Source organism: Fodinicurvata fenggangensis DSM 21160 (genome assembly GCF_000686045.1).
Lineage (GTDB): Bacteria > Pseudomonadota > Alphaproteobacteria > Kiloniellales > DSM-21159 > Fodinicurvata > Fodinicurvata fenggangensis.
The window spans coordinates 55542-112134 of the sequence record NZ_JMLV01000011.1; the positions used below are offsets into that span (position 1 = coordinate 55542).

At 63.1% G+C, this 56593-nt stretch carries 55 protein-coding genes and 1 pseudogene (2 of these 56 only partly in view); 26 read left to right on the forward strand and 30 right to left on the reverse strand.

From position 1 onward, the window contains the following. The 8 genes from BP38_RS0114230 to BP38_RS0114265 form a co-directional block, all read right to left on the reverse strand. Window positions 1–144, reverse strand: partial view of an ABC transporter permease gene (locus BP38_RS0114230; protein WP_051609389.1) — the start only. 888 nt of this gene lie to the left of the window's left edge; 144 of the gene's 1032 nt are visible here — the first part of the coding sequence; it begins with the start codon at window positions 142–144; its stop codon lies off the left edge, out of view. A 4-nt stretch (window positions 145–148) separates the two neighbouring features. Then, window positions 149–1630 carry a sugar ABC transporter ATP-binding protein gene (locus tag BP38_RS0114235; RefSeq protein ID WP_026988286.1) on the reverse strand — a complete coding sequence of 494 codons (1482 nt, stop codon included), beginning with the start codon at window positions 1628–1630 and terminating at the stop codon, window positions 149–151. A gap of 123 nt (window positions 1631–1753) precedes the next feature. Next, window positions 1754–2824, reverse strand: coding sequence for a TMAO reductase system periplasmic protein TorT (gene torT, locus BP38_RS0114240; RefSeq protein ID WP_026988287.1), 1071 nt, complete (start codon window positions 2822–2824; stop codon window positions 1754–1756). A gap of 45 nt (window positions 2825–2869) precedes the next feature. Then, on the reverse strand, window positions 2870–3847 hold the full coding sequence (locus BP38_RS0114245; protein WP_026988288.1) for a 5-oxoprolinase subunit C family protein: 978 nt from the start codon (window positions 3845–3847) through the stop codon (window positions 2870–2872). Continuing rightward, window positions 3837–4712: a 5-oxoprolinase subunit B family protein gene (locus tag BP38_RS0114250; RefSeq protein ID WP_026988289.1), complete on the reverse strand. Its 876-nt coding sequence runs from the start codon at window positions 4710–4712 to the stop codon at window positions 3837–3839. Before BP38_RS0114250 ends, BP38_RS0114245 begins: the two co-directional genes overlap by 11 nt. Before the next feature lie 2 nt (window positions 4713–4714). Then, a complete protein-coding gene (locus tag BP38_RS0114255) occupies window positions 4715–6088 on the reverse strand; it encodes an acetyl-CoA carboxylase biotin carboxylase subunit (protein WP_026988290.1) in 1374 nt (457 codons plus the stop codon). A 5-nt stretch (window positions 6089–6093) separates the two neighbouring features. Continuing rightward, the gene (locus BP38_RS0114260; protein WP_026988291.1) at window positions 6094–6330 is read right to left on the reverse strand and encodes an acetyl-CoA carboxylase; all 237 of its coding nucleotides are present in this window, start codon (window positions 6328–6330) and stop codon (window positions 6094–6096) included. 108 nt (window positions 6331–6438) lie between these two features. Beyond that, the gene (locus tag BP38_RS0114265) at window positions 6439–7224 is read right to left on the reverse strand and encodes a 5-oxoprolinase subunit PxpA (RefSeq protein ID WP_026988292.1); all 786 of its coding nucleotides are present in this window, start codon (window positions 7222–7224) and stop codon (window positions 6439–6441) included. A 429-nt stretch (window positions 7225–7653) separates the two neighbouring features. Between BP38_RS0114265 and BP38_RS20795 the strand changes: the two genes are divergently transcribed. The 7 genes from BP38_RS20795 to BP38_RS0114300 all read left to right on the forward strand — a co-directional run bounded on the left by BP38_RS20795 (window position 7654) and on the right by BP38_RS0114300 (window position 14406). Next, window positions 7654–8412: a FadR/GntR family transcriptional regulator gene (locus tag BP38_RS20795; protein WP_211250336.1), complete on the forward strand. Its 759-nt coding sequence runs from the start codon at window positions 7654–7656 to the stop codon at window positions 8410–8412. A gap of 41 nt (window positions 8413–8453) precedes the next feature. Beyond that, on the forward strand, window positions 8454–9323 hold the full coding sequence (locus BP38_RS0114275; protein ID WP_035725395.1) for a branched-chain amino acid ABC transporter permease: 870 nt from the start codon (window positions 8454–8456) through the stop codon (window positions 9321–9323). A 6-nt stretch (window positions 9324–9329) separates the two neighbouring features. After that, window positions 9330–10361, forward strand: coding sequence for a branched-chain amino acid ABC transporter permease (locus BP38_RS20800; protein ID WP_051609390.1), 1032 nt, complete (start codon window positions 9330–9332; stop codon window positions 10359–10361). Then, window positions 10354–11073, forward strand: coding sequence for an ATP-binding cassette domain-containing protein (locus BP38_RS0114285; RefSeq protein ID WP_026988294.1), 720 nt, complete (start codon window positions 10354–10356; stop codon window positions 11071–11073). The genes BP38_RS20800 and BP38_RS0114285 overlap by 8 nt, the downstream gene beginning before the upstream one ends. Further along, a complete protein-coding gene (locus tag BP38_RS0114290; RefSeq protein ID WP_035725397.1) occupies window positions 11060–11776 on the forward strand; it encodes an ABC transporter ATP-binding protein in 717 nt (238 codons plus the stop codon). The genes BP38_RS0114285 and BP38_RS0114290 overlap by 14 nt, the downstream gene beginning before the upstream one ends. A gap of 56 nt (window positions 11777–11832) precedes the next feature. Next, entirely contained in the window at window positions 11833–13017 is a 1185-nt protein-coding gene (locus BP38_RS0114295) for a substrate-binding protein (RefSeq protein ID WP_035725399.1), read from the forward strand. A 66-nt stretch (window positions 13018–13083) separates the two neighbouring features. Further along, the gene (locus BP38_RS0114300; RefSeq protein WP_026988297.1) at window positions 13084–14406 is read left to right on the forward strand and encodes an amidase; all 1323 of its coding nucleotides are present in this window, start codon (window positions 13084–13086) and stop codon (window positions 14404–14406) included. A gap of 2 nt (window positions 14407–14408) precedes the next feature. On the opposite strand, the gene BP38_RS23380 is transcribed toward BP38_RS0114300, so the two are convergent. Then, on the reverse strand, window positions 14409–14591 hold the full coding sequence (locus BP38_RS23380) for a RecQ family ATP-dependent DNA helicase (protein ID WP_026988298.1): 183 nt from the start codon (window positions 14589–14591) through the stop codon (window positions 14409–14411). A 241-nt stretch (window positions 14592–14832) separates the two neighbouring features. Between BP38_RS23380 and BP38_RS20805 the strand changes: the two genes are divergently transcribed. After that, complete coding sequence (locus BP38_RS20805) at window positions 14833–15480, forward strand: cysteine hydrolase family protein (RefSeq protein WP_051609392.1); 648 nt, start codon at window positions 14833–14835, stop codon at window positions 15478–15480. A 197-nt stretch (window positions 15481–15677) separates the two neighbouring features. Here BP38_RS20805 and recQ read toward each other — a convergent pair whose 3' ends face one another. Further along, entirely contained in the window at window positions 15678–17489 is a 1812-nt protein-coding gene (gene recQ, locus BP38_RS0114325; protein ID WP_026988299.1) for a DNA helicase RecQ, read from the reverse strand. Window positions 17490–17708: 219 nt separating this feature from the next. On the opposite strand from recQ, the gene BP38_RS0114330 reads away from it, so the two are divergent. The 3 genes from BP38_RS0114330 to BP38_RS0114340 all read left to right on the forward strand — a co-directional run bounded on the left by BP38_RS0114330 (window position 17709) and on the right by BP38_RS0114340 (window position 20933). Next, window positions 17709–18089: a helix-turn-helix domain-containing protein gene (locus BP38_RS0114330; RefSeq protein ID WP_026988300.1), complete on the forward strand. Its 381-nt coding sequence runs from the start codon at window positions 17709–17711 to the stop codon at window positions 18087–18089. Window position 18090: 1 nt separating this feature from the next. Further along, the gene (locus BP38_RS0114335) at window positions 18091–19317 is read left to right on the forward strand and encodes a type II toxin-antitoxin system HipA family toxin (protein WP_026988301.1); all 1227 of its coding nucleotides are present in this window, start codon (window positions 18091–18093) and stop codon (window positions 19315–19317) included. A gap of 212 nt (window positions 19318–19529) precedes the next feature. Next, on the forward strand, window positions 19530–20933 hold the full coding sequence (locus BP38_RS0114340) for an aq_1923 C-terminal domain (RefSeq protein ID WP_026988302.1): 1404 nt from the start codon (window positions 19530–19532) through the stop codon (window positions 20931–20933). Window positions 20934–21028: 95 nt separating this feature from the next. On the opposite strand, the gene BP38_RS0114345 is transcribed toward BP38_RS0114340, so the two are convergent. After that, window positions 21029–22015 (reverse strand): ABC transporter substrate-binding protein, encoded by a 987-nt coding sequence (locus BP38_RS0114345; protein ID WP_322098965.1) that lies wholly within the window; start codon window positions 22013–22015, stop codon window positions 21029–21031. A 175-nt stretch (window positions 22016–22190) separates the two neighbouring features. On the opposite strand from BP38_RS0114345, the gene BP38_RS20810 reads away from it, so the two are divergent. The 6 genes from BP38_RS20810 to BP38_RS0114375 all read left to right on the forward strand — a co-directional run bounded on the left by BP38_RS20810 (window position 22191) and on the right by BP38_RS0114375 (window position 27690). Further along, a complete protein-coding gene (locus BP38_RS20810; RefSeq protein WP_035725400.1) occupies window positions 22191–22889 on the forward strand; it encodes a TetR/AcrR family transcriptional regulator in 699 nt (232 codons plus the stop codon). Between the two features lie 64 nt (window positions 22890–22953). After that, complete coding sequence (locus tag BP38_RS0114355; protein ID WP_081816690.1) at window positions 22954–23751, forward strand: ABC transporter permease; 798 nt, start codon at window positions 22954–22956, stop codon at window positions 23749–23751. Window positions 23752–23827: 76 nt separating this feature from the next. Further along, a complete protein-coding gene (locus BP38_RS0114360) occupies window positions 23828–24904 on the forward strand; it encodes an NAD-dependent epimerase/dehydratase family protein (RefSeq protein ID WP_081816691.1) in 1077 nt (358 codons plus the stop codon). Then, window positions 24891–25757: a GNAT family N-acetyltransferase gene (locus BP38_RS0114365; RefSeq protein WP_051609394.1), complete on the forward strand. Its 867-nt coding sequence runs from the start codon at window positions 24891–24893 to the stop codon at window positions 25755–25757. Before BP38_RS0114360 ends, BP38_RS0114365 begins: the two co-directional genes overlap by 14 nt. 38 nt (window positions 25758–25795) lie before the next feature. After that, a complete protein-coding gene (locus tag BP38_RS0114370) occupies window positions 25796–26860 on the forward strand; it encodes a dihydrodipicolinate synthase family protein (RefSeq protein ID WP_155992451.1) in 1065 nt (354 codons plus the stop codon). Further along, window positions 26857–27690 carry an ABC transporter ATP-binding protein gene (locus tag BP38_RS0114375; protein ID WP_245602419.1) on the forward strand — a complete coding sequence of 278 codons (834 nt, stop codon included), beginning with the start codon at window positions 26857–26859 and terminating at the stop codon, window positions 27688–27690. The genes BP38_RS0114370 and BP38_RS0114375 overlap by 4 nt, the downstream gene beginning before the upstream one ends. Before the next feature lie 86 nt (window positions 27691–27776). Here the strand turns inward: BP38_RS0114375 and BP38_RS0114380 are convergent, their stop codons facing one another. Beyond that, window positions 27777–28271 (reverse strand): hypothetical protein, encoded by a 495-nt coding sequence (locus tag BP38_RS0114380; protein ID WP_026988309.1) that lies wholly within the window; start codon window positions 28269–28271, stop codon window positions 27777–27779. Between the two features lie 631 nt (window positions 28272–28902). On the opposite strand from BP38_RS0114380, the gene BP38_RS22685 reads away from it, so the two are divergent. Further along, complete coding sequence (locus BP38_RS22685) at window positions 28903–29643, forward strand: hypothetical protein (RefSeq protein ID WP_155992452.1); 741 nt, start codon at window positions 28903–28905, stop codon at window positions 29641–29643. A 24-nt stretch (window positions 29644–29667) separates the two neighbouring features. Here BP38_RS22685 and BP38_RS0114390 read toward each other — a convergent pair whose 3' ends face one another. Continuing rightward, entirely contained in the window at window positions 29668–30099 is a 432-nt protein-coding gene (locus BP38_RS0114390) for a molybdopterin cofactor-binding domain-containing protein (RefSeq protein ID WP_026988311.1), read from the reverse strand. A gap of 17 nt (window positions 30100–30116) precedes the next feature. On the opposite strand from BP38_RS0114390, the pseudogene BP38_RS20815 reads away from it, so the two are divergent. Then, window positions 30117–30389 (forward strand): annotated as a pseudogene (locus tag BP38_RS20815) (LysR substrate-binding domain-containing protein); the annotation flags it as partial. 81 nt (window positions 30390–30470) lie between these two features. Here the strand turns inward: BP38_RS20815 and BP38_RS22335 are convergent. Further along, window positions 30471–30878, reverse strand: a complete 408-nt coding sequence (locus BP38_RS22335) for a RidA family protein (RefSeq protein WP_081816703.1) — start codon at window positions 30876–30878, stop codon at window positions 30471–30473. Window positions 30879–31051: 173 nt separating this feature from the next. On the opposite strand from BP38_RS22335, the gene BP38_RS0114400 reads away from it, so the two are divergent. Beyond that, window positions 31052–31645 (forward strand): TetR/AcrR family transcriptional regulator, encoded by a 594-nt coding sequence (locus tag BP38_RS0114400; protein ID WP_026988313.1) that lies wholly within the window; start codon window positions 31052–31054, stop codon window positions 31643–31645. 103 nt (window positions 31646–31748) lie between these two features. Here BP38_RS0114400 and BP38_RS21900 read toward each other — a convergent pair whose 3' ends face one another. From BP38_RS21900 to BP38_RS0114410, 3 genes are all read right to left on the reverse strand, one after another. Next, window positions 31749–32423, reverse strand: coding sequence for an FAD binding domain-containing protein (locus BP38_RS21900; RefSeq protein WP_051609395.1), 675 nt, complete (start codon window positions 32421–32423; stop codon window positions 31749–31751). After that, a complete protein-coding gene (locus tag BP38_RS21905; protein ID WP_155992453.1) occupies window positions 32405–32578 on the reverse strand; it encodes a hypothetical protein in 174 nt (57 codons plus the stop codon). The genes BP38_RS21900 and BP38_RS21905 overlap by 19 nt, the downstream gene beginning before the upstream one ends. A 254-nt stretch (window positions 32579–32832) precedes the next feature. Then, window positions 32833–33387 carry a class I SAM-dependent methyltransferase gene (locus BP38_RS0114410; RefSeq protein WP_026988314.1) on the reverse strand — a complete coding sequence of 185 codons (555 nt, stop codon included), beginning with the start codon at window positions 33385–33387 and terminating at the stop codon, window positions 32833–32835. A 383-nt stretch (window positions 33388–33770) separates the two neighbouring features. Here BP38_RS0114410 and BP38_RS0114415 point away from each other — a divergent pair, with 383 nt between their 5' ends. Together BP38_RS0114415 and BP38_RS0114420 are read left to right on the forward strand one after the other, a co-directional pair. Continuing rightward, complete coding sequence (locus BP38_RS0114415) at window positions 33771–34682, forward strand: LysR family transcriptional regulator (protein ID WP_026988315.1); 912 nt, start codon at window positions 33771–33773, stop codon at window positions 34680–34682. Between the two features lie 155 nt (window positions 34683–34837). Continuing rightward, a complete protein-coding gene (locus BP38_RS0114420; RefSeq protein WP_211250338.1) occupies window positions 34838–35755 on the forward strand; it encodes an alpha/beta fold hydrolase in 918 nt (305 codons plus the stop codon). 17 nt (window positions 35756–35772) lie between these two features. On the opposite strand, the gene BP38_RS0114425 is transcribed toward BP38_RS0114420, so the two are convergent. Continuing rightward, window positions 35773–36315: a TetR/AcrR family transcriptional regulator gene (locus BP38_RS0114425; protein ID WP_211250339.1), complete on the reverse strand. Its 543-nt coding sequence runs from the start codon at window positions 36313–36315 to the stop codon at window positions 35773–35775. A gap of 65 nt (window positions 36316–36380) precedes the next feature. On the opposite strand from BP38_RS0114425, the gene BP38_RS20825 reads away from it, so the two are divergent. Further along, on the forward strand, window positions 36381–37286 hold the full coding sequence (locus BP38_RS20825) for a DMT family transporter (protein ID WP_051609397.1): 906 nt from the start codon (window positions 36381–36383) through the stop codon (window positions 37284–37286). Window positions 37287–37386: 100 nt separating this feature from the next. Beyond that, window positions 37387–38562, forward strand: a complete 1176-nt coding sequence (locus BP38_RS0114435; RefSeq protein WP_035725403.1) for a Fic family protein — start codon at window positions 37387–37389, stop codon at window positions 38560–38562. Between the two features lie 28 nt (window positions 38563–38590). Here the strand turns inward: BP38_RS0114435 and BP38_RS0114440 are convergent, their stop codons facing one another. The 4 genes from BP38_RS0114440 to BP38_RS21910 are packed head-to-tail and all read right to left on the reverse strand — an operon-like array spanning window position 38591 to window position 45571. Beyond that, complete coding sequence (locus tag BP38_RS0114440; RefSeq protein ID WP_026988319.1) at window positions 38591–41389, reverse strand: Ig-like domain-containing domain; 2799 nt, start codon at window positions 41387–41389, stop codon at window positions 38591–38593. Further along, on the reverse strand, window positions 41386–42096 hold the full coding sequence (locus BP38_RS0114445) for a hypothetical protein (RefSeq protein ID WP_026988320.1): 711 nt from the start codon (window positions 42094–42096) through the stop codon (window positions 41386–41388). The genes BP38_RS0114440 and BP38_RS0114445 overlap by 4 nt, the downstream gene beginning before the upstream one ends. Window positions 42097–42131: 35 nt before the next feature. Then, entirely contained in the window at window positions 42132–44231 is a 2100-nt protein-coding gene (locus BP38_RS0114450; protein ID WP_035725405.1) for a WG repeat-containing protein, read from the reverse strand. After that, entirely contained in the window at window positions 44231–45571 is a 1341-nt protein-coding gene (locus tag BP38_RS21910; protein ID WP_051609398.1) for a vWA domain-containing protein, read from the reverse strand. The genes BP38_RS0114450 and BP38_RS21910 overlap by 1 nt, the downstream gene beginning before the upstream one ends. Before the next feature lie 345 nt (window positions 45572–45916). On the opposite strand from BP38_RS21910, the gene BP38_RS0114460 reads away from it, so the two are divergent. Next, the gene (locus BP38_RS0114460) at window positions 45917–46258 is read left to right on the forward strand and encodes a helix-turn-helix domain-containing protein (RefSeq protein ID WP_026988322.1); all 342 of its coding nucleotides are present in this window, start codon (window positions 45917–45919) and stop codon (window positions 46256–46258) included. Between the two features lie 50 nt (window positions 46259–46308). Here the strand turns inward: BP38_RS0114460 and BP38_RS0114465 are convergent, their stop codons facing one another. The 8 genes from BP38_RS0114465 to hutI all read right to left on the reverse strand — a co-directional run bounded on the left by BP38_RS0114465 (window position 46309) and on the right by hutI (window position 55865). Then, on the reverse strand, window positions 46309–47217 hold the full coding sequence (locus tag BP38_RS0114465; protein WP_026988323.1) for a DMT family transporter: 909 nt from the start codon (window positions 47215–47217) through the stop codon (window positions 46309–46311). Between the two features lie 90 nt (window positions 47218–47307). After that, the gene (locus tag BP38_RS0114470; protein ID WP_026988324.1) at window positions 47308–48858 is read right to left on the reverse strand and encodes a TRAP transporter large permease; all 1551 of its coding nucleotides are present in this window, start codon (window positions 48856–48858) and stop codon (window positions 47308–47310) included. Continuing rightward, window positions 48855–49379: a TRAP transporter small permease subunit gene (locus tag BP38_RS0114475; protein ID WP_026988325.1), complete on the reverse strand. Its 525-nt coding sequence runs from the start codon at window positions 49377–49379 to the stop codon at window positions 48855–48857. The genes BP38_RS0114470 and BP38_RS0114475 overlap by 4 nt, the downstream gene beginning before the upstream one ends. Window positions 49380–49468: 89 nt before the next feature. Then, window positions 49469–50560, reverse strand: coding sequence for a TRAP transporter substrate-binding protein (locus BP38_RS0114480; protein ID WP_026988326.1), 1092 nt, complete (start codon window positions 50558–50560; stop codon window positions 49469–49471). An 83-nt stretch (window positions 50561–50643) separates the two neighbouring features. After that, the gene (gene hutU, locus BP38_RS0114485) at window positions 50644–52332 is read right to left on the reverse strand and encodes a urocanate hydratase (RefSeq protein WP_026988327.1); all 1689 of its coding nucleotides are present in this window, start codon (window positions 52330–52332) and stop codon (window positions 50644–50646) included. Beyond that, window positions 52325–53164 carry an N-formylglutamate deformylase gene (hutG, locus tag BP38_RS20835; protein ID WP_051609399.1) on the reverse strand — a complete coding sequence of 280 codons (840 nt, stop codon included), beginning with the start codon at window positions 53162–53164 and terminating at the stop codon, window positions 52325–52327. Before hutG ends, hutU begins: the two co-directional genes overlap by 8 nt. Next, window positions 53161–54699 (reverse strand): histidine ammonia-lyase, encoded by a 1539-nt coding sequence (hutH, locus tag BP38_RS0114495; RefSeq protein WP_026988328.1) that lies wholly within the window; start codon window positions 54697–54699, stop codon window positions 53161–53163. Before hutH ends, hutG begins: the two co-directional genes overlap by 4 nt. Continuing rightward, window positions 54696–55865, reverse strand: a complete 1170-nt coding sequence (hutI, locus tag BP38_RS0114500; protein WP_051609404.1) for an imidazolonepropionase — start codon at window positions 55863–55865, stop codon at window positions 54696–54698. Before hutI ends, hutH begins: the two co-directional genes overlap by 4 nt. Before the next feature lie 117 nt (window positions 55866–55982). Between hutI and BP38_RS0114505 the strand changes: the two genes are divergently transcribed. Further along, window positions 55983–56593, forward strand: the 5' end (the start) of a protein-coding gene (locus BP38_RS0114505; RefSeq protein ID WP_026988330.1) for a formimidoylglutamate deiminase. The gene runs 754 nt beyond the window's last position; the window shows 611 of its 1365 coding nt (coding positions 1–611); it begins with the start codon at window positions 55983–55985; its stop codon lies beyond the right edge, outside the window.

Consider the following 56593-nt stretch of genomic DNA (forward strand, 5'->3'; position numbering starts at 1 on the left):
GCGGTCCGAGAGGACGGTGAAGATGACCAGGGCGCCTGCCAGGAAAAAGGGCAGCACACCCAGCTTCATGAAGACAGCGCGCAGGGCCTGCAGGGCCGTGCGGCTGCCGGCAGTTTCCTGTGGTGTTGTCGCATTGTCCGTCATCGACCTATTCCTCGAAAAAATGTGCCAGAACGGCGGCTTCGCTGATCTCTTCGCGCGGCAACTCGGCCGAGATCCGTCCATGTGAAAACACCAGAAGGCGGTGGGAGAGGTTCATCACTTCGGGCAGGTCCGAAGAGATGACCACCACGGCCTTGCCACTTTCCGTCAGGCGCTTGATCAGGCCATAGATCGCCGCGCGCGCGCCCATGTCGACGCCCACCGTGGGTTCGTCGAAGATATAGAGGTCGTAGTCCTTGCCCAGGCCACGCCCGAACAGGGTCTTCTGCTGGTTGCCGCCCGACAGCTGCGCGGCCAGGCGATCGCGGTAAGCCGGGGGCAGCTCCACCGATTCCGCCACCGCTTCGGCCTTGGCTCGCATGTCTTTCCAGGGCAGCAGGCCCAGGCGGCTGGAAGCACCGACCATCACGCCCTGGATCAGGTTGGCGCGCGAGGTGAAGGCCAACTGCAGGCCCTCGGTCTTGCGGTCCGGCGGCAGGTAATAGACGCCTTGCCCCATCATGTGGCGGCAGCTCGCCCCCGTGACACCGCGGTCCTTCAGGCGCACCTGGCCCGCCGTCATCGATTGCAGGCCGAAGATGGCCCGGAAGCAGCGCGATTTGCCGGAGCCCACCAGGCCCGCCACGCCCAGGATCTCACCGGGCCGCACAGTCAGTGCAGCCTCCTTGACCCCGGAAGTCTTAAGGCCCTCGACCTCCAGGATCGGAGCGCCCGGACGCGCCTCGATGGCGGGATAGATTTCGTCGATAGCACGCCCCACCATCATCTCCACCAGCTTGGCTTCGCTGGTCTCGGCCATGGCCACCGTTGCGATCTTGCGGCCATCGCGCAGCACCGTGACACGATCGGCGATGCGCTTGAGCTCCTGCATGCGGTGCGAGATATAGATAACCCCCACGCCGCGTGCCTTCATCTGCTCCACCACCTTGAACAGGTGGTCGACCTCGCGGTCAGTCAGGGACGCCGTGGGCTCGTCCAGGATCAGGATCGAGAGTTGGCCGTGAAAGGCCTTGGCGATCTCCACCATCTGCTGCTCGGCCCGGCTGAGCGTACTGACCAGGGCCTTTGGATCGATGTGGAAGTCGAGTTGTTCGAACAACTCACGTGCACGGTGGATCATGCCGGACTTGTCGGTAAAGCCGCGACGTTTCGGCTCGTCGCCCAGGAAGATGTTCTCGGCCACGCTCATGGTTGGCACCAGGGAGAACTCCTGGAAAACCGCCGAGATTCCCTTCTCGCGGGCATCGGCCACGGACTGGAAATTCACGTCCTCGCCATTCACGCGCAGACTGCCGCTGCTTGGCTGGCTGGCGCCGGCAACCATGGCAATCAGGGTGGATTTGCCCGCACCGTTCTCGCCGAAGAGGACATGCACCTCGCCGGACTTCAGTTCGAAGTCCACGGCGTCCAGGGCCACGACCCCCGGATAGCGCTTGGTCAGGGCAGCTGTTTCAATGACCGTCTGCATCTCAGGTCGTCCTGGGGACTTATCCAAGGAATGCGCCCGGCACGCCCGGGACTCCCGAAGTCCATTGCAAAGGAAAAAAGCCGGGAACGGCGGTAACGCCGTTCCCGGGAACAGGCACAGGGATTACTCGACCTCGACCGAGAAAACCGGACTGAAGCCCTGCGGCGGCAGAACATTGCTCCGCTCGACCTCGCCGATATTGTCCTGGTCCACCACGAAGATTTCCGGACCCACGTGCTTGACGTAGTCCTCGCCCTCCAGGACGCGGACCGCCTGGTCCACGGCAATGCGGCCCTGGATGACCATGGAGTCCGCAGGCGCCGCCAGGATGAAACCGCGCTCGATGCCTTCATAAACGCCCGGCGTCATGTAGAAGGAAATCAGGTCGACTTCGCCCACCAGATCACGTTCGCGGATGATGCCCTGGGCCGCTTCGGCGGTCACCGCCGTACCGGCTATGTAGCGGACATCCGGATTGGCGCGCAGCACGTCCTCGACCAGGCCCTGCTGGGCCTCCTTGCCGGTGTCGCCATAGCGCGGCTCCAGCACCTCGATCGCCGAGCCCTCGACGGCCTCCATGAAGCCCGCATGCGCGGCCTCCACCCAGCCGGCGCCCGCGGGACCGGGGAACCAGCCCACCTGGACCGGATCGCTGCCCTCGGGGTGCCGCTCGGCCAGGTACTCGCCGGCACTGGAGCCCATGGTGCGGAAGGAGACCAGCGACTTGGCAGTGACGTTCTCGGAAGAGATGCCGTTGATCACGTCGATCACCGGAATATCATCTTCCGCCAGTTCATCCACCAGATTGTTCAGCCCGTCCAGCGAGATCGCGCCGATGATGACGGCATCCGCGCCACCGGCCACACAGTCCTCGATCTGGCTGAGCTGGTTGGCCAGCTCGGTGTAACCGCCGGCCTCGACAACGTTCAGGTTGACGCCGAGGCGCTTGGCCTCCTCGACCACACCGTAGTCGACGCCCAACCAGTAGGCGTCCTTCATGTGCGGGAAGGACACACAGATCTCCCAGGGCTGGGACGCCTTCTCCAGCGGCGTATAGGAAATCTTGTTGACCTCGCCGTCCGCAGAGAAGGCCGGGGTGACCTCCTCGGCCTCATAGGGGAACCACTCGTCCTGGGCAAGGGCCGGGCCTGCAAGGGCCGTGGCGACCGCCAGTGTTGCAATAAACCTTATCATTTTCTCCACCTCCTCTGTTGAAGTCGTTTTGTGGTTTTCTGTTTGTTATTGGTGTTTGAGCGCTTCCTCGATCCGCGCCAGCTGGGCCTTGCGCTCCTTCCGGGCGGCCAGCGCCTGCTCCATGTCCACCTTCACGAAGCGGGTCGGCGTGTGCGGTTGCAACTGGCCGATCAGGTCCATGTCGGCCGAGATCACGGCCCCCAGGGTGAAGTAGCCGCCGCCCGAGACCGCATCACGGTGCAGAACGATGGGCTCGGTGCCACCCGGCACCTGGATGGAGCCATAGGAATAGCAGCCATCGACGATGTTCGAGGGGTCCGAACCTGCCCCGAAGGGCTGCTCGCGCTCCTGGAAGGTCATGGGCCGGCCACCGCGGAAGCGCACCCCCATGCGGTCGGCTTCGGGCGCCACCTTCCATTCGTCGTCGAAGAAATTTCGTCCGGCCTCCTCGGTGATCAGGCGCCAGTAGAGGCCCGGCAGCACGCGCAGCTCGGCTGGATTGCCCGGCATGCGGCGCAGGGATGCCTCCAGGCTGCGGCCCTCCTTGACCTTTCCGTTATCGCCGAAGGGCACCATGTCACCGACCGCCAGCGCGCGGCCTTCATAGCCACCGAGGGCGCCGATGGCATAGGTCGAACGGCTGCCCAGGTAAACGTCGGTGGTGATGCCGCCCGAGATCGCGATGTAGGCGCGCGCACCCTCGCGCAGATAATCGAAGGACAGCACCTGCCCGGCCTTCACCTTGAAGGCGGTCCAGGTCGGCTTCTCCTCGCCATCCACACGCGGCGGCAACTCGGCGCCGGTCACCGCGACCATGGCGTCCTTCTCGAATTCCAGCTGCGGCCCCATGAAAACCGTCTCCAGCGCGGCCGCGCCCTCGTCGTTGCCGACCAGCAGGTTGGCTGCACGCAGGGACAGGCGGTCCATGGCACCCGATATGGGAATGCCCAGATGGAAATAGCCGGGGCGGCCGAGATCCTGGATCGTCGTCAGGAGTCCGGTGTTGAGAACCTTAAACGTCATTGAGGGCCCCCATCAGTTTCTTGTTGAAACCGTCCATGTCCGCGTTGAAGGCCTCCAGGTCGAACTCGACCTCGGCGATCCGCGGCGTGTAGCGATTGGCCTGCACCTCGGCCAGCGTGGCGTCGTATTCCTCACGGCTGATCGGCGTGAACTTCACCAGGTCGCCTGGCTTGAAGAAGACCAGGAAGTCGCGGAGGTACGAGGTCACCTGCTTGGGGTCGAAGATGGTGACCGGCGTGATGCCGAACATCTGGTAGCCGCCGGCCCCGCGCACCGAATAGATGCAGGAGAAACAGCCGCCATAGCCCACCGTCTGCTTGGGCGTGTCGGTCCGCGGCCGGACGTACTTGGGCACCTCCAGCTGCTTCTTGCGCTCCACCAGCTGGTAGAGGAAGGGCAGGCCCGAGACGAAGCCGACCATGGAGACGAACCAGGGCGCCGAGTGGTGTGCCGTGATGAACTCGTCGATCGTGTTGAAGCCGTTGATCCGCGCAGCATAGTCAAGGTCGCTGCCGCTCGGGTCCTGGTGCCGGTCGCGAAAGCGCATCAGGGTCTCGTGCGTCCAGGGATCCCGGTAATAGACGGGGAATTCGACGATGCGGGTGTTGAGCCGCTTCTCCGCGCTCTCGGCGGTGTGCTCCAGGGCCTTCAGCTCGGCCAGCATGTCGTCGGGCTTGATGCGGTCGGGATCGAACTTCACCTGGAAGCTGGCGTTGGCCGGACAGACCTCGGTGACCCCGTCGATCTCGGCCTCGCGCACGGCAGAGGTCATCGACAGGCTCTTGAAGAAGGCGTCCAGCGACATCTCCTCGTCCATCTCGACGAAGATGTGCTCGTCGCCTCCGAAGGAATAACGTGTCTTCATGCTCAAACCTCCAGGTCGGCGGTCAGGGTGCGGTTTTCGAGCCAGGGCTCGAGGAACTGGGTGTGGAACTGCCCGGCCTGCACCGCCGGGTCGGCGGCCAGGGCCTTGTGCAGCGGCAGGGTGGTTTTCACGTCGCCGATGCTGATCTGCTGCAGCGCCTTGGTCAGCGCGGCCAGGGCATCCTTGCGGTCCATGCCGTGGACGATCAGCTTGCCCAGCAGCGAGTCGTAGAAGGGCGGGATGACATAGCCCTCGTACAGCAGGGTGTCGAAGCGCAGGCCCGCAATCTCGGGGATCTTCAGCTTGCCGATCACGCCCGGGAAGGGCATGAAGTTGTTGGACGGATCCTCGGCGTTCACCCGCACCTCGATGGCGTGGCCATCCAGCTGGATGTCCTCCTGAGCCATGGACAGGGGCTCGCCCCCGGCCACCTTGATCATCTCGGCCACCAGGTCGATGCCGGTCACCATCTCGGTCACCGGATGCTCCACCTGGATGCGCGTGTTCATCTCGATAAAAAAGAATTCGCCCGTACCCTCGTCATAGAGGTATTCCAGCGTGCCCGCGCCGCGATAGGCCACGGACTCGGCCAGGGCCACGGCCGAGCGGCAAAGCTCCTCGCGCACCTCGGACGTCAGGCAGGCGGCGGGCGCCTCCTCCCAGACCTTCTGGCGGCGGCGCTGCAGCGAGCATTCCCGTTCATAGCAGTGCACGGCCCGCTGGCCATCGCCCAGGATCTGCACCTCGATGTGCCGCGGGGTCTTCAGGGCGCGTTCCAGGTACAATGCGCCGTCGCCGAAGGCAGCCTGTGCCTCGGCACGCGCCTGCGGGGCCAGCTTGCGCAGTTCCTCTTCGCTGTCGGCGATGCGAATGCCGCGTCCGCCCCCGCCTGCGGAGGCCTTGATCATCACGGGATAGCCGATCTCCCTGGCTGCCGCCACGGCGGCTTCCGCGGTCTCGATCACGCCCTTAGAGCCCGGCACCACCGGCACCCCGGCCTCCTGGGCCGCGGCGCGCGCGGCCGCCTTGTTGCCCATGCGCCGGATGGTCTCGGCCGAGGGCCCGACGAAGATCATCCCCGCCTGCTCCACGGCTTCGGCAAAATCGGCATTCTCCGACAGGAAGCCATAGCCCGGATGCACGGCATCGCACTCGGCCTCCTTCGCTGCGGTGATCAGGGCCTCGACGTTCAGGTAGGACTTGGCCGCCTGGGCCGGGCCGATGCAGATGGCTTCGTCGGCCAGGCGCACAGCCAGCATGTCCCCGTCGGCGTCGGAATGCGCCTGCACCGCCGTGATACCCAGGGCCTGCGCGGCACGCACCACGCGCACCGCGATCTCGCCCCGGTTGGCCACGAACAGGCGTCGGATCGACATGCCCCTCAGTCCTCCAGCTCGACCAGGACGGCGCCTGCCGAGACGGGCTCTTCGTTCTCGACCTTGAAGGCCTTCACCTTGCCGACCACTTCGGACTTGACCTCGATGAAGGATTTCATGACCTCCACCAGGCCGACCACGTCGCCCACGGCGACCGCATCGCCCTCGGACTTGTAGGGCGCATCTTCGGGCGAGGGACGGCGATAGAATGTGCCGGGGATGGGAGAGCGGATGTCCGCCATGACTGTGTCTCCTTGATCTCGCTTGGCTGTTTGTCTTCTCTCAGCGTGGTTTTTGTTGCTTTGTCGGAAACTCTCTCAAGCGACCCTGCGCGCGGATTGCGACCGCTTTCAGGCCGCTTCCGCCAGGATGTCCTCGGCGGGCAGGATATGGATGCCGTTGTCCACCAGACCCTTGCGCACCGCCGTTCCGATCTGCAGCGCACCGGGCGTATCGGAATGGAAACAGATGGATTCGAAGGTGATGTCGATGTCCGTGCCCTCCACCGTGCGCACCTTGCCTTCCTGGCAGGCGCGCACACACTTCTCGGCCACTTCCTCGGGCTTGAGGGCGCGCATGCGGCGGGTGAAGACGATGCTGCCGCTGTTGTCGTAGTCGCGGTCGGCGTAGAACTCGCGCACGGTCTTCAGCCCCGCGGCTTTGGCGATGCCATAGGTTTCCGAAACATCCATGCAGAAGACCGCAGTCTCGGGGCTGCACCTGGCCAGGGCCTCGACCAGCAGTTTCGACAACTCGGCATTCCGCGCCGCCTCCATGTAGAGGGCGCCATGCGGTTTCACGTGCTGCAGCTTGGTGCCGTGCCGGCGGGCGAATTCACGCAGCGCGCCCACCTGATAGACGATGTCGTTGACCAGTTCGTCGGGATTGGCCTGGATCACGCGCCGGCCGAAGCCCTGCAGGTCGCGGTAGCCTGGGTGCGCGCCAATGGCGACGCCCCGCTCCAACGCGCCCTTGACCACCTTGTCCATCAGGTTGGGGTCACCGGCATGGAAGCCGGTCGCCACGTTGGCGGAGCTGATCAGGTCCATCAGCTCCTCGTCGGTCGCCTCGCTGATCCGCCAATACCCGAAGTTTTCACCCAGGTCGCAGTTCAGATCCACAGTTTTTCTGCTCACCGTCTTGCCTCCAGCTACAAGCCTGTCGGCGCCTTCTTGAGCGAAGCGCTCTGACATCCCTGCATTCAGGGTCCGCCCGAGGTGAAGGGAAATCAAATTGTAAAATTCACGGCAGCGAATTCTGATTTATTGATAATCAAGACAGCGTTCGAATGATTTCACAGGTCTGATTTCATTCAATAAACCCGCATTACGCGTAGAAATCACCATCTGCATTTTCTGCTTTTCAGATGAGGCCGCTTCAGCTTTTCGCTGTCACAGGGCGAACGAAGGCTCCGTAGCCAGCAGCGACAGACGAATCTGGGTATTCCCTAACTATGATAATTATGATTATAATTAAGCGTGTTCAGGGAAACGAATGACGGTTACGTGGCAGGACTCGATCGGACATACCAGGCGCCTTCACTCCGCCCAAAGAAGCGTTCCGACGTGATCGTTGAGCAGATCAAGCGATGGATCGTGGAAGAGGGTAAGAGGCCCGGCGACAAGCTGCCGCACGAGAAGGAACTGATCCGTATCTTCTCGGCCGGCCGGGGCACGGTGCGCGAGGCCCTGAAGTCGCTCGAAGTACAGGGGCTCATCATCAACATGCCGGGCGCCGATGGCGGCGCCGTCCTCAGTGAAGTGCCCTATGGGCGCGCCATGCATCTGCTGCGCAACTACTTCCACTCACGGACCGTCACCTTCGCCCAGGTCTATGCCGTCCGGAAATTCGTCGAGCCCGAGGTCGCGGCCTCAGCCGTCGGCCATCTGAGTGAGCGGGATTTCGAGCAACTTCAGGCTTCGATCAAAACCTGCCAGTGCAGCGACCGGGATCGCCACTTGCAACGCAAGGCACAGCGTACGGCCGAACTCGATTTTCATGACATCATAGCCCGGGCCTGCCCAAACCCGCTGATGAGCTTCATCGGGCGCTTTCTCAACGACGTGCTCAGGGACCTTGTCGTCCTCAGTGCCGAGAACTTCACCCGGCACGGTGACTTCCTGGCGCAAAACTGCCGCTACCACGCTTCAGTGACGGACGCCCTGAGGAAAGAGGACGCCGAAGCCGTCAGGGCCCTGATGCACGAACACATGATCGATGCGGAAAGCTACATGACCGAGCTGGATGCTCAGATAGAGGGAACATGGCTGGGTCCGCCCAGAATGCGCGAGGAGGGTGCCTCCATGCTTCCATCAAACACTTAACGGAACTGCGGTGCACGAGCTGAGATGGGAATGATCAGAATATGACAATAACAAGCTTGGTACCGTCGGTGATGAATGCCCTGACCCTGATCAGTGTGCTAATGCTGGTCGCTATGGGTCTGGGCATCATCTTCGGCATGATGCGCGTCATCAATCTGGCGCATGGCGAATTCGTCACGATCGGCGCCTTCACACTTTCTGTGCTGCAGGAGCTGGGCGGCAGCTACTGGCTGGCCCTAATGGTCGCCCCGATCATCGGCGCCCTGGCCGGCCTGCTGGTGGAGCGTCTGATTGTCCAGCACCTCTACACGCGATGGCTGGCCACCATCCTGGCCACCTGGGGGCTCAGCCTGATCATAGCGCAGATCCTGCAAATCATTTTCGGCGCCGGGCCACAGAGCGTCAGCGCACCGATCAGCGGCACCATGGACATCCTGGGAGCCTCCTACCCGGCCTATCGCGTCTTTATCGTCCTCTTCTCTGCTGCAGTCCTGGGCCTCGTCCTGCTCATGTTCTCGCGCAGCAACTTCGGCCTGGACATCAGAACGGTCATACAGGACCGCGACATGGCCGAAGCCTTGGGCATCGACACGAAGCGTGTCTTCTCCAAGGCCTTCATGCTTGGCGCGGCCCTGGCCGCCCTGGCGGGTGTCCTTGTCGGGCCGCTGGCCGTGGTCATCGCCCAGATGGGCGTCAATTACCTGGCCAAATCCTTCTTCGTGGTGATTGTCGGCGGCGCCGGCAGTTTCTGGGGCATTGGTGCGGGCAGCGCCTTTGTCGGTGGCCTCGAAACGGTCTTCACGTACCAGATGCCCGTAACACTGGCACAGGCCCTCGTCCTGGCACTCGGCATCATCGTTCTGCGATTCCGTCCGCAGGGCATCGTCCCCCATGCGAATATCAAGTGGTAAGCAGACATGAAAATCCTGTCCGCCAGACAAGGCCGTAACCCCATCCGCGAGCTGTCCACCCCTGCAACAGCCATCGTCCTGGGTATAGTTGTCTTCGTCATTTCACTTTATGCCGATTATTACTGGATGATGATCCTGCGGGATGCCCTCGTCTTCGGCATTTTCGCGCTGTCCCTGGATTATCTCTGGGGCCGAACCGGCCTGTTGAGCTTCGGCCACGCGACTTTCTTCGGCATCGGAGCCTACGCTGTCGCGATCCTCAGCACGAACTTCGACATTGCCAACATCACGTTGCTCGCGTTACTGGCCGGTATTCTCGCCTCTGGCCTTGTCGCTCTGTTGTTTGGCTATTTCCTGCTTTTCGCGGGTGTGCGCGGCCCCTATTTCACCATCATGACGCTCGCATTGACTGTCATTGCCAGCCACATCGCCGTGGCCTGGGTCGATGTCACGGGCGGAGATTCCGGAATAACCGGCGTTCAGCCTCTCAGTCTTACCCTCGGAGATTTCGAGTTCGTCATTTTTGCACCACAGACGGGTCTCTATGTGGCTCTGGCGCTACTGCTCATCCTACTGCTCGTGATTTGGAAGGTCGCAACCAGCCGCTACGGCCGACTGCTCAAAGCCCTGGAGGTGAACGAACTCAGGGCCCGCACGCTTGGCTACAACACCCCGCTGCACCTGGTGGGCACCTTCACGATTTCGGCCATGATCGCGGCCCTGGCTGGTGGGCTCTACGCCTCCTTTGCCGGCTATGTGGCCCCCGACCTGATCGGCCTTCTGCTTTCGACGAAGGTCATCGTTTGGGTTGCCGTCGGCGGGCGCGGCACCTTGATCGGCCCCGTGCTCGGCGCCGTCTTCGTGATGCAGATCGAACGCGAACTGAGCAGCATCAACACCAGTCTCTGGCCCCTGTTCATTGGCCTTTTCTTCATCGCCATGGTCTTCCTATTCCCCAACGGACTGGTGGGCCTGGTGCAGGATCTTTCAGGAAAGATGTCGAAGAACCAAAAGAAGGGAGGCACCGAAAGTGCCTGACAGCAACACCGTCCCCCTCCTGTCGGTCGAGTCCGTCAGCAAGCGCTTCGGTGGCCTGACCGCCGTGGACGACGTCAGCCTGAAGGCCTATGCCGGCCAGATGCAGTGCATTATCGGAGCCAACGGCGCCGGGAAGAGCACCCTGTTCAACATGCTCTGCGGCTCCCTGAAACCCACCGAAGGAACCATCCTCTTCCAGGGAACCGACATCACCCGCCTGCCACTTCACAAGATCGCCCGGCTGGGCATAAGCCGGAAGTTCCAGGTCCCCAGCGTCTTCGACGAGTTGACGGTCGAGGACAACCTGGACCTTGCCAGCAAGGTGCACGGATCCGCTGCGGAAAGGCGGGTGAACGAAGTCCTGGATACCATCCAGCTGACGGGGCAGCGCTTCATCAAGGCCTCCAACCTGGCCCACGGCCAGAAGCAGTGGCTCGAGATCGGCATCGCCTTGATGCCGGAACCGGAATTGCTTCTCCTGGACGAGCCGACCGCTGGCATGACGCGGGATGAAACCCGGAAAACGGCCGAGCTCCTGAAAGAAGTTCAAGAGGGAATCACCACGATCGTGATCGAACATGACATGAGTTTCGTGCGCAGGCTGAACTGCCATACCATCGTGCTGCACCACGGAAAGCTGTTGAGGGAAGGCGAGTTCGGCGAGATAGAACAGGACCAGGTCGTTCGGGAGGTCTACCTTGGAAAACAGTAAACCTGTCCTGGAGCTCAAGAACGTCCGATCCGGATATCAGAATATTCCGGTCATCAATGGCGTCAGCCTGGACCTCGCGGCCCAGGAAACCCTCTTCCTCTTCGGCCGCAATGGCGTGGGCAAAACCACCCTGCTGAAAACGATCTGCGGGCTGCTGAAGGCGCAATCGGGATCGATCAGCCTGAACCAGGAGGACTGCACCAACTGGCCGACCTTCAAGCGGGCGCGCAAGGGAATTGCCTACGTCCCGCAAGGACGGGGCATCTTCCCCAAGCATACGGTCAGGCAGAACCTGGTTGCAGGACTGCGCGCGTCTCCGGAAAAGAACGCGGAGATTCCCGAGCAGGTCTTCGAGTATTTCCCTATACTGAAGGAACGGATCCACCAGGCTGGAGGAACCTTGTCTGGGGGACAGCAGCAGATGCTGGCCATCGCCAGGGCGCTCTGTGGACGTCCGAACATCCTGCTGCTGGACGAGCCCACAGAGGGCATTCAACCCAGCATCGTGCAGGACCTTCAGGAGATCATCAGGACCATCGTCAAGGAGCACAAGGTCAGCGTTCTGCTCGTGGAGCAGAATTTCGAGTTCGGGATTGACCTGGCAAATCGTTGCATGGTCATGGACAAGGGTGAAATTGTCAGGAAAGGAGATGTATCTGAATTCAAGAACGACGACGTCATAGACGAAATACTGGCACTGTAAACCATTGTAAATTTCGTAGTGAACAAGGACGGCTGAGAAAAAGGGAGAAAAGAATTATGACCAGCAGTAAGATTACGAGAAGATCAACTTTGAAAGGCATGGCCGCAACGGGAGCCTTGGCCACCTCATCGTTTGGGTTTCCCGCCATCCTCAAGGCATCTGATACCGTCAACATCGGTTTCCTGACGGCCCTCAGCGGGCTGGAGACGATCCTCGGCGAGATCCAGCAGAACTGTTTCGAACTGGCCGTCGAGGACATCAACAAGGCCGGTGGGGCCGGCGGGCGCGAAGTTGTCTTCACGGTCGAGGACGATCAGACCCAGACCCAGGCAACCATCGACAAGGCGCGCCAGCTGATCTTCAGGGACGATGTGGACGTCATCATCGGCATGATCGCCAGCCTGGAGCATGAAGCCGCGCGCACGGTCACCAGCCCGGCCAAGAAACTCCTGATCTACACAACCTATTACGAAGGCGAGGTCTGCGACCCCTATTTCGCCGCAACAGGTCAGGTGCCCAACCAACAGATCGACCCGATGGTTCCCTGGCTGGTCGAGAATGTGGGCAAGCGCTGCTACATCGTCGGCTCGGACTACGTCTGGCCGCGCACCAGCTCCAAGTATATCCGCGAGGCCTTCGAACGTGCCGGTGGTGAAGTTCTGGATACGGAATTCTTCCCCTTCGGCATCCAGGATCTGGGGCCGGTCTTCGAGCGCATCAACGAGGCCCAGCCGGACATGGTATGGAGCATGCTGGCCGGGGCCGATGGCGGCACCATGCTGAATCAGTACAACAGCTTCGAGATGGAGCCGCAGTTGGTTGGCCAGGGCTTCGACGATGTCTATGCCAAGCGCTATCCCGAACTGGCCAAGGGCGTGATTGCCAACCAGAGTTATTTCATGAGCCTGGACACGCCTGCGAACAACGACTTCCTGAAGCGCTATCGCGAAAAGTTCGGAGACGACGTCCCGGTGAACGGCATCGGCGAAGCCACTTATGCCGCCACTTGGCTTTATGCAAAGGCCGTGGCCAAGGCAGACTCCACGGAAACGGAAAAGGTCCTCAAGGCGCTGCCCGAGGTCGACTTCGACGCACCCCAGGGCCACGTCAACATCTCCGCCAAGAACAACCACATGCGCTGCAACAGCATCATGGCGCGTGTCGGTGACAACGGGAACTTCGACATCATCGAGAATTTCGGACAGATCGACCCCGAAATTCCCGGATGCGATCTGACCTGATCTCACGAAGAGGGGCATGATGACCGTCATGCCCCTCTTTTTTTTGTTTTCTCAGCGGTGATGGCTATGAACGAAACGGCGCATTCTTATCTGGATGATTTCGACACGGGCAAGACGACCTCCAAGAAGGTGGTTGCCCGCTGCCTGGAAAGGATTTCCGAGCGGAATCCGTCCCTGCATGCCCTGAGCGAAGTGCTCGCGGAAGCGGCCCTGGCCCAGGCCGATGATATCGATCGCCGCAAGAGCGCGGGTCAGAAGACCGGGCGCCTGGCCGGCCTGCCGGTCATCATCAAGGATCTGGTCGACGTTGAAGGCGCCCACTGCAAGGCCGGGCTGGACTTCCTGAAGGATTACATCGCCGAACAGGATGCGGAACTGGTCAGGCGCCTGCGCGCCGAGGATGCGGTCATCCTGGGCATGAGCGAAACCGACAGCGGCGCCTTTCTGGTGCGCACGCCGCAGACGACTCATCCCGTCGCCCCCGATCACGTCGTGGGAGGTTCGAGCGGCGGGTCCGGCGCCGCCATGGCCGCCGGCTTTGGACTGGCCGCCATCGGCACGGACACCGGCGGCAGCATTCGCATTCCGGCGGCCTGCTGCTCGGTCGTCGGCTTCAAGCCCACTTACGGCCGGGTGCCGCTGGACGGCGTTCGGCCCCTGGCCTGGTCGCTGGATCATGCCGGGCCTTTGGTGAACTCGGCCGCCGACATCGCCCCGGTCCAGGCCGTCCTGGATCCGCAGTTCGACAACACGGGCAGCGCAAAGAGCGGTCCCTTCACGCTGGGCTACGATCCCGACTACTACGCCGACGCCGTGCCCGAGGTGCGACAGGCCTTCGAAAGCGCGCTGAAGCTGGCGGAAAGCCTGGGCCATGAAATCCGGAAGGTCTCCCTTCCCAGCCCGGAAAGCGTCCTGGCCTTCCACATGATCAACCTGACGGCCGAAGCGGGTGCCTATCATTTCGAAAAGTTTCCCGACCAGTGGGACAACTACCCCGAAGGCGTCCGCCAGGCGCTGGAGATCGCAAAGCGGGAACCCGCCTATCGCTATGTCCAGGCGGAACGTGCGCGACAGGGCGCAAGGGAGCAGGTCGCGAAGGCTTTCGAAGAAGTCGATTTCCTGATGACGCCGACGCTGCCCATCCTTCCGCCCAAAAAGACCGACGAGATGGCCGAAACGGCAAAAGGGCCCGTGCCTGTCCTGCAGGCCCACATCAGCTACACTTGTCTCTTCGACCAGACCGGCCATCCGGCCCTCTCCCTGCCGGTTTACCTCAATGAACAGGGACTGGGAGCAAGCCTGCAGATTGCCGGTCCACTCGATCGGGACAAGGCGGTGGTCGATCTCGCCGTCGCCCTGGAAGAAGCCAGGGGCCCGCTGCAAGGTTGACTTTACGCCTTCGCTTCAGCGCCCGTCCCGGCCATGTGGTCCGTGATCACCGCCAGGAAAGCCGCGCAGGAACGCCGCCGCAGGGCGATATCGTCGGGGCCATAGAGCATCAGCGCCTCAGCCGGCAGGCCGTTGCGCCCCGCCCGCCCCGTCTCCTGGTAATAGGCCTCGATGCTGCCCGGCATGATAGGCCAGCGCACGGATCCCCTGGTCGTTCAGCCACTCGACCGTGTCCTCAGTCTTGCGCTTGGACAGGCAATAGACGATGCCGCTCTCGCCCGGGTGCGCCATCAGCAGGCCCTCCAGCTGCTTCAACCAACCAGTTGGATATAATTGACACATTGCCGCTCGGCCCACATTCTAACGTCCTCATCCTCGGGCGGAATCACTTGCCGGGCACGCCGATGACCGGATCAGGAGGCTGTATTGGACTCTGCGGAGACACTTGTTGCCAATGAGGTTCCCCATAGCCAACGGCTAATCAATCCAGCGCTGCTGGTCATCGACATGCAGAACGATTTTGTGCGTGAAGGTGCGCCATTGGAAGTCCCCGACGCCCGCGCGACCGTGGACCCTATCAAGCGTCTGATCGGCAAGTTTCGCGAGCGCGGACATCCGATCGTTTTCACCCGTTTCTTGGCTAGGGAGACGCCTGACCTACTGTGGCTTTGGTCGCCGCAATGCCGTCCGGAGACAAAGTGCTGCTGGAAAGACCATATCCGCAGTTATCCGGACGCGCCGCATCCACTGCAATGTGCGCAAGTGGTCGATGAACTGGCCCCCGGCGCTGGCGACGTCGTTATCGACAAATACGGCTATGGCGCCTTTCACGGTACGGACCTTGATAAGCGTCTGCGCGCGCTTGACGTCAAGTCAATCTTGGCCACGGGCACTGTCACCCAGATCTGCGTCGAGGAAAGCGCGCGTGAAGCATTCCACTTTGGGTATCGGACGACGATTGTCTCGGACGCAGTTTCCTCATTCGCCCCGGACCTTCAAGCCTCGACACTCAAGAACTTCGCCATGAAGTTCGGGTGGACCACTGACACGGGCACCGTTCTCAAATGGCTGTAGCAAGGAACCTGGCTGGGCCAGACAGTCTGCGCAATGAAGACGCCTCAGTGCGTCTTGGACGCTGTTCCTAGGAATGCGATGCACGAGCAGGGATTGAGATCAAGCCTGCAGATTTCCGGTCCGCTCGATCAGGACAAGGCGGTGGTCGGCCTCGCCGTTGACCTGGAGAAGGCCAGGGGGCCGCTGAAAGGCTGACGTCAGGCTTGCGTCGCCGCCAGGTGATCCGTGATCACCGTCAGGAAGGCGTCGCCGTAGCGTTCCAGCTTGCCGGTGCCCACACCAGAGATGCGGGCCAGCGCTTCCTTCGAAGTCGGCCTAGCATTGGCCATCTCGGCCAGGGTGCGGTCGTGGAAGATGACATAGGAGGGCACGCCCTGGTCGCGGGCCAGTTCCAGCCGCTTTTCGCGCAGCGCCTCGAACAGCGGCTGCACCTCGGGCGGCAGCTCCACCGCCGCCTGGGCCCTGGGCGCCTTGCGGCCCGCGCCGCGCCGGGGCTTGCGCAGCTTCAGGCTCTCCTTGTTGCGCAGGAAGGCGGCTCCCCGCTCGGAGATCGACAGGCCGCCGTGCCCGGCCACGTCCACTGTAATGAGATCCAGCGCGATCATCTGGCGCAGGATCGCGCGCCAGCTTCGCCCGTCGTGTTCCTGTCCGATCGCCCAGGTGGACAGGCGGTCGTGCCCCAGGCGTTCGATGCGCTCATCGCTCTCGCCGCGCAGCACCGCGATGATGTGCGCCTGGCCGAAGCGCTGGCCGGTGCGATAGATGCAGGACAGCGCCTTCTGCGCCGCCTCGGTGCCGTCGAACAGCTCCGGCGGCTGCTCGCAGGTGTCGCAGTTGCCGCAGGGTTCCGGATCCTCGCCGAAATAGCGCAGCAGCACCTGCCGCCGGCAGTCGGCCGTCTCGGTCAGGCCCAGCAGGGCGTCCAGCTTGCGGTGCTCCAGGCGCTTGCGCGCCTCGGGCGCATTGGAGTCCTCCACGAAGCGCCGCCGCAGGGCGATGTCGTCCGGGCCATAGAGCATCAGCGCCTCGGCGGGCAGGCCGTCGCGCCCCGCCCGCCCCGTCTCCTGGTAATAGGCCTCGATGCTGCCCGGCAGGTCCAGGTGCGCGACGAAGCGCACGTCCGGCTTGTCGATGCCCATGCCGAAGGCGATGGTCGCCACCATGACGATGCCGTCCTCGTGCTGGAAGCGGCGCTGGCGCGCGGCACGCGTCCCGGCGTCCAGCCCGGCGTGATAGGCCAGCGCGCGGACCCCCTGGTCGTTCAGCCACTCGGCCGTGTCCTCGGTCTTGCGCTTGGACAGGCAATAGACGATGCCGCTCTCGCCCGGATGCCCGGCCAGCAGGCGCAGCAGCTGCCGGCGCGGGGTGTCCTTCTCGGAGATGGCATAGCGGATGTTGGGTCGGTCGAAGCCGGCAATGAAGCTGTTCTCGGGGGCGATGGCCAGGCGCTCGACGATCTCGGCCCGCGTCGGCGCGTCCGCCGTGGCCGTCAGCGCCATGCGCGGCACGCCGGGAAAGGCCTCGGCCAGGCAGGTCAGGCGTTGGTACTCCGGCCGGAAGTCGTGCCCCCACTGGGACAGGCAGTGCGCCTCGTCGATGGCGATCAGCGACAGCCGCGTCGCGTCGCGCAGCCGCTCCAATACCTCGGAACGCAGCAGCGTCTCCGGCGCCACATAGAGCAGGTCCAGCGTCCCGGCACGAACATCGTCCCACAGCTGCCCGCGCGCTACGCCCTCCAGACTGGAATTCAGCGCCGCCGCCCGCACCCCGGCGGCGCGCAGCGCGGCCACCTGGTCCTCCATCAGCGCGATCAGCGGCGAAACCACCAGCCCCAGCCCCTCGCGGCAGAGCGCGGGAATCTGATAGCACAGCGACTTGCCCCCGCCCGTGGGCATCAGCACGAAGGCGTCGTTGCCGGCGATCACATGATCGATCACCTCCGCCTGGCGGCCCCGGAAGGCATCATAGCCATAGACGGTCTTGAGAATCTCGAGCGGGGATTGGGGCATGAACCGGAAACACGCGAGTCGGGATGGGTGAGGAGAACTACATAACAGTTTCAACACCTGTCTACAGGGCCGTTTTCGCTCGGAGCTTCTTGCTAGAGGGCAGGTGTTGATATGCTCTAATATATCGGGCGACTATTTTGATATTCTATTATATATAACACTTTCTAAATTATATGCTATTATATATCCCACAAATCAATCGATATGTTATAATAGCTCATGACCAGTACGAATGAAGATATCATCAATGCCCTGAAGACGGGCCGTGCGGCCAAGGGGATCAGCCAGCGTGACCTCAGCGCCCGCACCGGTGTGCCGCAAAGCCACATCTCCAAGATCGAGAGCGGCAACGCGGATATCCGGCTCTCGAGCCTGATCGAGCTTGCACGCGCCCTTGAGCTCGAGGTCAAGCTGGTGCCGCGCAAGGCCTTGCCGGCCATAGACAGCATCATCCGCAGCAACCAGCCACCCCGGCCCGCCGCGACGCGCGCGCAGCATTTGAGAAACCAGGGCATGCAGGAGAGTCCTGCCTCCCAGCCACGGCCGGCCTACCGCCTCGATGAGGATGAAGAGAATCCACCTGGGCCAGAGGTTGATTGAGATGGCCGACGTCTCACTCCTGAACGTCCGGCTCCATGACCAGGTCATCGGCACACTGACCCATGTTCAAGGCGACCGCACACTCTTCAGCTTCACCGATGCCTATGTAAATGATGCGAACCGGCCGACCCTCGGCCTTCATTTCAAGGATGACCTTGGCGGATTGATCACCGAGCACGCAGCGACACAAACACGGGTCATGCCGTTCTTCTCGAACCTGCTGCCGGAAGGTCATTTGCGCAGCTATCTGGCCGATCGTGCCGGCGTCCATCCGCTGCGCGAGTTCTTCCTGCTGTGGGTTCTGGGCCGCGACCTGTCAGGCGCACTCAGGATCGAGCCGGCCGACGGCGAAGCCTGGCCGCCGGAAACAGATGCGGATGGCGAAGGCGCAGACTATTTGCGCGAGTCCGCGCTGCGCTTTTCGCTGGCCGGGGTGCAACTGAAATTCTCCGCCCTTGGCGATCCCAGGGCGAACAAGGGCCTGACCATTCCCACCGAAGGCGTCGGCGGGTCATGGATCGTCAAGCTGCCATCGGCACGCTTTGCGGGCGTCCCCGAAAACGAATATGCCATGATGACCCTGGCCCGAATGGTCGGCATCGACGTGCCCGAGATCGATCTGGTCGATCTGGACGCCATAGCGAACCTGCCCGAGGGGCTCGGCGAGTTCAGCGGAAAGGCCTTCGCCATCGCGCGCTTTGATCGCACAGCGGACGGTCCGGTCCATATCGAGGATTTTGCACAGGTTTACGGCGTCTACCCGGAGAACAAGTACAGGAACGCCAGCTACCGCAACATCGCCAGCGTCCTCGCAGCCGAAGGGACGGAAGCCGACATCAGGGAGTTCACGCGTCGCCTTGTCTTCAACACCCTGATCGGCAATGCGGACCTGCACCTGAAGAACTGGTCCCTGATCTACCGCGACCGGCGCACGCCGTCCCTGGCCCCGGCGTACGACTTCGTATCGACAATCGCCTACATCAAGGATGATGAAGCCGCCTTGAAATACGCCCGCAGCCGCCGCTTCGACGCGCTGAGCCTGGACGAGTTGTCCTACCTGGCCGGAAAGGCTCACCTGCCGGCAAAGCCGGTACGCGACACCGCAAGGGAAACCGTCGCCCGCTTTCAGGACACCTGGGCAAAGGAGAAAGCGCATCTGCCACAGGCGGAGAACGTCACCGAAGCCATCGATGCGCATATGGCCAGCCTGCCGATTGCCAGGCTGTAGGCAGCAGGATCAACCAGAATCATTGAATCCCGACGGGGCCAATCGGATCAGCTCCCGCCCTCCCAGCTCCCCGTCCCGGCACAATGAGCAGGCTCTCCACACAAACCCGTGGAATCCGACTTAGTGATTCATCTTAAGCGTGCTAACCGAATCTTTACCTGCAGGCCCCCAGAAATTGCTTTCGCACAACAAAGACAACCAGGAGCTACTTCGTGAAACGACCGATTCTCTATGCTGCCGGCGCCCTCGTGATTGGAGGCGGCCTCTATGGCGTCTATCACCTGACCATGAACACGGGCCCCGACCCGGACCGCATCCGGGAGGAGGTCAACAAGGCGATCCCGGAGCTGGAGGAGCAGGGAATCACCTTCGCGGACTGGGAACTTCAGGACGACAACATCCTCGTCTTCACCGACCTCGAGACCCGCTTCGACGCGCCCGAGCCCCCCATGCTGCTCACCGTCGAGGAAGCCCGCATGACGGTCACCATGGAAGGCGCGCTGAGGAACCGCATGAACGACTTCCAGGCCAGCGGCCTGGAGCTGAGCGATGCGGACAGCGGAACCGTCGGCCTGAAGGCGGCCTCCGCCAGCGCGCCCTGGATCGGCCTGGAGGACATCGAGGGCAAGGGAATGCGCCCCAACTACGACCAGGTCGTGCTTCATGACCTGAGCGGCGGCGAAGACGCGCCGGCCGGCGAAATGACCCTGGAGTCCATGACCTTCAGCGAGCCCCGGGATGGCCTGCCGAGACTGACGGTCCTGAAAGAGGGGAAATTCGCCGAAGACGGCGAGAGTCTGACCTTCGAGTCCCTGGAAGTGGCCGTTCGCCCCGAATTGATCGAAGGCTACAGCCAGCCCGATTACGCGCCCAGTGAGTCCGGCGTTCCCGAACTCCTGGGCAGTTTCGAGACAATAACGGCCGCGAATGTCACCCTCGACACCGACGATATAGACAACGAGACCATCGACGACCTGGCCATCGAAACCGCGCTCGACGACGAGGACTACGCCAACTTCCTGAAGATCACGGCCTCCGGCGAGGAAGGCCTGGGCGAGTCCCTCGAGGAAGGCACGGATGAATACAAGATCGCGCAGATTGTCGTCGGCCCGGAACCGGGGACCAGTGAGATGAGCCTGAGTGTCAGCCTGGACCGTACGCAAGGCACGATGAAGGTCGGCCCCACCCGCTTCGCCATCAGCGACTCCTTCGATATCGGGCTTACGGGCAACCTGGAAGGCATCGCCATGGACGACCTGTCGGGGGACCCGGAACAGCAGTTGGAGAACCTGATGCTGCGGGATCTCTCCCTGGATGTCGCCGACCAGGGCATCATCGACCGCTATCTCGATTTCGCCGCCGAGGAAGAGGGCATGCCCCGCAAGGAGCTCGAGACCATGATGGTGACCGGGATGACTCGCACCTTCCAGGGGTCCATCGGGCTGGAGCCCGAGCAGGTCGAAGCCCTCACGAGCTTCATCCGCACTCCCGGACAGTCGGGAACCTTGACCATCACGCTGAACGAGCCGGCACCGCTGGTTCAGGTCGCCCTGGCGGCCGCCATGTTCCCGCGCAAGCTCGTCGAGAACGCGGACATCCAGATCGCCATCGACTGACAGGTCACACGGCACCCGCACAGAAAAAACCGCCCGCCGGGACGTCCGGCGGGCGGTTTTCGTGCGACCCCTGACTCAGGAGAGGGAGGTGCCCCTCACTCCTCCGTCATGGTGATGGACTCGTCCAGGTACTCGTTGGTGTAGACCGTGGTCACATCGAAGGGTTCGTCGATGTCGAAGTACTCCTCGACCATCTCGTAGTCGTCCTGCATGCGCTCGGGGTTGAAGGCGCCCAGGGCGACCGAGGTGGTGGTGGGATCGCGCATCAGCTCCTGGATGCGGCCCCACTGGTCGCGCTGGTTGTCGCGGTCCAGGCCCGAGACGTTCTCCACCAGGGCATCCAGGCAGGGCTCGAAGTCATCGACGCAGGCCTTGAAGGCGCGCTGGGTGATCTCGGTGAATTTTTCGACGACCTCGGGGTTTTCCTCCAGGTAGTCGCGGTGGAAGAGCACCGAGTTGCCATAGGGGTTGATGCCGATGTCGCTCCAGGCGACGAAGCCCAGGTCGTCGCCGAACTCGCGCAGCTTCAGGTCATGCTCGTTGTAGAAGTCGCTGGTGATGTCGATGGCCCCGCTCTTCAGCGAGGTCAGCTTGGCCTGCGGACTGACGTTCACGAAATCGACGGAGTCCGGATCGATGTTCACGGTCTCGGCAAACAGCGGCCACATGACGCGCGAGGCGTCGGCCGGCGGATTGCCGATCTTGTGCCCGGGAAAGTCCTCCGGCCCTTCGATGCCGCTGCTCTTCAGCCAGTAGAAACCCTGGGGTGTGTTGGCATAGACCGTCATCACGGCGACGATGTCGGCGCCCTTGCTCTTCGCCACCAGGGCCGTGGCCATGTCGGCGACACCCACTTCCGAGCGCCCGGCGCCCACGCGCTGGGCCGAGGCGGACGAGCCCTGGCCGGCATCGATGCTGACGTTCAGGCCGGCATCCTCGTACCAGCCGGCCTCCTTGGCATAGAAATAGGGCGAGTGGTCGGCGGTCGGCACCCAGTTGAGGATCATGTCCAGGTCTTCCGCCGCCGCGGCGCCGGGCAGGATCATCGCTGCCGCAGCCGCCAGTTTCGCTATTGTTTTCAATGAAGTCTCCCTTCCTTGGTTATCGCGGCCGAAGCTCTTCGCTGCAGCCGCGCCAAGCCCGGCCAGGCAACGTGACAGGGTCGGACTTGGAGATAAGCTGAAAAAACGTTACCCATTTCACTTCATCGGATCAATAATTAACCAACCAGTTGGTTTGAAGTTGGACAAAAGAAACATGCAATCCTCCCGGAGCAAGGCGCCCCCCTCACAGGACCAGGCGTCCCAGGACAAGCCGCCCCCGCGCCGCCGCAACCCGGTGGAGACGCGGCGCGCCCTGCTGGACGCTTCCATCGCCGAGTTCGCCGAGAACGGCCTGGCCGGCGCGCGCGTCGACGCCATCGCCAAGCGCGCCGGGGTGAACAAGCAGCTGGTCTATCACTACTACGGCAGCAAGGATGACCTCTTCACCGCATCCCTGGAAGAAGTCTACCGCCACATCCGCACGCAGGAACGCGAACTGGAGCTGCACGCCCTGGAACCGGTGGCGGCCATGGAGCGCCTGGTCGGCTTCTCCTTCGACTACCTGGCCGACCACCCCGAGTTCATCACGCTGCTGAACGACGAGAACCGCATGCGCAGCGCGCACCTGAAGGACTCCCGGGAGCTGGTGGACATGCACTCGCCGCTGGTCGAGGTGATCGCCACCATCCTGGAGCGCGGCGTCGAACAGGGGGTCTTCAACGACCGCTTCGGGCCGGTGAACCTCTACATCTCGATCGCCAGCCTGTCCTACTTCTACTTCTCCAACAACTCCACGCTCTCGGCCATCTTCAACCGCGACATGTCCACCCCGGCCGAGATCGCACGCCGGCGCCAGCACATCATCGACCTGGTGCTCCATGCCCTCTGCAGCAATTATCAACCAACTGGATAGTTGACAACTCAGGACGCGATCTTCTAGGTTCCCGTCATCTTCCAGCCCAAGGACAGTGGTGACGATGCAGGAAACCGAGATTGCGACCCCGAAGCCGCCGGCGCCTTCCCGGCTTCCCACCAACCAGCTCATCGTCGTCGGCGTCCACATCGCCGCCTTCGTTTTGTGGGAGGTGCTGGTCCGCGCCTTCGGGATCCAGCAGTTCATCCTGCCGCCCCCCAGCCAGATCCTGGCCACCCTCGGTGGCGAGCATTACAGCTGGATCTCCAACAGCCTGGTCACCGCCACCGAGATCTTCGGCGGCTATGCGCTGGCCGTCGTCCTGGGCGTGGTCTGCGCGCTGATCTTCACCTGGTCGCGCCTGGCCCTCGTGCTGTTCTTTCCGCTGCTGGTCACGCTCAACATGATCCCCAAGGTGGCGCTGGGCCCGCTGATCATCGTCTGGTTCAGCTACGGCATCGGCACCAACATCCTGATCACCTTCAGCCTCTGCTTCTTCCCGATCCTGCTGACCACGGTGCGCGGCCTGCGCGAGATCGAGCCCGACCTGCTGGACCTGGTGAAGTCGCTGCGCGCCTCGCGCTGGCAGACCTTCTACTACATCCAGCTGCCGGGCTCGCTGCCCTATATCTTCTCGGGCATGAAGGTGGGCGCGATCCTGGCCGTGGCCGGCGCCATCGTCGGCGAGTTCATCGCCTCCAGCCGCGGACTGGGCTACCTGATGATCCAGGTCCAGGCCTCGCTGGACACGCCCGCCATGTTCATGTCCGTCATCCTGATCACGCTGATCGGTGTCGTCCTCTACGGCCTGGTCATGGCGCTGGAGCATTACCTCGTGCCCAAGGACGCGCGGCTGTCGTGACCCGCCCCGCTTGCGATCAAAAGCCCGCTCTCGACTTCAGCCCCGTTCTCGACCTCAAAAGGACCAAGGCCAACCCATGACCTCGCAAGATTCCAAGACACGCGCAGAGAACGCCCCCTGGCTGGAGGCCTCCGCCCTGCCCGACGGCTTCGCCAGCATCGCCGAGCTGGAGGATTTCATGGCGCGGCCCTCCCGTGTGCTGGCCGACGAGCTGGGCCAGCTGGACGGCGACATCATGGTCCTCGGCGCCGCCGGCAAGATGGGCCCCTCGCTCTGCCGCCTGGCGCGCAACGCCGCCCCCGACAAGCGCATCATCGCCGTGGCCCGCTTCAGCGATCCCGCCGCAAAGGCGGAGCTGGAGGCCGCGGGCATCGAGACCATCACCTGCGACCTGCTGGACCCGGCCGCGCTGGAGGCCCTGCCCCGCGTGCGCAACATCATCTTCATGGCCGGCCGCAAGTTCGGCGCCGAGGGCAACCAGCCACTGACCTGGGCGATGAACGTCCATGTGCCGGCCCGCGTCGCCGAGGTCTTCCGCGACTCGCGGATCGTCGCCTTCTCCACCGGCTGCGTCTATGCCTTCGCCCCCGTGGACGGCATGGGCGCGGACGAGGACACGCCGTTGACCCCGCCGGGCGAGTACGCCAACTCCTGCATCGGGCGCGAGCGGATGTTCAGCTATTTCTCCGACCTCCACGGCACGCCGGGCCGCCTGTTCCGCCTGAACTACGCCATCGACCTGCGCTATGGCGTGCTGCACGACGTGGCGCGCAAGGTGAAGGACGGCCAGCCCGTGGACATTACCATGGGCCACGTGAACGTGATCTGGCAGGGCGACGCCAACGCCCAGGCCCTGCGCAGCCTCTATCATTCCACCGCGCCCACCAGCCCCCTCAACGTCACCGGGCCCGAGGTCATCTCGGTGCGCTGGCTGGCCGAAGAGTTCGGCCGCCTGCTGGAGCGCGAACCCGTCATCACGGGCCAGGAGGCGGAGACCGCCTGGCTGTCCAACGCCGCCCAGGCCTGCGCCACCTTCGGCTATCCCCTGGTCCCGCTGAAGCGCATGATGGCCTGGACCGCCGACTGGCTGCAGCGCGAGCAGCCGACATATGGTAAGCCCACGCAGTTCGAGGTCCGCGATGGCGCTTACTAGTCAGCTTGCCACCACGACCCTGGATGAAAGCTACCTGCCCGACCTGATGGCGCTGTCCCGCGAGGCCGGCTGGAACCAGGTCGAGAACGACTGGCACCTCTTCCTGACCCAGGGCCGGGTCTTCGGCGTCCTCGATGGCGACAATGCGGTGGGCTCTGCCGCCATCCTGCCGTACGGCGCAGACTTCGCCTGGATCGGCATGGTGCTGGTGCGCGGCACCCACCGGAAACGGGGAGTCGGTACCCGCCTGCTGGAGCGCTGCCTGAAGGAACTGGACCGCGACGGGCGTGCCGCCTGCCTGGACGCCACCCCGGCCGGCGAGCCGCTCTATCGCAGCCTGGGCTTCGAGGGCAGCCTGCGGCTCACCCGCTGGCAGGGTGAGGCGGGCGGAGTCACTTCCGACCTCCCCGACAGCGATTTCCTGCCCCTGTCCCAACCCGAGGCGTTCGAGGCAGCCGTCGCCCTGGACGCCGCGGCCCTGGGCGCCGAGCGCCGGCCGCTCCTGTCCTGCTTCGCACGGCGCCTGCCCGAAGCGGCCTGGATGACGGCAAGCGGCGGCACGGCACACAAGGGCGGCGCCATCCTGGGCCGCAACGGCGACCTGGCCAGCCAGATCGGTCCGCTGCTGGCCGAGAACGAAGAAACCGCCATCGCCCTGCTGGACAGCGCCCTGGCGCGGCTGTCGGGCCGCGTCTTCCTGGACGTGGTGGATGCGCGCCAGCAGGTGGTGGACCATCTGCAGGCCCGGGGCTTCACGCAGCAACGCCCCTTCCTGCGCATGACCCGAAACGCCAGCCGCACGATCGGCGACGCCACGCGCCTGCACGCCATCGCCGGGCCGGAGTTCGGCTGATGCACCACGAATTACCAAGCACGGAGACCTGAACCCCCATGGGACTGCACCATACACAGCTCGATCCCGACCTGCTGGCCCGGTTCCGCAAGGGCGCGGTGATCCCGGCCCACCCCCTGGCCCTGGACGCGGACCGCCAGTTCGACCGGCGGCGCCAGCGGGCGCTGACCCGCTATTACGTCGACGCCGGCGTGGGCGGCCTGGCCGTGGGCGTGCACACCACCCAGTTCGCCATCCGCGACCACGGCCTCTACGCGCCGGTGCTGTCCGCGGCCGTCGAGGACAGCCAGGCCTGGAGCGAGCGCAAGCTGTTCATGATCGCCGGCATCTGCGGCCAGACCGAGCAGGCGGTGGCCGAGGCACGCACCGCCGTCGATCTGGGCTATCACGCCGGGCTGGTCAGCCTGGCCGCCATGAAGGACGCCGACACCAACCGCCTGATCGCCCACTGCGAACGCATCGCTGAGGAGATCCCCATCATCGGCTTCTACCTGCAGACGGCCGTGGGCGGCATCGAGCTGCCGGTGGACTTCTGGACGCGCTTCGCCGCCATCGACAACGTCATCGGCATCAAGGTCGCGCCCTTCAACCGCTATCGCACCCTGGACGTGGTGCGCGGCGTGGCGGCTGCCGGCGCCGAGGAGCGGGTGACGCTTTATACCGGCAACGACGATCACATCGTCCTGGACCTGCTGACCCCCTTCCAGGTGCGCCGCGACGGCGAGACGGTGACCCTGCGCTTCCGCGGCGGCCTGCTGGGTCACTGGTCGGTCTGGACGCACTCGGCCGTGCAGCTGCTGGAGGGCATCCACGCCGTGGTCGACAGCGGCCAGGCGCCGACCCCCGACCTGCTGGCCCTGGACAGCCGGGTCACCGACTGCAACGCCGCCTTCTTCGACGCCGCCAACGGCTTCGGCGGCGTCATCGCCGGCTGTCACGAGGTGCTGCGCCGCCAGGGCCTGCTCGAGGGCCTGTGGTGCCTGGACCCCGACGAGGGGCTGGGCGACGGGCAGGCGGCGGAGATCGACCGCGTCTATGCCGAACACCCCGACCTCTCGGATGACGCATTCGTGCAGGACAACCTGGAAAGATGGCTCTCATGATGGCTCAAAGCGACACCGCAGGCCCGACCGGCCCGGCCAACACCACAACAGACGGCCCCACCTCCCGCGACGAGGCCTTCATCCGCCTGCGCAACGTGCGCAAGGTCTTCCAGACCGGCGGGCAGGAGTTCCTGGCCGTCTCCGACGTCACCATGGACATCGCCGAGGGCGAGATCGTCTCGGTGGTCGGGCCGTCGGGCTGTGGCAAAACCACGCTGCTGCGCATCCTGGCGGGGCTCAGCGAAGCCCAGGACGGCGAGGTCTCCATCGGTGGTGCGGCCGGCGGCTTCACGCCGGGGCGCGACGTGGGCATGGTGTTCCAGCAGGCACTGCTGCTGAAGTGGCGCACCATCCTGGAAAACGTCATGCTGCCCGCCGACATCCTGAAGCTGCCGCGCAAGGAAAGCCGTGAGCGCGCGCGGGAGCTGCTGGACATGGTCGGGCTCAGCGGCTTCGAGAACAGCCACCCCTACGAGCTGTCGGGCGGCATGCAGCAGCGCGCCGCCATCGCCCGCGCGCTGATCCACGACCCCAAGCTGGTCCTGATGGACGAGCCCTTTGGCGCGCTGGACGCGCTGACGCGTGAGAAGATGAACCTGGAGATGCTGCGCATCTGGGAGGCCAGCGGCAAGACCATCGTCTTCGTCACCCACGGCATCCAGGAAGCCGTCTTCCTGGGCTCGCGCTGCGCCGTGCTCACCGCCGGCCCGGCCCGCATGTCGGATTATTTCCCCATCGACCTGCCTCAGCCGCGGACGATGGACATGAAGACCTCGGACGCCTTTGGGCAGTACGTGAAACGGATCTATCAGCAGCTGGGGATGGATTAGGGGGATGCTAGACGTGTCATACAACTATACTTCAATGCAAGATGCACTAGACCCGAATCTAATAAATAATTTATTTAATTATTAATCTATTTATTCCAATTCTGGTAGATTTTTTCTTGTAGTTCCTCGAGTCTCTTTATTCCTAAATCATTAGATTTACTTTCAGACTCTAATTGCTTTTTAATATTTTCCAGTCCCCCTGTATTCATTATGGATTCCCTTAAATCTATATTTTCTTCTGAATCATAAGTATCATTAAGTGATTGCGCCATACTACTATTCATTAATATTGTCTCTTGTTCTGAAACAATATCTTTCAGACTACCGATTAAGGAAGCTTGCTGCTCCCTAATCTTCTTAATTTCTTCGGCAGTCTCAAGGGCAACTTCTCTAGTGATCACTTTGACTCCATCCCCCGTGAACTCGAAGCTGGATGTCTGAGGAAGCACCAAAATAACAACAGCAGCTCCCAAAATAATGGAATGTCCAATCGAAACATCAAACCGAAGAAAGATCGTTAATATACCTATTAATGCGATAATAATTCCCGCAATCAATGAGATTAAATTATAATCGAGCATCACTCCCTCCCCTCAACCTCAATTCCTCATTATCTTATCAAAACGTATGGGTATTATTTACTATAAATGTGATGCATATACCAAAGATCATAAGGATTAACTTGCATTAGCCCACTGTCGAAAGCCGGTGAAGGTTATGAGATAGGGCAAGCAATAAGCTTCTACCAAGCTTCGTAGATGACATCGAGGATATGGCTGTAACTCTCGAAGAAGGTATTGTATAGCTCAGTGTCGCGCATGTATTATTAGAGGTTCTCCAAAGGGTTCAGCTTGATAGAGCGTGGCAGTTTAGAGAATAGCCGCAACTACGATCTCTCGGGCGGCATGCAGCAGCGCACCGCCATCGCTCGCGCGCAGCACCCAGAAATTCCCGTTCAAGACCCGTCTCTCGTCTTCGCGCTCTCTACGTGGTAGCCTTAACTTAATCACCAACCACTTGAAATCTGGAAGTTTATAATGATGCCCCATCATGCATCATCATCCTTCCATAGCAGGTCCTAATCATGGCCCTCCATCTATGCTTAATACTCTAATTTTAATTTAATCCTTAAATGTTTACTTTATTAAAATAATATATTATTATTGATGAATGGAATAATTAATAATGTAAATAAAATACGGTGCTGATATTATGAATATCTCCCTTTATATCCAAATAATAACCGCATTAGGTGTTATTGGGGCAGCTGGAATAGCAGCATTTACCGCTTACCTAAACTATCGACAAATACGTTTCCAATTTAAGCCAAATTTATTTATCGGGAGTGCGCAATACCAAATACATACTTCTAACAAATGTTTAAGAAATATATGGTGGGAAAAACCTAGCGAAAAAGCTATAATTTCAAACGGGGGTAGTACCGATTACCAATTTAATTTACTTAATACAGGAGCAGGTTCTGCACACGATATTAGAATTGAAACATTTTTCGACTATGAATCTATAATTCACGATGTAATTTTTAAAATAAAAAAATATTGCCCTAATATAAATATAGAACATGATGACTGGGGAATACAGATAAAATTAAATGGTGAATTATACGGGGGATTTAGATATCCAAAAGATTCCTATGCCTTAATAGATTATATAAGCTCATCAAACAATAATAAGGTAGAGAAAGATATAATTATAGACCCAACTTTATCTTTTTGTTTCTTATGTTATGCGTTTTATTTAATGAGTGAGCGTGTAATAAATGGAATAAATCATAGTAATAAAGATATAAATGTAGATTTTTTAATAAAATACAAAGACTCAAGTGGAAATATAAATCAGAAAATTCACAGATCTGTAATAAGTATACATGATGGTTTGTGGAAAAAAGATATGAGTGACGGTGTTACTTTTATAAGTATACAAGAGAGATAAATTTATATAATATCAAGTATCTATTTACCACCATAAGCCTCTTTCGTTCTCCAAAACATTCCCCCGCCAGTCCTCAGCCATATGGCTGAGGTCCAGCGCCTCGCCCTCCCCGCACAGCAGGTCCAGCACCCGCGGCGGCGTCAGCGGAATCTCCTGCACCCGCCTGCCCGTGGCGTTCGCCACCGCACAGGCCACGGCGGCGGCGACGTTCAGGATGGGGATTTCCCCCGCCCCCTTGGCGCCCAGCGGACCCAGAGAGGGCGCGCCCTCGTAGAGGTCGATCTGCACCGGCACCGCATCGCCCGCCTGGGGCAGGCGATAGGTTTCGAAGCCGCTCTGCGGGATGCGGCCGTCGGGGGGCAGGGTGACCTCCTCGTGCAGGGCATAGCCCAGGCCCTGGACCACGCCGCCCTGGATCTGGCCCTGGATGGCGCGCGGGTTGATGGCGCGGCCCACGTACTTTGCCGAATGTCGTGCCCTATCGCTGGGAGTTCGAGGAGAACGGCATTCCGTTCGACATCGCGGTCGAGCCCCGGATCACCACCAACGACCTGCGCCTGATGCTGCGCGCCGCCCTCAGCGGGGCGGGAATCACATTCGCCATGGAAAAAACCTTTCGCTCCTATATTGAGACCTTCGAACTCGTTTCGTTGCTCGAGGACTATCTGCCGACCTTTCCCGGGTTCTACTTCTACTTTCCACAACGCCGGAACATGGCGCCCAAGATGCGGGCGCCCATCGATCACCTGCGGCGGTCCTACAGGCCGGGAACGGCCGGCCCGGCGCTCCCCACGCTCCGGTTCGAGGTCCCTGAAGGGGCAGCTGGATCACGCCCGCTCAGCCTCTTCGGGAATGCGGGCAATGACCTTGATCTCGAAATCGAAACCGGCCAGCCAGTTCACACCGACGGCGGTCCAGTTGGGATAGGGCGGGCTCCGGAAGGTCCGGTTCTTGACGGCCATGATGGCCTCGAACTGGGTTTCGGGATTCGTGTGGAAGGTGGTCACATCGACGATATCGTCGAAGGTGCACCCCGCCGCTTCCAGGGTTGCGCGCAGGTTGTCGAAGGCGAGCTGGACCTGGCGTCCGAAATCGGGTTCGGGCGTCCCGTCGGAATGGCTGCCTACCTGCCCGGAGACGAAGAGGAGGTCGCCGGAGCGGATCGCGGCTGAATAGCCGTGTGCCTCGTAGAGTGCGTGCCTGTTGGCAGGAAAGATTGCGGCGCGCTGTGTCATCCTGTGATTCCTTTTCAGCCTTGCTGGGAAGTGCCGGATGAGCGGAACGCCGATTTTCGGGAGCTTTCCACGCTGCCGCATCATCTGATATACGTTATGTATGTGAAATACCCGACATACGCGGCGTATGTCAACCCATATACGTCATGTATGTGAGAATGGAGGACATGAGGATGGCCAGGCGACGGCTCGAGATGATGGAGGAAAACCGCGTAAAGCTGGTCGCAGCCGCGCGAAAGGCCTTCGCCGAAAAGGGCTATATCTCTGCCTCAATGGACGAGTTGACCGCCAAGGTCGGTCTGACGCGCGGCGCGCTTTACCATAACTTCGGAGACAAGCGCGGACTTCTGGCAGCCGTCGTCAACCAGATCGACGCTGAAATGGCTTCACGGGCACAGGAGATCGGCGCCCGGGCGGAAGACGAATGGGAAGGGCTGCTGGCTGAGGGGGCGGCCTACATCGAGATGGCGCTCGATCCCGAAGTCCAGCGCACCGTCCTGCTCGACGGCCCGGCGGTCCTTGGAGATCCCTCGCAATGGCCCAGCCAGAACAGCTGCCTGCAGGCGACAAAGCAGACGGTGGAGCGGCTTATCGCGCAAGGCATCCTGAAGCCGATAGACGCAGAGGCCGCCGCCCGGCTTCTGAATGGCGCCGCGCTCAATGCGGCCCTCTGGGTCGCCGCCAGCGAAGAGCCCAAGGAGGTCCTCCCGAAAGCTGTCGAGACCTTCCGCTGTCTGGCCACGGGTCTGCGTGCAGAGCCGATGTGACCTCTCCCATCTCGATATCTGTGGTCTCTTCACCAAGCTGGAGCACACAAACTTCTTCAAGGCCTAAGTCAATTAAGTTTGTTGAACCCGACTTGTCCAAGAGTCACGTCTCTGCCAACACATTCCCCCACCAATCCTGGGCCATATGGCCAAGGTCCAGCGCCTCGCCTTCACCACATAGCGGATCCAGCACCCGCGGCGGTGTCAGCGGGATCTCCTGCACTCGTATGCCCGTAGCGTTCGCCACCGCACAGGCCACGGCGGCGGCGACGTTCAGGATGGGGATTTCCCCCGCCCCCTTGGCGCCCAGCGGGCCCAGGGAGGGGGCGCCCTCGTAGAGGTCGATCTGCACCGGCAGCGCGTCGCCCGCCTGGGGCAGGCGCGCATGGGCGCTGCGTTGAGCCGTGCGCGGAATACTCACGGCGACGACAAGCGCTCCGGGCAGTAGCTGGTCGCGCCGCGCCAGGAAATCCTCCAGCGGCAGTTCCTCCGCCGCGCCTGACCCGTCCCGGTGCAGCCACACGCTGGCCTCCAGCGCCAGCAGGGCGGGCGGCAGGTCGGCGGCCGGAAACTCGGTGGCGCAGAGGTTGCCGCCCAGGGTCGCCACCTGGCGGATGGCGGGGTTCGCCGAGCGGCCCGCCGCCTGGGCCAACCCGCGCAGCTCCGGCAGCTCGGCCAGGGCGGCGGCCAGCCGCGCATTGGTAAGGCCGGCGCCCAGCGCGACCGCTTCGTCGGTAATGGTAATCTCGTTGAAGTCCTTCAGCCCGCCCAGCGCCACATAGCGCGCCGGCGGGCCTCGCCGCGCAACGGCGCGCGCATGAGCCAGGTGGCCCCGGCCAGCGGCGCCGCGTACGGCACGGACAGAAGCAACAGCGCTTCCTCCAGGGACTGCGGCACCAGAAGCCGCTCGTCCAACTCTGTCTCCGCCATCATGATCTCCGCCTCCACATCCCAGCCTCAGGAAGGACCCCGGCCACCTTCTTCAACAGGGCGGCTCAAGACCCAACCGAGAAAGCCTCCGCCCAGCACGCGCGGAAATCAAATCGTAAAATCGCGCAAAGCGATTTCGGTTTTTCAGATGACGTGTAGGTGTGGTCTCAATTTATTGTCTGATATCAGGCAGATACCCAGAATCAGACTGAGCGACATGCCAAGCGGCCGGGCTTATTCGGCGGCCGCGGCAGATCTCAGCTCCCGCGCCGGCAATGGTAAACAAACGCCGGCGGCACATTGGCCCAGACATGGGTCATGTCCACTTCGTCGTACAGCGCCTTCAAGTCCGGCCGTATGTTCCGCGAGAACTGCAGGGCCACGAAGATCCCGCCGGGGTTCAGCAGGTCGTGGAATTCCTTCAGCAGAAACTTTCGATCGGCCTGGGAGAAATTGACGAAGGGCAGTCCCGACACGATGCAATCCAGCCCGGACAGCCCGCGGCTTTCCACGACCTTCCTCAGGTCGTAGGCATTGTCGTGAACGGCCGCCGAATCATAACGCTTCTCCAGGGCGGCCCGCATGGATCGGTCGCTCTCGAAAACCAGGAACTCCGACTCACGGCTGCGTTGGCGTTCGATGGCCGCCGTCACGACACCTGTTCCGGCCCCAAGCTCGGCCACCGAGCCCAGCGTGGACCAGTCGATCCCCGACACGATCACATTGACCAGATACCGCGAACTCGGCACGACACTGCCGACGGCCTTGGGCGAGCTGAGGAAGGATTTAAGAAATACCCAAGTTTGCTGCATAGAGTCCCCGACAAATAAGTGAGCAGCGCAACATCAGGGATTTGCCCGCTCATGAAAAGCTGATTCATGTCGTCCTCATGTGCCCTCGCCGTCAGGAATCTGCAATGGCAAACACCTATATGCGATCGACACGGGCATAAGCCGGCATGACTGCACGTCTGGCGCCGGCGGACCCGTGCTTGCGATATCCCGGGGTCATATCCCGGGCGCGGTATCGCGGGCTTCGATATCAACCCTTCGGAATATTCTGTTTTCCAGATATCCAACCCTGGGTCATACTGGAAAAAACAAGGGGCTTTTCGCAAAAGTCGCCGAACAGCGTCAAACAGGCCAGCGTGTTCTGATTTTCAGCTACGCACCGGCCTTGCGGACGGGGAAGACAGATGAATTTCCGGCACGTCAAATACTTCGTGGCGACGGCCGAACTGGGGCAGATCTCGCGCGCGGCCATGGAGCTGTCGATCTCCCAGTCCGCCATCACCACCGCCATCAAGGACCTGGAGGCCGAAACCGGCGCCCAGCTGTTCACCCGCACAGCCCAGGGCATGGAGCTGACGGCGGCGGGCCGGCACTTCCTGGGCTCGGCCTATCGCATCCTGGCCTCCATCGACGAGGCGATGAATCCCGGCGGCGTCGCCGACGAGGAGGTGACGGGCACCCTGTCGGTGGCCGCCACCTACACCGTGCTGGGCTATTTCCTGCCCCAGCACCTGGGGCGGCTGGAGCGGCGCTATCCCAACCTGAAGATCCAATTGTTCGAGCTGAGCCGCGAGATGGTGGAGGACGGGCTGGTCACCAACCGCTTCGACATGGCGGTGGTGCTGACCTCGAACGTCACCAATCCGGAGCTGGCCACGGACTCGCTGCTCAGTTCCCAGCGCCGCCTGTGGGTGCCCTCGGGCCATCCCTTCCTCAGCCTCGAGCGCGTGGGCTTCGCCGAGATCTCGAAGGAGCCCTACATCATGCTGACGGTGGACGAGGCGGCGCACACCACGCTGCGCTACTGGAACCGCACCGACTACCAGCCCTCGGTGCGCCTGCGCACCTCGTCCATCGAAGCGGTGCGCTCCATCGTCGCCAACGGCCAGGGCATCACCATCCTGTCCGACATGGTCTATCGGCCCTGGTCGCTGGAGGGCAAGCGCATCGAGACCATCATCCCGGCCGAGCCGGTGCCCTCCATGAACATCGGCCTGGCCTGGCGCAAGGGCGTCGAGCTCACCCCCGCCATGCGCCTGTTCCGCGAATATTTCAGCGACACCTACCAGACCCCACAGAGTCACCTGGCGCGTTAGGGGCACAACTGCGGCAAGCATTCAGGATACGTTGCATTTCCAAATACAACGTATAGTATTCTGATAACTTCGGCTGGAGTCTCCCAAGTTCGGGGGAATGCGCATACTGCCACCCCTATGGAGACTGGCGTCATCTTACAGGAGAGATTCGCTCTATGGTCAAAACAACACCCCCCGTTGAAACCCATATGGTCCCAATCTCTTTCCTGAACGTGGAGGTCGAGGTTTCGGGACCGAAGGATGGAGCGCCCCTCTTCCTGCTGCATGGCTGGCCGGATTCCCTGCGCACCTGGGATGACTGCCTGGCTCCCCTGCATGCCGGCGGTCTGCGCACCTATGTTCCCAGCCTGCGCGGCTATGGCGAAACACGCTTCCGGGCGCCCGGCACCTTTCGCAGTGGCCAGCTCTCCGCGCTGGCAAGCGACCTGCTGGAACTGGCCAATGTCCTGGACCTTCAAAGCTTCTCCGTTATCGGACACGACTGGGGTGCGCGGGCGGCATACATCGCCAGTTACCTGGCGCCGGAGCGCGTGAATGCTTGCGTTGCAATCTCCGTAGGCTGGGGCACCAACGCCCCGGACCAGGCACTCCCCCTGCAGCAGGTCCAGAACTATTGGTATCACTGGTACATGGCCCTCGACCGTGGAGCCGCTTTGGTTCAAGAGGAGCGCAAGGCCTTCACCCGCTATATCTGGGATATCTGGAATCCGGGCTGGAAAATCACGGATGAGGCCTTCGAAATCACTGCGGCAGCCTTCGACAACCCGGACTGGGCCGAGGTGGTGTTGCATTCCTACCGCGTGAGATGGGGGCTGGCCGCCATGGATCCCACCTATGACCCGATTGAACGCGAACTTGCCGAAGGGCGGAAGATCACCGTTCCCACCTTGGTCCTTCATGGTGGCGCGGACCCCTGCAACGACCCCGCAACCTCCGAAGGCAAGGAGCCACTGTTCGGTAGCCGCTATGAGAGGGAGGTGCTGGATGGTGTCGGGCACTTTCCCCAGCGGCAAGTACCCGGGGAAGTGGCCCGAATGAGCGAAGCCTTCCTCCGATCAACCGCAACTGCCTGACCCCGGAAACTTCGGGGTCAGGCACTTTCGTTCTGGCGCTTCAGCAGGAGTGTCGCCAGAGCCTTCGCGCGCTCCACGGCGCCCTCGCCCATGAAGGTCCAGCTCTGGGTCAGCCCTTCGTGCAGCAGCATCAGCTCGTCCTTGCGGTCCTCCAGGCCCGTGGCCTGGCCCAAGCGCCCGGCTACCTCGGCCTTGTGCCGCTCCAGCAGCTGCCGCAGCGCCGCATTGTGGGGCTGGGCCGCGACGGCACTGTGAAAGAGGCAGCCCTGGGCGGCATTGCTGCGCATCCATTCGCCCACCCGCTCGAAGATCTCCATCAGCGCCGCCTGCGGATCGGCGGGCAAGCCCTCGAAGAGATGGGCGAGATAACGCGCATGTCGATGCTCCAGCGCCGTCAGGACCATGTCCTCGCGCGACGGACAGTACTTGTAGAGCGTGCGCAGGCTGACCTGCGTCGCATCGCGCAGCTGGTCCACGCCCGGCTCGGCAAAGCCCGCGCTGGCGAAGGCCTGCTCCAGCCCGGCGGCGATTTTCTCATGGGTCTCATTCATGATTGACAATGTAGAACGATCGTCCTACCTACGCAAGTAGAACGATCGCTTTACCTTTCATGGAGACCCCTGCCATGCCTCCCCTGCGACCCCTGGCAGCGACACCGGTCCTGGAAGTGGGTCTGGTCATCTGCTGGAGCTCGGGCTTTATCGGCGGGACGCTGGCCTCCGCCACCACGTCGATCTACCTGGTCCTGTTCTGGCGCTTCCTGCTGATCAGCCTGCTTCTGCTGCCCCTTGCCGGCCGCGGGATCGCGCGCATGGCACCCCGAGAGCTCGCCCTCCAGGCGCTTCTGGGCACCTTCGCCATGTTCGGCTATCTGGCCACGCTGATCACCGCCATCGACCAGGGAGTGCCTGCGGGCACTGCGGCCCTGATCGCCGCGCTCCAGCCGCTGGCGACCGCGGCCCTGGCCGGGCTCGTGCTGTCGGAATCGGTTTCTGCCCGCCAGTGGCTGGGCCTCCTGGTCGGCTTCGGCGGCGTGGCCCTGGCGGTCGGGGGCGGTCTCGACCAGGCCCCTCTGTGGGGCTATGGCCTGACCCTGCTCAGCATGGCCTCCATCGTGACGGCCACGCTGATCGCCCGTCGCCAAGCACGGCCCAGCCCGCTGCTGCCTTCCCTATCTGTTCAGTCTGCCGTCGCGGCGCTGCTGTTCCTGCCCCTGGCGCTGCTGGACGGCACCCTGGTGCCCGAGGCGACGGGGTCCTTCGTCTACGCCATTCTCTGGTTCATTCTCTTCTCGACGCTGGGCGGCTACGGCTTTTACTGGGCCTGCCTGGCCCGCACCTCGGCGACGCGCGTGTCCAGCCTGATCTACCTGACGCCACCGGTCACCACGCTCTGGGCCTTCGTGATGTTCGGCCAGGCGATCACTCCCGGTGCCGTGGCCGGCTTTCTGGTCTGCCTGGCCGGCGTGTGGCTGGCAAAGGCCCGGCGGTCGACGGCAACCCTGCCAACAACCACCTGTTCAGGATCATGAAGGCTGCCCTCTTGACTTTACACGGACACTAGTAAAGATTTCTTTACTAGAAAGACTCCCTTGTCGGAGTCTGCAACGGAACAGGTCAGGGGGCAGGGTCTTGAATTCCGCGGCTGGACGATTCGAACGCCTGCAGATTGCCGGCGAGGATCAGGGGACCCTGGCCTTCGTTCCCTTCCCCCTGCCCCCACGGAACCCGAAGGTCTCCCGGCCCGGAGAGCTGAGCGAACGCCTGAATGCGGCCGAGCACGCCTTGGCGCGGCTTGCCTTTGCCGGCCGGATGCTCCCCGACCCTGAGCCCCTGCTTCACGCCTTTGCACGGCGTGAAGCCGTGCTGTCCTCCCGGCTCGACGGTCTGCAGGTGGAGCTGATGGACCTTCTGCGCAGTCAGGTCATGGACGACACCGCAGGGACGCCTGCGCTTGCGCAGCTGCACAACCACATTGCGGCCTGGCGCCAGGCGCGTGGCCAACTGGCACGGAAAAAGGAAAGAAAACTTTCCCTGACCCTGCTCGACAGGGGTTGGCAAAGGATGTTTCGCGACAGTGACCGCCCCGCAGGCAAGGCCGCTCCGCTTCGGTGCAGCCAAGAGCGGGGGGACTACGGCTTAGCGGGCCAATCCAGCTATCTGCCGCCCGCGGCCCACAGGCTGCCTGTCTTGCTGGAGGAACTGGAAGCCTATCTGCAGAGCGGGGACAAGCTGCCCGAACTCGTGCGCATCGGCCTGATCCAGGCCCAGTTCGAGAACATCCACCCCTATCCGGCCGGCAATGGCCGCCTGGCCCGCCTGCTGAGCACACTGCTGCTGGAACACTGGGGATACCTGGAGCTGCCCCTGCCTTGTCTCAGCCTGCACTTCCATCGCCAGGGCGACGATTACGCGCAACGACTGGCCGCCATTCGCGAAGAGGGCGACTGGGAAGGCTGGACCGGCTTCTTCCTGGACAGCCTGGAAGCAGCAGCCGACGAGGCCGTGGCCACGCTTCGCGACCTTCACGCCATCGTCACCCGCGACAGGAAGCGTCTGCTTGCCAGCGAAGGTAGCGCGTTGTCGGCCGTCCGGCTGTTCGAGGATCTGCCCGACCAGCCTGTCCTGACCGTGGCCCGGACCATGGACCTGCTGCAGACCACCAAACCCACCGCCGGCCGGGCCATCGAAGCCCTGGTCGACGCCGGCATCCTGGAGGAAATCACCGGCCGCAAACGCGACCGCAGCTATGCCTACACGGCGTTTATCGAGCGCCTGGGGCGCGGTATGGAACGTGAGCAGGGGTGAGGCCGGGTGGCCACTGAAGAATCATCGGCTAGAACTGGCGGAGGTTGTCGAGCAGCTGCATGTACTGCTCGCGCGTGACGAACATGTTTTCCTTGGGCCGCGTGCAGGGCAACATCAGGTTGAGGAGTTCGTCGGGATTCTCCTCGTTGCCTTCCTGGGCATTCTTGTTCTCGCCTCCCTTTCCGTCCGTCGCAAGCCGCATCCCCTCGATGTCATCCTCAATGGAATTCTTGTGCATGTCGCACAGCATTGAGCGTTCCTGCTTCGTGCTGGGGTCTGGACTGTGCTGCAGGTCAAGGATATGCCCAACTTCATGGGTGAGCGCCGCAACTTCGGCGACACGGGGCTTGCTGCCGTCCGGCCGGGTCAGGCTGATGCCGACGACGGGACTGGAGAAGACTCCCTCATCCGTCCAGAGGAACTCGGATCCAAGGTCCCAATTGGCAACGCCCAGGCGCTCTATCCAGTCATAGGGCATATAGACCACCAGAATATCGAAATCGCCCGAAAAGGTATCCACAGTGCCCGGCCCGGAACCCGAACCGGATGTCGAAAAGGCGTGATGCGCCGCCACGAGCAGTTCCGTGCGAATGTCATCGAAGCTACGCGGGTCGGAAGCCAACAGCTCCTCGATAAACCCGGCGTTCCCATCCGGGTAATAATCCCCTCCTTTGCGGCGCGCGACTTCGGCCGAAATCCGTTCATTGTCATCCAGACTGAAATACAGGTCGGCCTGGGGTGACAGGGTCGCGGAGCGCACAGGAAAAAGCTGCTCGATGTAATCCTCTGCAGCCTCGGCCGCCGCATGCCCCTCGGCCCGCATATCCACGGACAACCCGCCCGGGCCCTCCTCTGCCCAGGGGCCGATCCGTGCAAAGGTGTATCCGACCTTCAGGTCGCGCTGCAGCGGATCCCACTCGAGTGATTCCTCGCCGAAGAACACCATCGTCGGACCGCATTCGCGCACGGGCTCGACTTCCAACTTCAGCGCCTCGACTTTCTCGTAGTCGGGCCGCCAGCCGAAGAAGTTGACTGTATTCTCCGCCTTGCGCTTTTCCTCTTCGCTATAGAGATCCGGCCGCTTGATGCGCACATCACGCTTTTCCGGCACCAGCAGGGGGCCATCGGGCCGATCCGCGTCACGCACACGCAGATGCGCCCTGAAGTCGGTCACCTGCCAGCCATCGGCCACAGTCTCGTCCGGGCGCCATTTGACGTGGCTCCGGATGACGGCGGGCTTGCGATCCACAAGCGGGGTGTCGATCACCACCTGAAAGGCATTTGTCTCCAGCCCTTCCTGGGCCTTCAGATAGCTGGGCAGCCCCTGCATGGGCTCGTCGTCGTGCAGGTTGACCACGGTGTCGAAGCTCCAGACCTGATCAACGGGCAGCCTGTGCCCATCGGCCCCCCGCACGCCCTCGGCGCCACCGGGAAGCGTGACGCGATAACGCACACCGTCCTTGAGATCCTCCATCGGAATGACGCGCAGGGTGGACGGCCCGTCCAGAGCCAGGCGCGTCGGTGTTTCAGCCATGGCTGTGCGGCCCTGCCCGTCCGGCAGAGCCGTTTCGATTCTTGCCGCGCCCGGCAGCAGAGAGGCCGGGTCCAGCGGGCGGTTGAATTTCACCTGGATGCCCGGCACCTCCCAGGAAATATTGCGCGCGTGCCGCTTCGGGCGATGTTCGAGAACTTCCAGGCCCATCCTGGACTTCGAGCCTGATACGGGCGCCTGTGCCACCTCCAGCGGGGTTATGGTGTAGCCCCCTGTGCGCATGTTGGGGGCCGAGAAACGGCCGGAAAGGCTCAGCGGTTTTTCCCCTCGATCTGAATTCTTTCTTTCCACGGACTGCTTCTCGGCGTTCCAGACCCGGTCGTGCTGATCGACATGAGCCGTGCCCTCCAGGGAAAAGCTGCCGATGACATGGCTTTCAGTTATCCGCTCAATGGTCACCGTCCCTGTCAATTCCCCACCCCGGACCTGCGTTCGCGTGCCGGTCTGCGCGGTCCCCTGGAAGTCGCAGTCCATTTCCTGGACCTCACGGCCCTCATAGATGTGATCCGGGATGAGGGAGGATTTCAACATACCTAAGAAGGCGCTTTGCGCCATGCGACAGAGCCGCTTTTCCTCTTCCTGCATCCGGGCTTGCTTTGGAGTGTTGGGTGCGGAATAGGGATCCGGAAAGGTCCGGCCGCTCCACGCGCTATAGATATCGCCTGGCTGCCCCTTGCCCGTCGCGCCCGTCGCCCGAGCCTTGTAGACACCGCCTTCCTGCAGATCACCAGGTGCCGTCTTTGGCAAGGTGATGCGCAGAAAGGCGCCACTGTTTGGGAGCCATCCCCCAACGCCGCCATGGCGCAGGCTGAGAACATCGCCCAGCCGGCCTGCCTCGAATGCGATGATGTTGGGACTGAACACCTCGAAAACCACCTGGCGTTGGCCGCCGGAAGCAACCGGCACCTCCTGGTCCATCTTGTCCTCCAGGAAGGAAGCCATGCCTTCGCTCAGTCCGGGCACGCCATCGTTGCCACCGACGCGCCTTGCCCCCAGATGCCGGGCGCAGGCCACGCCACCGGCCGAGACCGCACCGGAAATCGTCAGGCTGGCCTGGCCGGGCGCAAGCGCAGCATTTGCCCCTCCCTGAAACGCCTCCGGGTTCAGGTTGCCCAGGGTATCTCCGGTATGACGCGGATCGATGGCGGCCATCATCGCCTCGATGGAACAGCTGGGCTGCTGCAGAGGCCGCGTTGGTTCACAAAGGTCCTGCGCCATGAGTACGCCCGCGGGAAACAGCGTGAAGAGCAGGACCAGAACGCGCAGAGGGATCACTGGGACATTCCACCCATCATGTCACCCAGGTCCATGGGCTCGGCCGGCAAGAGGAAGTCGCCTTCCGGACCGGGATGGTCCTCGAGTGAAAGCACCTCGAAGCGATCCCCGAAGCTCAGCGCGGCCAACCCCTTTTCCTGCAAGGCTTCAAGAAGTGGGTTGGCCTCCTGCCCCTGCACCAGGTTCGACATCTCCATCTTCAGCTGCTGGTTCTCCAGAAGCCGCGGGTCGTCGCTGAGCACCGCGGAATCCGTGTGACTTGCCCCCTCTTCGTCCAGCCAGGAAATCTCGTAAATCTCACCCGTGACACCGGCCACGTCCTTCATTTCCCCGGTGGCATCGATCTCCTGCACCTCGCTCGGCATCGCCAGGCCGGCCCCTGTCTTCAGCTGATCCGTCGATTGGGTACCCTGCGCCTGCGGCAGGTCGGCCAGGGCACTCAGCGCCATGACCATGACACGACCGCCGGCACTCGTGATCGAATAGATCTCGCCGTCGCGCAACAGCATATAAGCCTCGACGCCAGCAATATCGGTGCGCAACGCACCGCCACGCCAGCGTTCGGTCATCTCCAAGCGCCCCATGTCCCCGCCATCAGCGGAATAGGTAAGCGACCCATCGGCAAGCGCAGGTCCAGCCGTGCCTGCAACCACTGCCAACAACAACAGGCTGGCGAGTCTGTGGAGGGGGTAAACTGTTCGGCGCATGACACACTCCCTTGTCGTCTTGAGACGGCCGTCCATCACTCAGCCTGCTCCAGAGGCAGGTACGCGAAACGGCCACGGATCATCCCGGTCCCCTCGATCTGGGACTGCTCGGTAATATCGACCTCGAAGCTGCCGAACAGCTTGCCAGCGCGTCGCTCGAGCTCACCCTGCGCAAGGATCGGGTTATCCGCGAAACTTGCCTTTACGGGCTGTTCGGGACCGGCCTGGAACGGGCCATCTGCCTGGTCTTCCGGGAATCGCAGCAAAAGTTGCGGCCCCCACCTGCCAAGCTGGACTCGCAATTCGCCCTCGGCGATTTCAGCCTTGCCGGGGCTGAGTATCTGGGCCGCGGGCCGCTCCATGGCCTCGGCCATCTCGGCAAAGGACCCCGTCACCTCGCTCACGACCACCTCGGGCGCATAGCTGTAGGGGATATCACGGAACCTGCCCGACAGCTCGATCGTGTTCTCCGGTGTGTCCGAGGACGCAAGCGTCATCGCGAAACGGCCGCTCATCGCCTCGCGATCGAACCGCGTCAATTCCAGCGTCCCGCCTTCAACGGAATGATAGCTATCGGGCCGCTCGGCACTGGGTGCTGCGTCGATAGGACTAAGCCAGAGATTGGCTCTCAGGGCGTCATCCGCAAAGCCGCCCTGAATGGCTCGCTCGCCTTCTTCCAAGCCTGCCGGCAGGTTGAACGACAGGGAGGCGTGTACAGGTTGGTCCTTCCATGTGGCCGTGCCTTCCAGCCTGAGTTGCCAGGGGCCTTCTGCATTCAGGCCCGATGCCGTATAACGCGAACGGTTACAGGGGGCATCGGCACGCTGCGGCGCCACGGTCCCGGTGGCCTGGCCCTCCAGGGTCATGTCATAGGCGGCGGGCGCCAACTCCCCCTCTTCCGTCGTGGCCGACAGGGGCGTAGCCCCCGGTTCGGGGCGACAATCCGTGGAATCAATCACGACCTTTCCCGTGCGGTCCAGATAGACCAGCTTGGCCTTGGGATAACGCTGCACACCCGGCGGCGTGGCCGACAGGCCGCGGGGATCCTGCTTGTTCGGCCAGGACAACGCGAGCGGCTTGCCACAGACATTCCCGCCCCTGGCCACCACCAGGGGCAACAGGCCATGCCGATAGCGCGGCATACGCTCGGTATCGCAGATGGAAAGGCGGCTGTTGCGCTCTGGATCGACGGCCACCTGCCCTTCGGGGTCGATCCAGACAACACGCTGGGGCGCACGCTCCGGCTTCACGGCAGCGCGCCCTTCATGAAAGGACGCAACCTCATCAAAGGCGCGTGTCGTGCCGTCCGACTCGGCCAGTTCGCGCAGGACCCAGTCCTTCTTGTTCATGTAGCCCGTTTCCCTGTCCAGGGTCACAGCAGCCAATCCGTCCGAATAGGATGCGGCCTTGCCGAGAATGAACTTGCGCGGCAGGACCGGGCTGCCTTGGGTATCGATGAAAGCCCAGTTCTCGGGCGAACGGGCTGCCGGCGCCCGGCCACCGGAAAAGTCCCCGCCATCGACAAATTCCGGCGGTATCACCACCTGACCTTCCGAATTGATCCAGCCCACCCGGGATTTGCCGTCATCCGTCTCGGGGGCAATGCGCACCCAGGCCATGCCTTCCGAAAAGGAGCCCAGGTCCGTCACCTGGTATTCTTCCAGGCCGGGCGGATCCCAACGTTCACCATCCAGGTCGAGATAGTGGGGCTGCCCATCCTGAGGTGTCGCGGCAGAGCAGCCCTCGCTGTAGGGCTTGAAGGGCGAGAGGTGATAGTCGGCGCCGTCAATGCTCACACGGTCCGCATCACGCGCGCCGGGCTCGGCAATATAGCTGCCCGAGCGATCGATAATGCCCCAGCCATCCTCCGTCTCGACGGCAGCGCGCCCTTGCGAGAAGGGCCGCACCTGGCGCCATTGGGGCGCAATCTGCCATTGGCCCTCGCGATCGACATAGCCCCAGCTATCCTCCAGGAGCAAGGGATAGAGCGCCGCCCCTTCTTCCGCCTGGGCCGCCTCCATCGAAGGACCGCAGCCCTGGGCAAGGGCCGGTGAAATCAGGAACAGACTGGTGACAAGAATGGCGCCGGACAGAACCTGACCGCGCGCCCTGGAAAGCATTACAGGCACCGTCATCACTCCACCTCCGAAATCTCGATGCGGTTAAATTCGGTGATCGTCTGCTCCGAGCCCCATGTTCCCGAGAACAGCGCTGGATCTCCCATGCTGCGCAGAACGGTGACCGGGTCCGTCTCGACGGTCTCCGGGCCGTCTGTCTGCAGAGTCCAGCCGTTCATGCTCAGGCGCGCCTGATATTCGCGGCCGCGCTTGGAGAGCGTCAGTTCGGCCCCCTTCTCTTCGAAATCCTTCAGGATCTGTGCGAGATCATAACCGCGCACGTCTCCGGCAATCTCGACAGCCTGCTTGGTCTCATTGCCGTTCGAGACCGCAAGCAGCTGCAGGTGCATGTCGTCGTTGGAGTTGCCCTGTCGGTAGAGGCGCGCAATCACGAAGTTCTCGACATCCGCATAGCGACCCACTTCTATGACCGCCTTGCGGCCACCCAGTGTTTTCACTTCACCCATCTGCGAGGTGAAGCTTGCGGTTATGTCCCAGTCCCCCTCGGGCAGCTCGACATCCGTCCAGCGGAATATGTTGGGCTGCTCCTCGGTGCCGATTGCCCCTGACTGCACCGTCATGGTCATCAAGGCGCCGTCCTCGAGGATGAAGCCCGTGGGTTCCGGATGGTCGATCGACCAGGCGTCGCCCAGCTCGCTGCGCTCGAACTCATCGACCCTGAGGGGCTCGGCAGGCTGGTTTTCCGTGGTGTCCTCGCTGACTTCCTGCAGGGCGCCCGTCAGGCTTTCCGCATCCGTGGCGGGCAGGTAGCGCCCCCCCGTGGTTTCGGCCAGGCAGGCGAGTTGGCCATCGGCATCCTCCACGTCGAAACCGATGACATGCGCCGTCATCTGCGTGTTGCCCTTGGCAAGCTTGTCGCCGAGCGCACAGAGGTCGGCGCCGCAGGTTTCCAGCCCATCGGTCACCACGATGATCGAGGACGGCAGGTCCTGCCCGGACAGGGCCTCCACCGAAGCCTCAACCGAAGCGCCGATCATGGTCTTGCCCAGCGGCGTCACCCCCTCGATGGCCTTGTCAAAACTTGCCCGGTCCAAGACTCCGGGAGTCACAAGCGTCTCGATATCCGAGCAATCCCCTTCCGTCCTGTGCCCATAGGCGATCAGTCCGAGTCCGCGGCGATCCGGCCAGTCATTGAGCATCCTGCCTATGGCATCCCGGGCAATCTCGATCTTGGCCACCCCATCGATCTGCCCCCACATGCTGCCGGATCCGTCCAGAACCAGCATGGTCTGCGAGTCAATCTCCTGTGCCTGTGCCTGTGCCTGTGCCTCTGACTCGGGCACCGCCGCAAGCAGAAGCGGGACCGCCAGGACTGCGCACAAATTCCGTTTTGCCATAAGTCCCCCTGTTCCGTTCCTTTCCGTCTTGTCTCAAGGTTCGTCACTGGTTCCTAATGGACAGGACGCTCCCCAAGCCTAACAACACAGTTTCCGGAGGGACCCGTTTATTTAGAGGGGATGGGAATGAATCGGCAACATTCGCAGTCGCGACACCGACCTGGATCGCCTGAACCGGCGCAGGCGACAGCTAAACGGCCCATTTCCAGAACGGCTTCGCACCTGCCGGCATGCGTCATGTCATCGGCATGACGGCCCGCCTGGCGGTCGGCGGAGGCCATCTTCGCCGAACCGGACTCGCCCGGGTTCATCAATGCTCGGACAGAGGCCCTCCTCGGGCTCCTCATGCCGGCCTTCGAAGCAGGATTCCAGGCAATCGACCGCAGGAAAATGCACCAGGCTCGGCTGCGGCAGCTCATAGAGACCTCTTCCTTGCCCCAGCTCTCGATCCAGAAGACCCGCACGGAACGGGTGGCTTACATGCTGGCCGAGATCTTCGGCCTGACTCTGCGGCAACAGGAGGTCAGTGCCCTGCTACTGGCCAGACATACGACGGCTTCCATCTCCAGGACACTCGGCGTGAACTACAATACCGCCCGTAGGCATTGCGAAGCGATTCTGCAGAAATGCGCGATCAGGCGTCGCGAACAACGGGCCATTCTGGCGCACGAGAACGTCCGCGGCTGAAAGCTTTCCCACAGTTTGTCCTGGAAAAACGTCCCCTTTCACAAAGGCTGTCAGCTCCTGAAGGGTCCTTTCAGGCGCCGCAGCGGCAGGTTCACCAGCGCAACCCCGACAAGGACCACGGCGAAGCCGCCCAGGTCGCTCAACAGGATGCTGTCGCCGAAGGCCAGCCAGGCCATGACCATGGTCACCGGCGGGCCGAAGTAGAACAGGCTGGCCACACGCGTGGCGTCCAGGCGGTCGATCAGGATCCACATCAGGCCATAGGCCGCCAGCGAGACCGCAACCACCATCCAGGCCAGCGTGCCGATCAGCGGCAGGGTCCAGTCTGTCTCAAGCCCCTCCAGCAGAACCGCCGGAATGGCCAGGGCAATCATGGTGGCCAGGGACTGCCAGAAAAGTTCCAGGTCCAGCGGCGGCGGCCGTTGGGCCATGACCTGCCGGCGCTTGATCAGGCTGGCGATCGTGATCGCCACCACGGACACGAACGGCAGCAGGTAGCCGATCAGCGAGACATCGTCCACACGCAGCCGCGCGCTCACGGCAAGGACGACCCCGGCAAAGCCGACCGCCAGGCCGATCCACTGCCGGGGACTGGTCACCTCCCCCGTGACGGGACCGGACAGGGCGCCGGTCATCAGGGGCTGCAGGGCCACCACCAGGGCCACGATGCCGGCCGGCACGCCCTCGGCAATCGCCAGCAGGGCGAAGCTGAGCCAGACGCCATGGGACAGGATGCCAATCATGCTGGTCATGGCGGCCTGACGCGGGGGCAACGACAGGCTGCTTCCGCGCAGCTTGAGGATGACCAGCAGCAGCAGGGTCAGGGCCCCATAGCGCCAGAAGAACAGGGTGAAGGTCTCCGCATAGGGCAGCCCGGCCTCGGCCCCGATGAAGCCCGAGTTCCACAACAGGACAAAGGCCACGATCAGCAGCAGAACCGGCAATGACTGAAGTTTCACTTGAATCTTTTCCGTAGTCGGCGGTGTGGACAGGCGCAAAACCTAGGTCCATCACCGAAGAAGCACAAGACTCCCCCGCTAATTCCACCTTCAGTAGAGAAGTGACGGCAGCCAGGTGGCGATGGCCTGGAAGTTCCAGATAATGATGACCGCAACGATCTGAAGCCCGATGAAGGGTATCACGCCGCGATAGATCTGTTCCGTCTTCACCTCGGGCGGTGCGGCACCGCGGAAATAGAACAGCGAGAAGCCGAAGGGCGGCGTCAGGAACGAGGTCTGCAGGTTGATGGCGATAAGCACGGACAGCCAGATCGGATCATGGCCCAGCAGGATCAGCGGCGGTGCCAGCAGGGGCAGCAGGATCACGCTGATCTCGACGAAATCCAGGAAGAAGCCCAGTACGAAGACCAAGGCCATGGCGAAGACCAGGGCTCCGGTCGCACCCCCCGGCATGGCGGTCAGGATGGCCTCGATCGTCTTGTCGCCGCCCAGGCCAACGAAGACCAGCGCGAAGACGGAGGCCGTCAGGATGGTGGCGAAGATCATGGAGGTGACCACCATGGTGGAGGTCAATACGGGCTTCAGGATCTGTTCGCGCAGGGCCTGGCGCACGGCAGCCAGGATCGCGAGGCCCCCACCCAGCAGCAAGGCGCCATAGAAAATGCCCTGCAGCAGTTCCAGCGTCCCGGTGTCCGAGCGCTGCAGGCGCACCGGGGCCGTACCGGCGGCAATGGCCAACACCAGGAAGCAGAGCGCCCCCAGCGCAATCAGGCGGGCCGGCCCGCCCAGCCGGTACCCGGCCAGCATCAGCGCTCCCACCGCGCCGACGGAGGCCGCCTCCGTGGCGGTGGCCACCCCGCCCAGGACCGAGCCCAGCACCGCAATGATCAGGAGGATCGGCGGCACCACGGCCAGCAGGGTATCCTTCGCCGTGGGGCGCGCGACCTTCTCCTTCAGGGCGGGCGCGTCGTTGGGCAACAGCCAGGCCCGCACCAGGAGGTAGATGATGTAGAGGCCCACCATCAGGAGACCGGGCAGCAGGGCGGCCGCGAATATCTGGCCCACGGACAGGGTGCTGACCGAGAACTTGCCCTCGGCATACTGGGCCTGCTGGTAGGCGTTGGACATCACGTCCGCCAGGATGATCAGCAGGGTGGAAGGCGGGATGATCTGCCCCAGGGTGCCGGCCGTGCAGATGATGCCCGAGGCCAGCTTGGGGTCGTAGCCGTTGCGCAGCATGGTTGGCAGCGCAATCAGGCCCATGGCCACCACCGTGGCGCCGACGATCCCGGTCGAGGCCGCCAGCAGGGCGCCTACGATCACGACGGAAACGCCCAGCCCCCCGCGCAGGGGCCCGAACAGGCGGCCCATCTTCTCAAGCAGATCCTCGGCAATGTGGCTCTTCTCAAGCACAACGCCCATGAAGACGAACAGGGGAATGGCGATCAGCGTGGTGTTGGTCAGCACGCCGAAGACGCGCTGGCCCAGCGCGCCCAGCAAGCCACTGTCGAAAGCGCCCGTGGCAACGCCGATACCGGCGAAGATGACGGCGACGCCGGCAATGGTCAGGGCCACCGGATAGCCCAGCAGGATCGCGCCGATCATGGCCGCGAACATCAGGATGTCGAGAGGAAGGGTCACGAAAGCGCCCTCGGTTCTTTCACGGGCAGCGCGCGCAGACGCAACCAGTCTCGCAGCACGCAAGCGATGCCCTGGATCATCAGCAGGATACAGAACGCGGGGATCAGGGATTTCAAGAGGAACGAGGCAGGAATGCCACCCACCGAGATCGGACCCTCGAGTGTCGCCCAGGAGCGCGTGACGGACGGCCAGGAATAGGCCAGCAGGACCAGCATCGCCGGGAACAGCAGGCAGACATGGCCAATCAGGTCGATCAGCGCGCGTCCGCGCGCAGAGGCGTTGGAATAGAAGATATCGACGCGGACATGGCGGTCCACCAACAGGGTATAGCCCGCGCCCAGCATGAACAGGGTGGCGTGAAGATAGAGAACGCTTTCATCCAGGAAGATGAAGCTGACACCGAAGACATAGCGCAGCACCACGATGAAGAACTGCAGCAGCACCATGAACAGCGCAAGCCAGCGCACCAGGGCGCCGACCCCCCGGTTGATCCCATCGCAGGCTGCCATCACTGCATTCATGCAATCACTACCCCCGGCATGCACTCATTGTCCCCGGAAACGGCGGCGGCGCCGAAGCGCCGCCGCCCGGGTTCCCCGTGACAGCTTCGTCAGTAGTTGTAGTCCAGCGCACGGGCGTTCAGCTGTCCGCCATCGGCATAGACCATGTACTCGCTGATCAGGTCACGATAGGCAAGGAAGCTTTCCGTGATGCGACGGGTCAGTTCGTCACTGTCCTCGCGCATATCGGCCATCACCTCGCCGGCCGCATTGCCCATCTCGACCAGGACCTCGTCCGGCAGCTTGCGCACCTTCACGTCATGCTCGTTGACCAGCTGGCGCAGGGCCTCGGCATGGCGGGTGGAGTATTCCGTCCAGACCGGATTGTAGAGGCTCTGGCAGGCATAGGTCACAGCCTGCTTCAGGTCGTCGGGCAGCTCGTTGTAGACTTCCAGGTTCACGGCGCATTCCTCGGCCGAGGAGGGTTCGCCGACACCCGGCCAGTAGTAGTTCTGGGCAATCTGGTGGAAGCCCAGCGCGCTGTCGGTCCAGGGACCGATGAACTCTCCGGCGTCCAGGGCACCCGATTCCAGGGCCTGGAACATGTCACCGCCCCCCATGGCCTGGGGGGACATACCCAGCTTGGAGGCCATCTCGGACGCCAGTCCGGTGGTGCGGAAACGCAGGCCACGCAGGTCGTCCACGCTGTTGATCTCCTCGCGGAACCAACCCGCCCACTGCGGGCCGGAGTTACCACAAAGGAAGGGCTTCAGGTCAAACTGGGCATAGACCTCGTCATAGAGCTCCTGTCCGCCGCCATAGTGCAGCCAGCCCAGCTGCTCATCGGCGCGCAGGCCGAAGGGCTGGGAACCGAACAGCAGGATGCCCTTGTTCTTGGAACCCCAATAGGACGGCACGGCATGATAGAGATCGGCCGTGCCCTCGCCCACGGCGTCGAACACGCCGTTGCCGGGCACGATTTCGCCGGCGGCATAGAGCTCGACCTCGATGCGCCCGCCGGACAGGGCGGTGATGCGGTCGGCCAGCATCTGTGCGGCCACGCCCGGTCCCGGCAGGTTCTTCGGCCAGGCGGTCACCATGCGCCAGCGGCGCACGTCGTTCTGGGCGATGGCCGGTGCGGCAAGGGTGCTGGTGGCTGCGACACCGCCGGCGGCGGTGGCCAGGAATTGACGTCTTTTCATTTCTGGTTCTCCCATTGGTTTGATGACGTGAAGTGCTCGGTGGGCATTCCCTCTGGACCTTTTTTCTCCCGAACTCCCTCTGTTTACGACTCCGCTTTTCCTTGCGGCAGGATGGCGGGAAGGTCCAGCCCCATTTCACGCGCACAGTCGTGCGCGATCTCGTAACCGGCATCGGCGTGGCGCATGACGCCCGTTGCCGGATCGTTCCACAGCACGCGCTCCAGCCGGCGTGCGGCATCCTCGGTTCCGTCTGCCACGATAACCATGCCTGCATGCTGGGAAAAGCCCATGCCGACACCCCCGCCATGGTGCAGGGAAACCCAGGTCGCACCCGACGCCGTGTTCAGCAGGGCGTTCAGCAGCGGCCAGTCGGAAACGGCATCCGAGCCGTCCTTCATGGCCTCGGTCTCGCGGTTCGGACTGGCGACCGAGCCCGAGTCCAGGTGGTCGCGGCCAATGACGACCGGGCCCTCCAGCTCGCCCTTGGCGACCATCTCGTTGAAGGCCAGGCCCAGGCGGTGACGGTCGCCCAGCCCCACCCAGCAGATGCGCGCCGGCAGGCCCTGGAAGGAAATACGCTCGCGTGCCATGTCCAGCCACTGGTGCAGCTTGTCGTTGCCCGGCGTCAGCTCCTTCACCTTCTCGTCGGTGCGATAGATGTCCTCGGGATTGCCCGACAGGGCCGCCCAGCGGAAGGGTCCGATGCCGCGGCAGAACAGCGGCCGTATATAGGCCGGCACGAAACCGGGGAAGGCAAAGGCATTCTCGAGCCCCTCATCCTTGGCCACCTGGCGGATGTTGTTGCCGTAGTCCAGGGTGGGCACGCCGGCGTTCCAGAAGTCGACCATGGCGGCGACGTGCTCCTTCATCGAGGCCCGCGCCGCCTTCTCCACCGCCTTGGGCTCGCGCTCACGCTTGTCGCGCCATTCCGCCATGCTCCAGCCCTTGGGCAGGTAGCCGTTGACCGGATCATGGGCCGAGGTCTGGTCGGTCACCATGTCGGGCCGTACGCCGCGGCGCACCAGTTCCGGGAAGATATCGGCGGCGTTGCCCAGCAGGCCGACCGACTTGGCCTCGCCGGCCTCGGTCCAGCGCCGGATCATCTCCAGCGCCTCGTCCAGGGACTCGGTCTTCTCGTCCAGATAACGGGTGCGCTGGCGGAAGTCGATGCTGTCGGGATTGCACTCCACGGCCAGGCAACAGGCGCCCGCCATCACGGCGGCCAGCGGCTGCGCGCCGCCCATGCCACCCAGGCCGGCGGTCAGGATCCAGCGTCCCGTCAGGTCGCCGTCGTAGTGCTGGCGCCCGGCCTCGGCGAAGGTCTCGAAGGTGCCCTGCACGATGCCCTGGGACCCGATATAGATCCAGGAGCCGGCCGTCATCTGGCCGTACATCATCAGTCCCTTGCGATCGAGCTCGGAGAAGTGGTCCCAGTTGGCCCAGTGCGGCACGATGTTGGAGTTCGCGATCAGGACGCGCGGTGCATCCTTGTGGGTGGGGAAAACGCCCACCGGCTTGCCCGACTGCACCAGCAGGGTCTGGTCCTCGCGCAGGCGCTGCAGCGTCGCGGCGATCAGGTCGAAATCCTGCCAGGTGCGCGCGGCGCGCCCGATGCCGCCATAGACCACCAGCTCGTGCGGATTCTCCGCCACCTCGGGATCCAGGTTGTTGTGCAGCATGCGGAAGGCCGCTTCCGTGGTCCAGGACTGACAGGTCAGTTCGGTCCCGCGTGGGCTTTTCACGTCGCGTTGATTGTGTCGCGGATTATCCATTCTCTGCCTCGTTTGTTGTCAGGGCGCCGTCCAGCGCCGTTGTCTCGATGACCTGGAGCAGCCTGCCCAGATGCCGGCGCAGGCCTTCGGCCTTGTCCGCGTCATAGGCAAAGGGCGGCTCTTCCGCCTGCAGGTAGGCCGCCTGCGCCAGTTCCATTTGTATGGCATGCAGCCCCTCTTCGGGCCGGCCGTAGTGACGTGTGGTCCAGCCACCCCGGAAACGGCCGTTCAGGACGTGACTGTAGTCCTCGGCCGCGGCACAGACCTCGGTGACCCGCTGCTCCAGGATCGGGGCGCAGGACGCCCCCTGGTTGGTGCCGATGTTGAAATCGGGCAGCCGCCCCTCGAACAGGCGCGGCACCCACGCGCGAATGGAATGGCAGTCATAGAGCACGGCAAAGCCGTGCTCAGCGCGCAGGCGCTCCAGCTCGGCAGTGAGCGCCTCGTGATAGGGCTTGTGGAAGGCTTCGCGGCGTGCCGCAATCTCGGCATCGCCGGGCGCTTCGCCATCGCGCCAAATGGGATTGCCGTCGAAGTCGATGTCGGGCACCAGGCCGGTGGTCGCCTGTCCCGGATAGAGCGATTCCCCCGAAGGCGGGCGGTTGGCATCGATCACATAGCGGTGGAAGCGTGCCATCACCTGAGTGGCATTGGGCAAGAGCCCGGAATAAAGCCGGTCCACATGCCAATCGGTGTCGGCCAGTTGCTGCCCGCGCTCGTTCAGGCGGGCGAAGATCTCCGCGGGCACCTCGGTGCCGCTGTGCGGGAAGGCCAGCACTACGGGACTGCTCCCGCGCGTTACCTCGACGGGGGGCACCTCGACAGGGGTCATGGCGTCATCTCCAGGGGCGGGACCTGGCCGTCCAGGCTGGCCAACAGGGCGCCGTCGGCCACCAGTCGAGCCGCCAGCTCCAGCTCGTCACTCAGGTAGCGATCCTCCTCCAGGCTGGGCACGACCTGGCGAATGACAGACAGGCTGTCACGCAGGCGCGGACTGGTCTTCAAGGGGGCACGGAACTCCACACCCTGTGCCCCGGCCAGCGCCTCGATCCCGATGATGCGTTCCAGGTTGGCGCTCATGGCCAGCAGGCGATAGGCGCCGTGACAGGCCATGGAGACATGGTCCTCCTGGTTGGCCGAGGTCGGAGTCGAGTCCACCGAAGCGGGATGGGCGCGCTGCCGATTCTCGCTCATCAGCGCCGCCGAGGTCACCTCGGCAATCATCAGACCGGAATTCAGGCCCGGCTTGGGCGACAGGAAGGCCGGCAGGCCGAAGCTCAGCGCCGGATCCACCAGCAGCGAGATGCGCCGCTGTGCGATGGAGCCCAGTTCGGCCACGGCCAGGGCAATCTGGTCCGCGGCGAAGGCCACGGGCTCGGCATGGAAGTTGCCGCCGGAGACAATGGAGCCATCCTCGAGCACCAGCGGATTGTCGGTCACGGCATTGGCCTCGATCACCAGGGTCCGGCCCGCTTGGCGCAACAGGTCCAGGGCCGCGCCCGCCACCTGGGGCTGGCAGCGCAGGCAATAGGGGTCCTGCACCCGCTCGTCGCCCTCGCGGTGGCTTTCACGAATTTCCGAGCCGTCCAGCAGATGGCGCAGGGCCGCACCGGAATCGATCTGCCCCGGCTGCCCGCGCAGCGCGTGAATTTCCACCCGGAAGGGCGCGCTGGAGCCCATGGCCGCATCGGTGGACAGCGCCCCGGTGACCAGGGAGGACAGGGCCGCGCGCCAGGCCCGGAACAGGCCGGCCAGCGCCAGGGCGGTCGAGACCTGTGTCCCGTTGATGAGCGCCAGGCCCTCCTTGGCCCCCAGGACCAGCGGCGCAAGACCGGCTTTCGACAGGGCTTCGGCCGAGGGCATGCGCGCGCCCTGATAGCTGCTTTCGCCCTCGCCCATCATCGCGGCCGCCATGTGCGCCAGCGGCGCCAGGTCGCCAGACGCCCCCACCGACCCCTGGGAAGGGACGACCGGCAGGACGTCGGCAGCCAGCATCTGTTGCAGCTGCTCGATCACAGCCCAGCGCACACCCGAAGCGCCCCGCCCCAGCGAGACCAGCTTCAGGGCCATCATCAGGCGCACGATTTCCGGCTCCAGCGGTGTGCCCACACCCGCACAATGCGAGCGGATCAGGTTGCGCTGCAGATTGGCCGTGTCCTCTTTCGAAATGCCGACGCTGGCCAGCTTGCCGAAGCCGGTATTGACGCCATAGACCGGAGCGCCGTCTTCGACGGCAGCCGTAATTCGGGCCGCACTGGCCTCGACAGCGCTGCGGGCCTGAGGGTCGAGCTGGACCGCGCGTCCTTCGAACAGTATGGATTGCAGGTCCGCCAGCGTGACGGCCCCTGGCGTGAGCGTCAGGGTCATGCCGCGCCTCCGCTGATGCGCTTGTAAAGCGGGTTGAAACCGATGCGATAGGCCAGCGATGCCGGTTCCTCCACATCCCAGATGGCCAGGTCGGCACGTTTGCCCGACTCAAGGGTGCCCACCTCGCCGGACAGCCCCAGGGCCCGCGCACCCTCGCGTGTCAGGCCGGCCAACGCCTCCTCGGGTGTCATGCGGAACAGCGTGCAGGCCATATTCATCACCAGCAGCGGCGAAAACAGCGGCGAGGAACCGGGGTTGCAGTCGGTCGCCAGCGCCAGGGGCACACCGGCCTGACGCAGCAGGGCCAGTGGCGGCAGCTGGGTTTCGCGCAGGGTGTAGAAGGCGCCCGGCAGCAGCACAGCCACCGTGCCGGCCTGGGCCATGGCTTCCACGCCGGCGGCATCCAGGTATTCCAGATGATCGGCCGACAGCGCGCCATAGTGTGCGGCCAGTTCCGTGCCGCCCTGATTGGACAGCTGCTCGGCATGCAGCTTCAGCGGCAGGTCTAGATCCCGAGCCTTCCGGAAGACGCGTTCGATCTGTTCGCTGGAAAAGGCGATGTTTTCGCAGAAACCATCCACGGCATCGACCAGCCCGTCCGCGGCCGCGCTCTCAAGGCCGGGCAGAACCACCTCGTCGATATAGGCATCGCTCTCGCCCTTGTATTCGGGCGGCAAGGCGTGGGCGCCCAGGTAGGTCGTCTCCACCCGGACAGCGCGTTCCCTGCCCAGGCGGCGTGCCGCCGAGAGCATCTTCTTCTCATGGTCGACGCTCAAGCCATAGCCGGACTTGATCTCCAGCGTGGTGACCCCCTCGGCCATCAGGGCGTCCAGCCGCGGCAGGGCCAGGGCCACCAGGTCATCCTCGCTGGCCTCGCGGGTCGCCTGCATGGTGGAGAGGATGCCGCCGCCGGCCTTGGCCACCTCTTCATAGGAGGCACCTTCCAGGCGCAATTCGAACTCGCGCGCCCGGTCTCCGCCATAGACCAGATGGGTGTGGCAATCGATCAGGCCGGGGGTAACCAGGCGCCCCTCGAGCTCGTGGCGAGGCAGGTCGCGATAGGCCGCCGGAAGCTCGTCAGCAGGTCCCACCCAGGCAATACGTCCGGCCTGCAGGGCGAGGGCGCCGTTCTCGATCAGCCCATAGGAAACGCCCCCCTTCGTCATGGTGGCAAGTCGTCCCCCGGTGAGCACGCAATCGGCCAAGGCAGCCTCCCTTCAATAAACTTGACATAATTTGAATATGTCTGCACATATTTGTCAATATCAAGTTCAGGAGCGGTCATGCAAACGATCCGGGCGCGCCAGGCCCTCCTGCCCGACGGCTGGCGCGAAGCTGTTGAAATCGACATCGGAGCGGACGGGCGGATCGCCGCGGTGCGCAGCGGCTGTAACCTGCCGGACTCGGTCACGGATTGCCTGCTGCCCGCCCCCGGGAACCTGCACAGCCATTCCTTCCAGCGTGCCCTGGCCGGTCTGACCGAACGGCGCGGTCCCGGTGGCCAGGATTCTTTCTGGACCTGGCGCCAGCTCATGTACGCCTTCCTGGAGAAACTGACGCCCGACGACCTGGAGGCGATTGCCGCCCTGGCCTTCATGGAGATGCTCGAGGCCGGCTACGGCGGCGTTGCGGAGTTTCACTACCTGCACCACCAGCCCAACGGCCAGCCCTACGAACGCCTCGGGGAGACCAGCCACCGCATCCAGGCGGCCGCCCTGGAAAGCGGGCTCGGCCTGACACAGCTTCCGGTGCTCTACAGCCGCGGCGGACTGGACGACCAACCCCTCCAGGGCGGTCAGAAGCGCTTTGGCTGCGACCTCGAGTGCTATGCCCGGCTTGTCGAGGAAGCCGAAGCGGGCCTGGCGTCCCTGCCGGACGACGCTCGCCTGGGCCT

Bases quoted from the DNA above. Each gene is read 5' to 3' on its own strand.
- BP38_RS0114260 (WP_026988291.1), bottom strand. From the start codon at position 6,330: ATGGCGGACATCCGCTCTCCCATCCCCGGCACATTCTATCGCCGTCCC.
- BP38_RS0114235 (WP_026988286.1), bottom strand. From the start codon at position 1,630: ATGCAGACGGTCATTGAAACAGCTGCCCTGACCAAGCGCTATCCGGGG.
- BP38_RS0114335 (WP_026988301.1), top strand. From the start codon at position 18,091: ATGGCCGACGTCTCACTCCTGAACGTCCGGCTCCATGACCAGGTCATC.
- BP38_RS0114355 (WP_081816690.1), top strand. From the start codon at position 22,954: ATGCAGGAAACCGAGATTGCGACCCCGAAGCCGCCGGCGCCTTCCCGG.
- BP38_RS0114445 (WP_026988320.1), bottom strand. From the start codon at position 42,096: ATGCGCCGAACAGTTTACCCCCTCCACAGACTCGCCAGCCTGTTGTTG.
- BP38_RS22335 (WP_081816703.1), bottom strand. From the start codon at position 30,878: ATGACACAGCGCGCCGCAATCTTTCCTGCCAACAGGCACGCACTCTAC.
- BP38_RS0114450 (WP_035725405.1), bottom strand. From the start codon at position 44,231: ATGACGGTGCCTGTAATGCTTTCCAGGGCGCGCGGTCAGGTTCTGTCC.
- BP38_RS0114365 (WP_051609394.1), top strand. From the start codon at position 24,891: ATGGCGCTTACTAGTCAGCTTGCCACCACGACCCTGGATGAAAGCTAC.
- recQ (WP_026988299.1), bottom strand. From the start codon at position 17,489: ATGCCCCAATCCCCGCTCGAGATTCTCAAGACCGTCTATGGCTATGAT.
- BP38_RS0114475 (WP_026988325.1), bottom strand. From the start codon at position 49,379: ATGAATGCAGTGATGGCAGCCTGCGATGGGATCAACCGGGGGGTCGGC.
- BP38_RS0114255 (WP_026988290.1), bottom strand. From the start codon at position 6,088: ATGTCGATCCGACGCCTGTTCGTGGCCAACCGGGGCGAGATCGCGGTG.
- BP38_RS0114360 (WP_081816691.1), top strand. From the start codon at position 23,828: ATGACCTCGCAAGATTCCAAGACACGCGCAGAGAACGCCCCCTGGCTG.
- BP38_RS0114410 (WP_026988314.1), bottom strand. From the start codon at position 33,387: ATGCAGCAAACTTGGGTATTTCTTAAATCCTTCCTCAGCTCGCCCAAG.
- BP38_RS0114250 (WP_026988289.1), bottom strand. From the start codon at position 4,712: ATGAAGACACGTTATTCCTTCGGAGGCGACGAGCACATCTTCGTCGAG.
- BP38_RS20825 (WP_051609397.1), top strand. From the start codon at position 36,381: ATGCCTCCCCTGCGACCCCTGGCAGCGACACCGGTCCTGGAAGTGGGT.
- BP38_RS21905 (WP_155992453.1), bottom strand. From the start codon at position 32,578: ATGATGGCGGAGACAGAGTTGGACGAGCGGCTTCTGGTGCCGCAGTCC.
- BP38_RS0114245 (WP_026988288.1), bottom strand. From the start codon at position 3,847: ATGACGTTTAAGGTTCTCAACACCGGACTCCTGACGACGATCCAGGAT.
- BP38_RS20810 (WP_035725400.1), top strand. From the start codon at position 22,191: ATGCAATCCTCCCGGAGCAAGGCGCCCCCCTCACAGGACCAGGCGTCC.
- BP38_RS0114460 (WP_026988322.1), top strand. From the start codon at position 45,917: ATGCCGGCCTTCGAAGCAGGATTCCAGGCAATCGACCGCAGGAAAATG.
- BP38_RS0114415 (WP_026988315.1), top strand. From the start codon at position 33,771: ATGAATTTCCGGCACGTCAAATACTTCGTGGCGACGGCCGAACTGGGG.
- hutG (WP_051609399.1), bottom strand. From the start codon at position 53,164: ATGACCCCTGTCGAGGTGCCCCCCGTCGAGGTAACGCGCGGGAGCAGT.
- BP38_RS0114400 (WP_026988313.1), top strand. From the start codon at position 31,052: ATGGCCAGGCGACGGCTCGAGATGATGGAGGAAAACCGCGTAAAGCTG.
- hutU (WP_026988327.1), bottom strand. From the start codon at position 52,332: ATGGATAATCCGCGACACAATCAACGCGACGTGAAAAGCCCACGCGGG.
- BP38_RS22685 (WP_155992452.1), top strand. From the start codon at position 28,903: ATGAATATCTCCCTTTATATCCAAATAATAACCGCATTAGGTGTTATT.
- BP38_RS0114420 (WP_211250338.1), top strand. From the start codon at position 34,838: ATGGTCAAAACAACACCCCCCGTTGAAACCCATATGGTCCCAATCTCT.
- BP38_RS21910 (WP_051609398.1), bottom strand. From the start codon at position 45,571: ATGGCAAAACGGAATTTGTGCGCAGTCCTGGCGGTCCCGCTTCTGCTT.
- BP38_RS0114330 (WP_026988300.1), top strand. From the start codon at position 17,709: ATGACCAGTACGAATGAAGATATCATCAATGCCCTGAAGACGGGCCGT.
- hutH (WP_026988328.1), bottom strand. From the start codon at position 54,699: ATGACCCTGACGCTCACGCCAGGGGCCGTCACGCTGGCGGACCTGCAA.
- BP38_RS0114380 (WP_026988309.1), bottom strand. From the start codon at position 28,271: ATGCTCGATTATAATTTAATCTCATTGATTGCGGGAATTATTATCGCA.
- BP38_RS0114295 (WP_035725399.1), top strand. From the start codon at position 11,833: ATGACCAGCAGTAAGATTACGAGAAGATCAACTTTGAAAGGCATGGCC.
- BP38_RS0114370 (WP_155992451.1), top strand. From the start codon at position 25,796: ATGGGACTGCACCATACACAGCTCGATCCCGACCTGCTGGCCCGGTTC.
- BP38_RS20800 (WP_051609390.1), top strand. From the start codon at position 9,330: ATGAAAATCCTGTCCGCCAGACAAGGCCGTAACCCCATCCGCGAGCTG.
- BP38_RS23380 (WP_026988298.1), bottom strand. From the start codon at position 14,591: ATGCCGGGCAGCATCGAGGCCTATTACCAGGAGACGGGGCGGGCGGGG.
- BP38_RS0114300 (WP_026988297.1), top strand. From the start codon at position 13,084: ATGAACGAAACGGCGCATTCTTATCTGGATGATTTCGACACGGGCAAG.
- BP38_RS0114375 (WP_245602419.1), top strand. From the start codon at position 26,857: ATGATGGCTCAAAGCGACACCGCAGGCCCGACCGGCCCGGCCAACACC.
- hutI (WP_051609404.1), bottom strand. From the start codon at position 55,865: ATGACGAAGGGGGGCGTTTCCTATGGGCTGATCGAGAACGGCGCCCTC.
- torT (WP_026988287.1), bottom strand. From the start codon at position 2,824: ATGATAAGGTTTATTGCAACACTGGCGGTCGCCACGGCCCTTGCAGGC.
- BP38_RS0114480 (WP_026988326.1), bottom strand. From the start codon at position 50,560: ATGAAAAGACGTCAATTCCTGGCCACCGCCGCCGGCGGTGTCGCAGCC.
- BP38_RS0114275 (WP_035725395.1), top strand. From the start codon at position 8,454: ATGACAATAACAAGCTTGGTACCGTCGGTGATGAATGCCCTGACCCTG.